The organism is Actinoplanes sp. NPDC051470 (genome assembly GCF_040682035.1).
GTDB lineage: Bacteria > Actinomycetota > Actinomycetes > Mycobacteriales > Micromonosporaceae > Actinoplanes.
This window is the reverse complement of the sequence record NZ_JBFBAA010000036.1, coordinates 26215-83885: the sequence shown is the minus strand read 5'-3', so window position 1 is coordinate 83885 and position 57671 is coordinate 26215. Positions and strand designations below refer to the sequence as shown.

General features: G+C 67.4%; 48 protein-coding genes and 1 pseudogene (1 of these 49 running past the window's edge). 24 read left to right on the top strand and 25 right to left on the bottom strand.

The window, feature by feature from the left end:
* The 3 genes from AB0M54_RS40450 to AB0M54_RS40440 all read right to left on the bottom strand — a co-directional run.
* A protein-coding gene (locus AB0M54_RS40450) for an HAD-IB family hydrolase (protein ID WP_364477401.1) crosses the window boundary here: on the bottom strand, positions 1 to 1971 show its 5' portion. The gene continues 384 nt to the left of window position 1, outside the view; 1971 of the gene's 2355 nt are visible here — the first part of the coding sequence; its start codon is at positions 1969 to 1971; the stop codon falls past the left edge of the window.
* A 55-nt stretch (positions 1972 to 2026) separates the two neighbouring features.
* Positions 2027 to 2536: a diguanylate cyclase gene (locus AB0M54_RS40445; protein WP_364477434.1), complete on the bottom strand. Its 510-nt coding sequence runs from the start codon at positions 2534 to 2536 to the stop codon at positions 2027 to 2029.
* 110 nt (positions 2537 to 2646) lie between these two features.
* On the bottom strand, positions 2647 to 4422 hold the full coding sequence (locus AB0M54_RS40440) for a GAF domain-containing protein (protein ID WP_364477398.1): 1776 nt from the start codon (positions 4420 to 4422) through the stop codon (positions 2647 to 2649).
* A 270-nt stretch (positions 4423 to 4692) separates the two neighbouring features.
* On the opposite strand from AB0M54_RS40440, the gene AB0M54_RS40435 reads away from it, so the two are divergent.
* A complete protein-coding gene (locus AB0M54_RS40435) occupies positions 4693 to 4995 on the top strand; it encodes an antibiotic biosynthesis monooxygenase (protein ID WP_364323830.1) in 303 nt (100 codons plus the stop codon).
* Positions 4996 to 5046: 51 nt separating this feature from the next.
* On the opposite strand, the gene AB0M54_RS40430 is transcribed toward AB0M54_RS40435, so the two are convergent.
* Positions 5047 to 5220 carry a hypothetical protein gene (locus AB0M54_RS40430; RefSeq protein ID WP_364323832.1) on the bottom strand — a complete coding sequence of 58 codons (174 nt, stop codon included), beginning with the start codon at positions 5218 to 5220 and terminating at the stop codon, positions 5047 to 5049.
* On the opposite strand from AB0M54_RS40430, the gene AB0M54_RS40425 reads away from it, so the two are divergent.
* Positions 5207 to 5350, top strand: a complete 144-nt coding sequence (locus AB0M54_RS40425) for a hypothetical protein (RefSeq protein WP_364323834.1) — start codon at positions 5207 to 5209, stop codon at positions 5348 to 5350. The genes AB0M54_RS40430 and AB0M54_RS40425 overlap by 14 nt on opposite strands.
* A 213-nt stretch (positions 5351 to 5563) precedes the next feature.
* On the opposite strand, the gene AB0M54_RS40420 is transcribed toward AB0M54_RS40425, so the two are convergent.
* The 6 genes from AB0M54_RS40420 to AB0M54_RS40395 form a co-directional block, all read right to left on the bottom strand.
* The gene (locus AB0M54_RS40420; protein ID WP_364323836.1) at positions 5564 to 6079 is read right to left on the bottom strand and encodes a GNAT family protein; all 516 of its coding nucleotides are present in this window, start codon (positions 6077 to 6079) and stop codon (positions 5564 to 5566) included.
* Positions 6080 to 6263: 184 nt separating this feature from the next.
* Entirely contained in the window at positions 6264 to 6920 is a 657-nt protein-coding gene (locus AB0M54_RS40415) for a sigma-70 family RNA polymerase sigma factor (RefSeq protein ID WP_364477395.1), read from the bottom strand.
* A 23-nt stretch (positions 6921 to 6943) separates the two neighbouring features.
* Positions 6944 to 7186, bottom strand: a complete 243-nt coding sequence (locus tag AB0M54_RS40410; protein ID WP_364323840.1) for a hypothetical protein — start codon at positions 7184 to 7186, stop codon at positions 6944 to 6946.
* A gap of 92 nt (positions 7187 to 7278) precedes the next feature.
* Complete coding sequence (locus tag AB0M54_RS40405; RefSeq protein ID WP_364477392.1) at positions 7279 to 8295, bottom strand: methyltransferase; 1017 nt, start codon at positions 8293 to 8295, stop codon at positions 7279 to 7281.
* Between the two features lie 157 nt (positions 8296 to 8452).
* The gene (locus AB0M54_RS40400) at positions 8453 to 9058 is read right to left on the bottom strand and encodes a lysoplasmalogenase (protein ID WP_364477389.1); all 606 of its coding nucleotides are present in this window, start codon (positions 9056 to 9058) and stop codon (positions 8453 to 8455) included.
* 344 nt (positions 9059 to 9402) lie between these two features.
* Positions 9403 to 10215: a hypothetical protein gene (locus AB0M54_RS40395; RefSeq protein ID WP_364477386.1), complete on the bottom strand. Its 813-nt coding sequence runs from the start codon at positions 10213 to 10215 to the stop codon at positions 9403 to 9405.
* A gap of 749 nt (positions 10216 to 10964) precedes the next feature.
* Between AB0M54_RS40395 and AB0M54_RS40390 the strand changes: the two genes are divergently transcribed.
* From AB0M54_RS40390 to AB0M54_RS40365, 6 genes are all read left to right on the top strand, one after another.
* Positions 10965 to 11969 carry a coenzyme F420-0:L-glutamate ligase gene (locus AB0M54_RS40390; protein WP_364477383.1) on the top strand — a complete coding sequence of 335 codons (1005 nt, stop codon included), beginning with the start codon at positions 10965 to 10967 and terminating at the stop codon, positions 11967 to 11969.
* 132 nt (positions 11970 to 12101) lie between these two features.
* Positions 12102 to 12683 (top strand): XRE family transcriptional regulator, encoded by a 582-nt coding sequence (locus AB0M54_RS40385; RefSeq protein WP_364477380.1) that lies wholly within the window; start codon positions 12102 to 12104, stop codon positions 12681 to 12683.
* A gap of 87 nt (positions 12684 to 12770) precedes the next feature.
* Positions 12771 to 13748 (top strand): NAD(P)/FAD-dependent oxidoreductase, encoded by a 978-nt coding sequence (locus AB0M54_RS40380; RefSeq protein WP_364477377.1) that lies wholly within the window; start codon positions 12771 to 12773, stop codon positions 13746 to 13748.
* 12 nt (positions 13749 to 13760) lie between these two features.
* The gene (locus tag AB0M54_RS40375) at positions 13761 to 15224 is read left to right on the top strand and encodes an MFS transporter (RefSeq protein WP_364477374.1); all 1464 of its coding nucleotides are present in this window, start codon (positions 13761 to 13763) and stop codon (positions 15222 to 15224) included.
* Positions 15221 to 16153 carry a thioredoxin-disulfide reductase gene (gene trxB, locus AB0M54_RS40370; protein ID WP_364477371.1) on the top strand — a complete coding sequence of 311 codons (933 nt, stop codon included), beginning with the start codon at positions 15221 to 15223 and terminating at the stop codon, positions 16151 to 16153. Before AB0M54_RS40375 ends, trxB begins: the two co-directional genes overlap by 4 nt.
* A gap of 63 nt (positions 16154 to 16216) precedes the next feature.
* On the top strand, positions 16217 to 17053 hold the full coding sequence (locus AB0M54_RS40365) for a DUF1684 domain-containing protein (RefSeq protein ID WP_364477368.1): 837 nt from the start codon (positions 16217 to 16219) through the stop codon (positions 17051 to 17053).
* 228 nt (positions 17054 to 17281) lie between these two features.
* On the opposite strand, the gene AB0M54_RS40360 is transcribed toward AB0M54_RS40365, so the two are convergent.
* Positions 17282 to 17404: a hypothetical protein gene (locus AB0M54_RS40360; protein ID WP_364323862.1), complete on the bottom strand. Its 123-nt coding sequence runs from the start codon at positions 17402 to 17404 to the stop codon at positions 17282 to 17284.
* A 387-nt stretch (positions 17405 to 17791) separates the two neighbouring features.
* Positions 17792 to 18454: a tetratricopeptide repeat protein gene (locus AB0M54_RS40355; protein ID WP_364323864.1), complete on the bottom strand. Its 663-nt coding sequence runs from the start codon at positions 18452 to 18454 to the stop codon at positions 17792 to 17794.
* A 214-nt stretch (positions 18455 to 18668) separates the two neighbouring features.
* On the opposite strand from AB0M54_RS40355, the pseudogene AB0M54_RS40350 reads away from it, so the two are divergent.
* Positions 18669 to 19578: pseudogene (locus AB0M54_RS40350) on the top strand (transposase).
* A 271-nt stretch (positions 19579 to 19849) separates the two neighbouring features.
* Here AB0M54_RS40350 and AB0M54_RS40345 read toward each other — a convergent pair.
* Positions 19850 to 20428 carry a tautomerase family protein gene (locus tag AB0M54_RS40345; protein ID WP_364323865.1) on the bottom strand — a complete coding sequence of 193 codons (579 nt, stop codon included), beginning with the start codon at positions 20426 to 20428 and terminating at the stop codon, positions 19850 to 19852.
* 30 nt (positions 20429 to 20458) lie between these two features.
* On the opposite strand from AB0M54_RS40345, the gene AB0M54_RS40340 reads away from it, so the two are divergent.
* The gene (locus AB0M54_RS40340) at positions 20459 to 21178 is read left to right on the top strand and encodes a TetR/AcrR family transcriptional regulator (protein WP_364477365.1); all 720 of its coding nucleotides are present in this window, start codon (positions 20459 to 20461) and stop codon (positions 21176 to 21178) included.
* A 193-nt stretch (positions 21179 to 21371) separates the two neighbouring features.
* Here the strand turns inward: AB0M54_RS40340 and AB0M54_RS40335 are convergent, their stop codons facing one another.
* On the bottom strand, positions 21372 to 21869 hold the full coding sequence (locus AB0M54_RS40335) for an RICIN domain-containing protein (protein ID WP_364477362.1): 498 nt from the start codon (positions 21867 to 21869) through the stop codon (positions 21372 to 21374).
* 462 nt (positions 21870 to 22331) lie between these two features.
* On the opposite strand from AB0M54_RS40335, the gene AB0M54_RS40330 reads away from it, so the two are divergent.
* Positions 22332 to 23228, top strand: a complete 897-nt coding sequence (locus AB0M54_RS40330; RefSeq protein WP_364323871.1) for an N-acetylmuramoyl-L-alanine amidase — start codon at positions 22332 to 22334, stop codon at positions 23226 to 23228.
* A 166-nt stretch (positions 23229 to 23394) separates the two neighbouring features.
* Here AB0M54_RS40330 and AB0M54_RS40325 read toward each other — a convergent pair whose 3' ends face one another.
* Together AB0M54_RS40325 and AB0M54_RS40320 are read right to left on the bottom strand one after the other, a co-directional pair.
* Positions 23395 to 24600, bottom strand: coding sequence for a cytochrome P450 (locus tag AB0M54_RS40325; protein ID WP_364477359.1), 1206 nt, complete (start codon positions 24598 to 24600; stop codon positions 23395 to 23397).
* 342 nt (positions 24601 to 24942) lie between these two features.
* Positions 24943 to 25887: a DJ-1/PfpI family protein gene (locus AB0M54_RS40320; RefSeq protein WP_364477356.1), complete on the bottom strand. Its 945-nt coding sequence runs from the start codon at positions 25885 to 25887 to the stop codon at positions 24943 to 24945.
* A 71-nt stretch (positions 25888 to 25958) separates the two neighbouring features.
* Between AB0M54_RS40320 and AB0M54_RS40315 the strand changes: the two genes are divergently transcribed.
* The 3 genes from AB0M54_RS40315 (at position 25959) to AB0M54_RS40305 (ending at position 28366) form a co-directional block, all read left to right on the top strand.
* Complete coding sequence (locus AB0M54_RS40315; protein ID WP_364477353.1) at positions 25959 to 26669, top strand: alpha/beta hydrolase; 711 nt, start codon at positions 25959 to 25961, stop codon at positions 26667 to 26669.
* A 153-nt stretch (positions 26670 to 26822) separates the two neighbouring features.
* Complete coding sequence (locus AB0M54_RS40310) at positions 26823 to 27278, top strand: thioesterase family protein (RefSeq protein ID WP_364323878.1); 456 nt, start codon at positions 26823 to 26825, stop codon at positions 27276 to 27278.
* Between the two features lie 275 nt (positions 27279 to 27553).
* Entirely contained in the window at positions 27554 to 28366 is an 813-nt protein-coding gene (locus AB0M54_RS40305; RefSeq protein ID WP_364323880.1) for an SDR family NAD(P)-dependent oxidoreductase, read from the top strand.
* A 289-nt stretch (positions 28367 to 28655) separates the two neighbouring features.
* Here the strand turns inward: AB0M54_RS40305 and AB0M54_RS40300 are convergent, their stop codons facing one another.
* The gene (locus AB0M54_RS40300; protein ID WP_364477350.1) at positions 28656 to 29948 is read right to left on the bottom strand and encodes a hypothetical protein; all 1293 of its coding nucleotides are present in this window, start codon (positions 29946 to 29948) and stop codon (positions 28656 to 28658) included.
* Positions 29949 to 30153: 205 nt separating this feature from the next.
* Between AB0M54_RS40300 and AB0M54_RS40295 the strand changes: the two genes are divergently transcribed.
* Entirely contained in the window at positions 30154 to 30486 is a 333-nt protein-coding gene (locus tag AB0M54_RS40295) for a hypothetical protein (RefSeq protein ID WP_364477347.1), read from the top strand.
* Positions 30487 to 30567: 81 nt separating this feature from the next.
* On the opposite strand, the gene AB0M54_RS40290 is transcribed toward AB0M54_RS40295, so the two are convergent.
* Both AB0M54_RS40290 and AB0M54_RS40285 read right to left on the bottom strand, forming a co-directional pair.
* Positions 30568 to 31599: an SGNH/GDSL hydrolase family protein gene (locus tag AB0M54_RS40290; RefSeq protein WP_364477344.1), complete on the bottom strand. Its 1032-nt coding sequence runs from the start codon at positions 31597 to 31599 to the stop codon at positions 30568 to 30570.
* A gap of 197 nt (positions 31600 to 31796) precedes the next feature.
* On the bottom strand, positions 31797 to 32414 hold the full coding sequence (locus AB0M54_RS40285) for a LuxR C-terminal-related transcriptional regulator (protein WP_364477341.1): 618 nt from the start codon (positions 32412 to 32414) through the stop codon (positions 31797 to 31799).
* A 216-nt stretch (positions 32415 to 32630) separates the two neighbouring features.
* On the opposite strand from AB0M54_RS40285, the gene AB0M54_RS40280 reads away from it, so the two are divergent.
* The 4 genes from AB0M54_RS40280 to AB0M54_RS40265 all read left to right on the top strand — a co-directional run bounded on the left by AB0M54_RS40280 (position 32631) and on the right by AB0M54_RS40265 (position 37747).
* A complete protein-coding gene (locus tag AB0M54_RS40280; RefSeq protein ID WP_364477338.1) occupies positions 32631 to 33065 on the top strand; it encodes a glycosyltransferase in 435 nt (144 codons plus the stop codon).
* Positions 33049 to 34695, top strand: a complete 1647-nt coding sequence (locus AB0M54_RS40275) for an RICIN domain-containing protein (RefSeq protein ID WP_364323891.1) — start codon at positions 33049 to 33051, stop codon at positions 34693 to 34695. Before AB0M54_RS40280 ends, AB0M54_RS40275 begins: the two co-directional genes overlap by 17 nt.
* Before the next feature lie 107 nt (positions 34696 to 34802).
* Positions 34803 to 36212, top strand: coding sequence for a hypothetical protein (locus tag AB0M54_RS40270; RefSeq protein WP_364477335.1), 1410 nt, complete (start codon positions 34803 to 34805; stop codon positions 36210 to 36212).
* Between the two features lie 35 nt (positions 36213 to 36247).
* On the top strand, positions 36248 to 37747 hold the full coding sequence (locus tag AB0M54_RS40265; RefSeq protein WP_364477332.1) for a S8 family serine peptidase: 1500 nt from the start codon (positions 36248 to 36250) through the stop codon (positions 37745 to 37747).
* Between the two features lie 348 nt (positions 37748 to 38095).
* Here AB0M54_RS40265 and mctP read toward each other — a convergent pair whose 3' ends face one another.
* The gene (gene mctP / locus AB0M54_RS40260) at positions 38096 to 39745 is read right to left on the bottom strand and encodes a monocarboxylate uptake permease MctP (protein ID WP_364477329.1); all 1650 of its coding nucleotides are present in this window, start codon (positions 39743 to 39745) and stop codon (positions 38096 to 38098) included.
* A gap of 4 nt (positions 39746 to 39749) precedes the next feature.
* On the bottom strand, positions 39750 to 39959 hold the full coding sequence (locus tag AB0M54_RS40255; protein WP_364324231.1) for a DUF3311 domain-containing protein: 210 nt from the start codon (positions 39957 to 39959) through the stop codon (positions 39750 to 39752).
* Between the two features lie 570 nt (positions 39960 to 40529).
* Between AB0M54_RS40255 and AB0M54_RS40250 the strand changes: the two genes are divergently transcribed.
* A complete protein-coding gene (locus tag AB0M54_RS40250) occupies positions 40530 to 41165 on the top strand; it encodes a LuxR C-terminal-related transcriptional regulator (RefSeq protein WP_364477326.1) in 636 nt (211 codons plus the stop codon).
* A 44-nt stretch (positions 41166 to 41209) separates the two neighbouring features.
* On the opposite strand, the gene AB0M54_RS40245 is transcribed toward AB0M54_RS40250, so the two are convergent.
* Positions 41210 to 41410 (bottom strand): hypothetical protein, encoded by a 201-nt coding sequence (locus tag AB0M54_RS40245; RefSeq protein ID WP_364323901.1) that lies wholly within the window; start codon positions 41408 to 41410, stop codon positions 41210 to 41212.
* A gap of 155 nt (positions 41411 to 41565) precedes the next feature.
* Here AB0M54_RS40245 and AB0M54_RS40240 point away from each other — a divergent pair, with 155 nt between their 5' ends.
* Positions 41566 to 43182 (top strand): RICIN domain-containing protein, encoded by a 1617-nt coding sequence (locus AB0M54_RS40240; protein WP_364477323.1) that lies wholly within the window; start codon positions 41566 to 41568, stop codon positions 43180 to 43182.
* Here the strand turns inward: AB0M54_RS40240 and AB0M54_RS40235 are convergent.
* Entirely contained in the window at positions 43155 to 43367 is a 213-nt protein-coding gene (locus AB0M54_RS40235; RefSeq protein WP_364477320.1) for a hypothetical protein, read from the bottom strand. The genes AB0M54_RS40240 and AB0M54_RS40235 overlap by 28 nt on opposite strands.
* Positions 43368 to 43600: 233 nt before the next feature.
* Between AB0M54_RS40235 and AB0M54_RS40230 the strand changes: the two genes are divergently transcribed.
* Complete coding sequence (locus AB0M54_RS40230) at positions 43601 to 45487, top strand: hypothetical protein (protein WP_364477317.1); 1887 nt, start codon at positions 43601 to 43603, stop codon at positions 45485 to 45487.
* Between the two features lie 36 nt (positions 45488 to 45523).
* Complete coding sequence (locus AB0M54_RS40225) at positions 45524 to 46294, top strand: DUF5995 family protein (RefSeq protein ID WP_364477314.1); 771 nt, start codon at positions 45524 to 45526, stop codon at positions 46292 to 46294.
* Between the two features lie 69 nt (positions 46295 to 46363).
* Here AB0M54_RS40225 and AB0M54_RS40220 read toward each other — a convergent pair whose 3' ends face one another.
* Positions 46364 to 47425, bottom strand: a complete 1062-nt coding sequence (locus AB0M54_RS40220; protein WP_364323910.1) for a hypothetical protein — start codon at positions 47423 to 47425, stop codon at positions 46364 to 46366.
* A 104-nt stretch (positions 47426 to 47529) separates the two neighbouring features.
* Positions 47530 to 57345, bottom strand: a complete 9816-nt coding sequence (locus AB0M54_RS40215; protein WP_364477311.1) for a hypothetical protein — start codon at positions 57343 to 57345, stop codon at positions 47530 to 47532.
* Here AB0M54_RS40215 and AB0M54_RS40210 point away from each other — a divergent pair.
* The coding region (locus AB0M54_RS40210; RefSeq protein ID WP_364477308.1) for a hypothetical protein at positions 57331 to 57671 on the top strand (341 nt) is incomplete at its 3' end. The genes AB0M54_RS40215 and AB0M54_RS40210 overlap by 15 nt on opposite strands.

Here is a 57671-nt window from a genome sequence, read left to right as displayed (position 1 = left end):
GGCCCGGCGGTGCTGACGGATCCGCCGGATCGCCTGGGGGTGGGCCCGGCGCAGCAGCGCGTCGCCCACCTTGTCGGCGACCACCTTGCGCAGCTCGGCCTCCTCGAAACCCTCCCAGCGGCGCATGAAGGTGCGGATGAACTCGCCCCGGTCGTTGCGCTCGGCGCTCAGGTACCGGGGCATCTTGCGGAGCAGGTCGACCAGCTCGCCGGCCCACTCGCCCCGCGGCAGCTCGTTGAGCTTCGCCATCAGGTACGTCTCGATCAGGTTGGAGCTGACGATCGTGCCCTCGAGGTCGAAGACGGCGACCGTGCGGTTGCCGACCGAGGCAGTGAGCGGCCGAGGCGCACGCGGAGCACGAGGTCGCCGACCGGCGCCACGCCGGTTGCCGGCCAGCGCCGGGAGGTAGACGTGTTGGAAGTAGTCGGTCCAGTCCAGTCCAGCGGGGTCGAAGCCGTGCTCGGCGACGCGGTCCGCGGGCAAGTGGTTGTGCAGCTCGATCAGGTTCTCGGTGCGAAAAACCGCCTCGTTCTGCAAATACTCGCCATAGAGGTCGGAGAGGCGGCTCAATGCGTCGACTTCCGTCTTGGTCACGCTGAGCAGGTCCTGCCATCGCCGGGACCGTGTGCTGCGTGGCCCGTGAAGCAGCGCCTGCTGCGCGGAGTCCACTGCTCTGGAGACCATACGCAACAGGCCGTCGGCTCGGGCCGAGCCCGAGAAATCGAAGGTGGTCGCCTTGACGTGGCCGTGCCCGTCCTTCGACATGGGGTTTGCCGTGAAGTATCGGTGTACCTGTTGGTACATGCCCAGGTTCGTCAACGGCCGCCGGTCACCCGAGGCAACGTGGTAGAACCGCGGTACGGTGGGATCCGGCCGTACCGTGATGGGCTGCGTCGCAACGGCCATGAGGGCATTGACCACCAGGTCGACAGGAATGATGTCCATGATGCCGTCGGCCGGACCGGGAAACTGCGTGATCAGGCCCCGGCCGTACGCGAGAATCAAGGGGTCCGCCATCTTGTATCCCTGGATCCATCCGGGATAGGGGTGTCGCAGAGCACACTCCACAATGGCCGGGCGGACGACGGACAGAGGTAGTTCGCCGCCGAGCATCTGCTCCGCGACCCGCTCGCCCATTGCCTTGGTGAAGGTGTATACGTCAGTCCAGCCGCCGACCCGTGCGCGCAGCCGACCCTGCTTGACGAGCTGTTCGTCGACCCACTCACGGCGCCTTTTCTCAGCCGCCGCGGCAACCGAGCCAGGTCCGGAACCACGATGTTCCTTGCGTGCCTCGGCGAGTAGCCCCCGCAGCACCGCGGGCCGGTGCGAGTCTTGTTCGGCCCGGCCACGCGCGGCGGTCGCGACGGCCATCTCGGCACGCCAGTCGAGGTCGTGGCCGAGGGATCGTTCCGCGACGACACCACGCTTGGCACCGTTGACGTAGGCGGTTGACACATGCACGACATGAGGCTGGGCGCGACTGCGCAGCAGGGCGCCGTACAGATCGGCAACCGCCTGCACGTTGCTCCGGAACGCCTCGTCGACCGGTGGATCGAAAGATACGGAGGAGGCGGCGTGAATCACCGCGGTAAGATCGTCCGGCAGTTCGAGGGCCGAATGCCCCAGATCCGCGTCGATGGTGTGCACCCGATTCCTGATCTCCTCGGCGACCGCCTCCTTGCCGGCGCCCTCCCGCCACCGATCGAAGACCGGCAGGCCCAGCAGGCGATCGAGTCGTGCCTGAGCGGAGGATCCGTGTCGCCCCCGGATCACGAGCGTGACCCTCGTGTCCGGGTATCCGGACAGGATCCGTTCGAGTACAGCCTGTCCGATGAAGCCTGTCGCTCCGGTCAGGAGCAGGTGCTTCGGCGCGGTCTTGTCAACACTATGTGCCAGGTCGTCCACACCTACGCGACGGATCAGTCCCCTGGGATGTTCAGATCTTGTCCAGAGGGGCAATAAATGTGCCATAAGGAACGCGGCGGATGATCAGGCCGCCGATGCCGGCCGTGACGCGACACCCGGATCAGGCCGCGGCAGCGACAGCGAGGCGGTTTCGGCCCTCGTCTTTCGCCCGGTAGAGCGCCTTGTCCGCCCGCTCGACCAGGGAGGCCGGGGACGTCTGCGCGGAGGCGATCGTGGCGGCCACCCCGATGCTGACGGTCACCACGCCGGCCGGGTTCAGCTCGTGTGGGATGTTCAGTGCCGCGACCGCGGCGCGGACCCGCTCGGCGATCGTCGCCGCATGTGCGGCGTCCGTGGCTTTCAGCAGCAGGACGAATTCCTCGCCACCGTAGCGGCAGACCACGTCGGAGCTGCGGACCGCTGACTTCATCGCCCCGGCGATGCGGCGCAGGCACTCGTCGCCGGCGGGGTGGCCGTACCGGTCGTTGTACTTCTTGAAGTTGTCCACGTCGACCAAGGCCACGCCGACCTGTTCCGTGGCTGCTGCTGCCCGGGACCACAACGCGTCGTAGTACTGGGTGAAGTGCCGACGGTTGCCGATCTCGGTCAACGTGTCGGTCTGGCTGAGCAGTTCCAGCTTGTCGTTGGCGCTGCGCAGGGCGCTGGTCCGTTCGGCGATGCGGTCCTCGAGCGTGCTCTAGAGCAGCGCGTTGCCGACCGAGACTGCGAGCTGGCCGCCGATCAGGCGTACCGCGGCGAGGCGATCCTCGGTGAACGCCCCCGGCTCAGCCGGTTCTGCAGGATCAGTAGCCCGGTTGTCTCGTTCTGCCGGACGATCGGCAGGGCCAGCACCGAGCACTGATGCAGACCGGCGAAATGCGGATCGTGGCGGAAGCGGTCGTCGGCCAGCACGTCGTCGAGCACGAGCCAGGCCCGGGTGCGCCGGAGATAGTGCAGGACCGACTGCGGCACCAGATCGAGGCCGATCGCCTCGTCGGCCGGCGTGAGCTCGCCGTCGCCTCGCACCACCAGCATGTCGCCGGTCTCCGCCTCGGTGATCAGGAGCGTGACCGAGGTGGCGCCGGCGAGTGCGCACAGCTGCTCGTCGACCAGCGCGCGCAGGTGCACGAGATCAACGGCCGAGCTGATCGCCTGGGAAGCGGCCAGAAGTACCCGCATGTCGATGTCGTCCGACCCGATCCCGCCGCGGTTCGAGCCGGACCGCCTCGTCGCGGGGCCGGTCGAAGCCACCTTTGCCGCGGCCCCCCACTCGCCGTACTCCACGGTCGCCTCGGCCGTCATCTTGTGCGCCACATACAGCAGACCCCGGTCGTGGAAGTACTGTGCCGCCCGTTCGGCGATGAACGGGCGATGCCAGCTGTGCCGATGGTCGTCGGCGGCACGCAGCGCCTCGTCGAAAGCCGGCTGCGCGGTGGCATGGTCGTTCGCAGCCCACGCCGCCTCGGCCCGCACGAGCGCGCCCAGATGCCGGAAGTTCCCGGGCGTTTCAGCTGTCCGCGCCGCGAACCATCGCTCGACGGCGGCCGGATCGTCCTCGCCGGACTCGGCCGGCGCCGTCCCGCGCCGCCGGACCCGCTCAGTGCGCGCCACCGCCGACAACACCCGGTCGATCGTGGACGGGCACTGGCCGACCATCGTGTACATGTGCGGCCGGGCCGCGGCCAAGGCCCGGTCGAGCGCCTCGGCGTCGCCGAGTACCGCAGCCGCCAGAGCCTCATGGAGGAACGAGTACGCGGCACCCAGGCCGCCGGCCTTACGAGTCGTTACCGACACCGTGTCGGTGAAGCCCTCGGCGGGCTCGACGGCGGCGGTCAGCACGTCGATCAGCCGGCGGTAGGCGAAGAAGGCGGCTCCCGCATGATCATTGCCGGTGCGGGTGGCGAATCGCATCGCCGGCTCGAGATCCTGCTCCAGCTGGTCGAGTGTGCTCGAGTTGAGGATGCCCGACAAGGCCGGCACGAACGTGAAGCACGCCTGCTGCAGGTTGCCGACCTCGATCAGGCCTTCCCGTACGGCGGCGGCATCGCGCGCCACGTCCGTCAGCGGCTCGACCCAGCATTCGTCGGTGATCAGGTAGACAAACCGAGCGTGCTGGGCGGACCAACCCCGGTGCTCAGCCACGTCGATGGCGTGCCGGGCGGCGCGAGCCCCGGTGCGGTAGTCCTCCCGTAGATGTTGAAACACCGAACTCGCACAGGCCAGTGGGGCGATCAGAAGGGAGTGCGGGCCGTGATCGCGCCAGAGAGTGAACGCCTTCATGGCGAGCCAGTTGTAGACGTTGTTGTCGATGAAGAATGCCGTGGTCATCAGCGGCGTGAACAACGTGAGGGCGGCCAGGATCTGCGGGTCGTCCGGCTCGGGCCGGTGGCGGTCCTGCCCAGCAACGGCGCCGTCGATCCACATGCGCATGTCGGCCAGACCGCGGTCGACCTCGGCGCCGGCGTTCTCCGCCGGCATCGGCAGTCCGAGCCGGCTGATCGCTGCGTCCTCGGTCACGGCTCCATCCGGGAGCGCGCCCAGTTCGCTCGATGTCAATACCCCGCTGCCAGTCGCCGAGCCGGCACAGGCGCACCACGGTATCTGCACCCGGTCCGCCGACTAGGCCTTCGCGGGAGACGGCCCGTTCGCTTTCACAGGAACGACGGGCGGCGGTGACCGGGCGGGCCGAGTTCCGCGCCCGTACGGACCTTTGGTTCCCGGACACGACGGACGCGTGGCTACGTTCGATCTGACTCGCAGCATGGGCGGAGCAAGGAGGATGATGAGATGGTGAGCACCGAAGTCGCGTTCTTCGACGTGCACGAGGACCGAGCGGACGAATTCATCGAGGTGTTCACCGGTAAGGCGGTCCCCCTGCTGCACAAGAGCGGCGCCACCGATGTTGTGATCTACCAGAACCAGCGGAAGCCTGGCGGCTTCGTGTTCATCTGCGGGTGGCCGACGCCGACGGCGCGTACCGACGAGTTCGAGAAATCCGAGCACTATCCGGAGTTCATCTCCGTGCTGGGCGAGTTCGTCTCCAGCCCTCCGACGATCGGCGACTTCCGTACCGTTCACGTCGACCGTTGAGGGAGTCGGTCAGCCCGCCACGAACGTGTCCGTCGTGTGCGGGTACTACATTCAGAGATCCTTTGGTGGTGGGTCGCCTCGGCGTCGGTAGTGGCTGATTTTGGCTCTGGTCTGGAGGGCGCGGCGCCAGTTGTCGATCGGCGTCGCCTGGTCGGCGTTACCCTGCGTGTCGAACTCCTGCATGCTGACCTTGCAGCCCAGGTTCGCCGCGTTGAACTTCTTCACGGCCATCTTCGACCCGTTCAGCGACGGCAGCACCGCGCCCGCGTTCGCACCCGTGAAGGCACCGAAGATTGCGATCTTGCCGCCGCACGCTGCGGCCGCAGTGTCGCCGCCGCCGCTGCCCGAATCCTGACACCCGGCCGCCGCGAGATTGTTGCGGCAAGCCCCACGGCTGCCAGGGCCCTCACGTAGTTGCGCCTCAAAGCATGTTCCCTTTCCTCTGTGCAGGACGCGGATGGCGTTGCCATGCGCTGGCGTGATCGGTTGACCGTCCTTGCACTGCGCACTGAACGGCAGGACGTACGGCCGAGTTCATGCCGTGCAGGTGCATCGACCTTTGGGGCAATCACCTAGGTCTGGGGTCGCTTCGCAGGCGGCTGTAGACGACCATGTCGTGCCAGGTGCCCTTGCGGAACTGGGCGTGCCGGGCGATGCCCTCGCGCTGGAAACCGGCCTTCTCCAGAGCACGCTGCTCGGCGATGTTGCCGACGTCGGTCTCCGCCTGCAACCGCTCAAATGTCGTAGTGCCGAACAGGTAGTCCGCGAGTAGTGCCTGTGCGGGGCCGCCCAGGCCACGGCCGCGGAAGGCGGGACGGAGCCGGATGCCGATGTTCAACGCGAGCGACGGCGGGTTCGGTCCGTGCGGCACCGGGAGCCACGAGACCTTGCCGGCCACTACGCCGTCGGAGTCTTCGACGACCAGTGTCCCGCGGTCGTAGCCGATGAGCCCGTCGGCGGCGAAGGCCCGTTCCCACGCGTTCGTGGCGACGAAACCGAAAGTGTCGATCGGGTCGGCCGCGGCATCGACGACCAGCAGTGGCAGGTCTTCGCGCAGGGCGGCGCGGAGTTTGACTTTAGACATGAGTTGATCATGCAGGTCTGGAGGCCGCGGACGCCTGGCGTCGAGCGAAAGGTCAAGGAATCGAGCGCCTTCGTCCGCGTGGGTCGCCGGTCACGCAGGAGATCGGTAAAGATCGCTGCTTCAGCCACGCGCCTCATCCCGTTGCTCACTCATTGTCGCGCCCAGCGGTGCCGTCGGCCGTACGTCAGCGACCCGCTTTCAGCACATCGTCGTCGCTCGCACCAGGAAGGTCCATATCCGGCCCGGGCGCTTCGCTCGTGTTGGCCGGCAAAGGCTCCCGAAAGGTGAACCCTCGTACGCTCAACGCGTCCTGCAAAGCTCGGAGCGCGTAGAACGTTCTCGATTTGACGGTTCCTTTGGGCACATTGAGAAGTTCCGCCGCCTCGGCAGTCGATCGCTCCAGGAAGTAGATTACTACCAGTACGGTCCGGAGCCGTTCCGGCAACGACGACAGCGCCGCGCGCACCTCCTCGGCGTCAAGCGCGCGGTCGAGGCTGTCGTCGGTGGCCGGGAACCAGTCGATGTCGTCGATGATGTGTTCCGGTGGCCGAGCTACGGCGGCGCGCACGTGATCGATGGTGATTCGGCGGGCGACCCTGAAGAGCCACGACCGGTTCCACCGCCCTTCCGCGTTACGTGCCTTGGGGTTCTTCCATGCCTTGACAATGGTTTCCTGGAGGATGTCCTCGGCCCAGTGCACGTCGCCTTTGGTCAGCCGGGTGACGTAGGCCAGAAGAACCGGCCGATGCACTCTGTGGAGCTGCTCCATCGCCTCGGTCTCGGAGGCTGCGGTCAACGTGCCGGTCGGCTCCCGGCAGAGCTGTGGTGAATTGCTCAGCATGGGCGATCCGTTCCGGATGGTCCTCAAACGGGAAGCCACCGGGGTGGCGGCGGCATCCGAGCCTGATCGGTCATGGAACGCCGCCGTATATGTCCGGTTTCTTCAGCAAACCGGCGGCGGCGCCCCTGAGTGTTGAAGTCGCGGGTGACCAGCTTCGCCGACTTCAGCCGGGAGATGTCGCTCGAAATCTGGCTGACGTCGGCGCGGCATATCGGCGCCAGCATCGGCCGAACCTCCTCGACCGTGTTCGGGGAACCGGCCAGCATCGCGACCAGTTCCCCTCTCGGCCGAAACCCGCGAGCCGCGCTCGACGCGACGCGACGCGTGGAGCGTTCCCAGGGGCAACGGGAGGCGGCTTCTAGCGGGCCGTCGCCTCGATGATCGAGAACGGTGACGGGCGGTCGATGATCCGGTCGAGCTGGTACCCGCCTGCCGCCAGCAGCTCCGCGAACTCGTCAGCGGTTCGTTCCCAGCCCCGGGTGATTCCCAGCATGGTCAGATCGATCAGCTTCATCGGGTGCGGCGCGTCGTCGGCCGGGACCACGCCCTCCACGATCACCAGCCGGGCGGCATCGGCGGACCTTCGGATGGTGTGCAGTAGTTTCACTGCGGAATCGTCGTCCCAGTCGTGAAGAATCATGCTGAGCAGATAAACGTCTGCCGCTGGCACTTCCTGGAAGAAGTCACCACCGATAACCTTGACCCGATCGGCCATCCGGCGGACCGTCATCGCTTCCGTCGCGACTGGTACGACGGCGGGTTGATCGAATACGATGCCGCGACGCTCCGGCCGGTTTCCGATGAGTTCCGCGAGAACGCTGCCGTCGGAACCGCCGATGTCGGCCACGAGCTCGCCCGCCGGGAGTTCGTAGCCGTCGAACAGGCCTTTGCGCATACTTCCCGTGACATCGGTCATCGCCTGGGCGAACTGCGCGGTACGGCCCTCGTCCTCGCCTATCCAGTCGAACAGCGATTGACCGAAGAAACGCTGTGCCGCCGGCTCGCCGGTCCGCACTGTGTGCAACAGCTCCCCGAAGGGCGCATAGTGAGTCTCCATCCACATCTCGGCCACGTTGCAGAGCGTCTCGGGGTGGTTGCGCGACAATGTCGCACCCAGCGGCGTCGTCTCGACCAGGTCGCCCTCACTCCGGAACAGCCCGAGCATGCTCAGCGTACGGATGATCCGGCTCAGCGGCCGTACCTGCGCGCCGCTCAATTCGGCCAGCTTGGCCGTCGTCTGGGGACCGTCGTCGAGCATCGTGCAGATGTCGAGTTTGGCGACCACATATAAGGCTTGCGACACTTGAAATCCAGCGAGCATCTGCGTCATGACCGCGGTGATCGGCGGCGCTGGCTGTGGCGAATATTCAGACAAGGCGCTTCCTTCTACTGCTGGGACGACCGCCCGATACGGACATCATTAAATGACTTGCGCGTACGGCAATTCGCCCCGCGCCGATCCGGCCAGAATAATTTTTCCGGTCGGCGCCTGAAACCCGTTTGACCGGAAGCGCAGACTCCTCTGCCCGACGCTACGTAGCCGGAAGTCCCGGAGGAAGCCCGTGCCGGCGGGTCACGGCTCTTGCCCAGCCGACCGCGATGAAGGCTAGCGCCGCCGCGTAGGTCGCCATCACCAGGATGTCGTGCGCGGGCACCCGCAGGCCGGCCTTTCCGAAGCCGATCAGCAGGTCGGAGGCGAGAAACAGGACGCCTCCGGTGGCAACCCGGTAACCGTTGCCGGTGGCCGCGCAGGCCATCGCGATCAGCGCCAAGCTGTAGACCAGCATCGGGATGCGCAGGTCGCCGAGCTGCCCCCACAAGAGAGCGTTGACGGCGAGCCAGAGCAGACCTCCGATCAGGATCGTCGGCCACCTTGGTCGTGACCGACGCCGGAAAGCAACGATCAGGCACAGTTGGTTGCCGAAGAAGAACAACATTCCGATCAGAAACATCACCTGGCCGGAGCCCAGCAACGCCACATCGCCGGCGAAGGCGAACAGCAGCGCGACGGGCACCAGATCACGCACGCCGGCGCGGAGAAGGAACGCGATCAGGAGCGGTGCGAGCAGTGGCTTGGCGATCCATTCGAGCACGGTGAGGCCCATCGCCACGGCGATCAGGTCGAGGATCGTGACCACGGCGAAGAGGCCGAGCAGAAGGCTCGGCCGGGTGACGTCGAATCGACGGTCGTTCGGTGACATGGCGGCTCCGGCATGTTGATCGAATCCCGACCTTCGCCGACCTCCATGGTCGCCGACCGGGGTTCCGACCTAAAGGGAACGATTCCGTGCCTGCATTCCGTCGTCCACCGGCAGTTGCCGCCACGAGCACCCGGACCGGTCGATGTACATCGCGTCCCCGATGTGCCGGAAAGGATGCTTCGGGACCCGCCCCGGCTGCCGTGCCGAAGCCGGCTACCCCGTTGCGGGCGATCGGCTGGGGGCTCACCCAGTTCAGGGTATCCATCGCGCCGGACGACAGTTCAGTAACCGCGGAGACTTTTCGCGCGACTGCTGTCCGGACCGAGTTTGCGGGCCGCGGCTTGGCGGATCGGGATGGTGATGAGGATGGTGGCGGCGGTGGTGATCACGACGCCGGCGACGATGTACGGCAGTGCGACGCCCGCGCTGCCCGCCAGGAGGCCGGCCATCGACGACAGCACGGCCGCCCAGACCGCGACGTTGAACAGCGAGGGACGCTCCGTCGCGTCGGGCGGCCGGATCGCGTACACGTCGGGCCGGAGGGCCCACCGCAACCACTCGTCGGGCAGAGGCAGGGTCTCGGACGACAGCGATTCCTGTTCGGGGGCCTCCCGGAAAGGGACGCCACGGCCGAAGCGTACGGTCGCGTCGGCCGCGAGCACGGGGTCGAACCGGCTTCCCGCCAGGTGCCGATACGCGACGATGTGGCCGTGTCGCACGATGCCGACATAGTGCGTCCGGTGCATGCCCGCGCCACGACGGTTCTGAGCTCGGAAGTACACCATCACGTCGACGGCTGACCACGGCACGAAGAGCTCGGGCCGGTTGGCGTCGTCCCGCCCGAGGTGAATCCCCCGAGAGTCGATGACGAGAAGACGTGCCCGCCGGGCAATCCCGCGGATCCGGTGGAAGAGGGCGAAGCCAATTATGACGAGGCACACCGCGCCGATGTATAGGGCGTTGCGGTACGCCGGCCATTGCCACACGCCGATGGCGATGACGACGACGGGCAGGCCGAAGTACTGCAGGGTCCGTACGGCCGAGAGCGCGTCGAAGTGCGCTTCGTACGAACCAGGTTCGTCCGAACTGGACATCGGTGGATCACCTTGACTTTCAACCGTTGCAATCGGCCTGGCGGATCGCGAACACCTACCGCGTGCCTAGAACCGACCGTCGGACCGCCTGCCGAATCTCTCACCCGGCAGTAGCGTCCGAGCCGGGGCGGCGTCACCCGGCCACCCCGCGATCCGCGAAGCTGAACGTGGCGGGGGTGCCGCCGGCCCGGATCAGGAAAAGGTCGCCGTCGTGGTCGGTGCCGTTCGGCGACGATCGGTCCCTCGTAGGTGGCGCTGAGGTCGCGGCCGGCCGGCACCAGGTGAATGGTGACCTTCCGCCGGCCCGCCAGGATCGCAGCCAGCTTCGGGTCGGGACTGGCGGTCGCGAGCGCGCTCGGAGAGGCTGAGGCGGACGGCGCCGGGGCGACCGGTACCTCAGCCGGAGGGTTCGTACCGCATCCCTGCACCACCGAGAGGACCGCGGCCAGGACGACACCCTGCCGGTTGTGCTTCCGGAGCACTGCTCATCTCCACATCTGCGCGGCAACGAAGACGAGCAACTGTCGCGTATTTCTCGAACGGTGACGATGCCGAGTGGCGAAACGGGCACCTCGACGACGTGCGTACGAGCAAGCGGCCGGGCGGTCAATGAAGGCTCAGGCGAGCCGCCCCATCCGGCTTATGACCGGCCGTGCAGGGTTGTGTGCGCCTCCGCACAAAGGCGGTCCGCACCGTTCACCGGGAAGCCAGGATCCGGCACCGGACAGTTCTCGACGCGAGGATGTGTGATGGACGGACTTGAGGTGCTGCCGGTCCGCGGCATCGGCGACATCGCGGCCGGCGACGACCTGGCCGACATCATCGTCGAGGCCGCGCCCTGGCTGGCCGACGGTGATGTGCTGGTGGTGACCAGCAAGATCGTGTCGAAGGCGGAAGGTCGTCTGGTCGAGGTGCCGTCCGACGGACCGGAACGGGACGAGGCCCGGGCCCGGATGCTGGCCGCCGAGACCGCCGAGGTGGTGGCGCGTCGTGGCACGATCACCATCGTGCGCACCCATCACGGTTTCACCATGCTCGGCGCCGGCATCGACGCGTCCAATGTGGATAAGGCTAGACTGGTCCTGCTTCCGCTCAGCCCCGACGCGTCCGCGGCCGCTCTGCGGAAGGCTTTCCGGGCGAAGGGATTGAACGTCGGGGTGATCGTCTCTGACACGTCGGGGCGGCCGTGGCGTATCGGACTGACGGACCTTGCCTTGGGGTCCGCGGGCGTCCGGCCGCTGCGTGATCACCGTGGCGAGGTCGATCCGTACGGGAACGAGCTGCGGTTCGCCCGGATGGCGGTCGTCGACGAGCTCGCCGCCGCCGCCGAACTGGTGAAGGGCAAACGTGATCAGGTGCCGGTGGCGGTCATCCGCGGATTTCCGGCGGGCGACCTCGGCGAGTACGAAGGCGTGAGCGCCCTGTTGCGGGATCCGGCCGACGACATGTTCTCGATGGGCGTCGCGGACACCCTTCGCGGCGCGGCGCGGATGGCGGACGCCGCGCCCGCGGTGATCGTGGACGCGGCGGCCGTGCTGCGGGCGCTCGACACGGTCGGCGGGCACCTCGACGCCGGCACCCGCGTTCGGGTCGAACTCCTCGAGAGCAGGCTGATCCTCACCACGGAGACACCGACCCCGGACGCCTTCATCAGGCTGGGAATCGACGTCCACCGGCTGCGGGTCGCGCTGGCCGCCGAGAAGGTCGGTTCCCGCCTGAAGCTGCGCGACCACAGCCTGATACTGGAACTTTGAGCAGGTGGAAAGGAGCCGTCCCGCCGTACGCCGTCATGGCGACACCGGCTTCACCGGCAGATGACCAACCCCGCTCGCCGCGTTGTGCGGAACTCCGGCTGTCGTTCCATCGTTGCCGTACCCTGCGGACGTATGCCGGATGATCTGCAAAGAGTGGTGGATGGTGTCGGACCGCGTCTGCGCGCCCTCCGTAATCGGCACAACCGGACCTTGGAGCAGCTCGCCGAGGTGACGGGCATGTCGGTCAGTACCCTCTCCCGGCTGGAGTCGGGGCAGCGCCGGCCCACCCTGGACGTTCTTCTCCAGCTGTCCAGGGCGTACGGAGTGCCGCTCGACGAGCTGGTGGGCGCACCGGCGATCGGCGACCCCCGGATCCGGCCGCGCCCGGTGAATCGGAACGGAGTGGTCTGGGTGCCGCTGTCCGGGCCGGCCGGAGGCCCGCGCGCGTTCAAGCAGGTTCTGCCCGTGACGGCCGGCAACAAGGACCAGCTCGACCTTCAGACCCACGAGGGTCATGAGTGGTTGTACGTCCTTTCGGGATTGGTGCGCCTGGCGGTCGGTGACAAGGATTTCGAGCTTTCGACCGGCGAAGCGGCCGAATTCGACACCAGGGTCCCGCATGCGGTCGCCAATGCGGGAACGGTGCCGGCCGAGTTGCTGATCCTCTTCGGCCCGCAGGGCGAACGCGTTCACCTGAAGGCTCGCACCGTCTGATCTTCGGGCCCTCGATCGAACGTATGCGGGTTCGCGCATCTCGCAAGTTTTCTCGCCTCCCGTGGCGGGCGTCCGCAGGATGCAGACATGAGCGAGATTTTCAAGCGCGATCCCGTGGATGTCGTTGTCGTGGGCGGCGGCCTGTCCGGCCTCGGGGCCGCCCTCACACTGGTCCGGGCCCGCCGTTCGGTCGTGGTCATCGACGCGGGCAACCCCCGCAACGCCCCCGCGGCCCACTCCCATGGCTATCTCACCCGCGACGGCGCCCCACCGCTCGAACTGTTACGCCTGGGACGCGAAGAGATTCGTGGGTACGGCGGTGAGATCGTCAGTGGCGCCGTCGAATCCGTGGCACGGGCCGGCGAGCGCCTGTTCCGGGTCACCACGGCCGAGGGCGACCGATACGCCGGACGTCGCCTGCTGATCACCACCGGCCTCGTCGACGTCTTCCCCGACATCCCGGGGTTGCACGAGCGGTGGGGCAACGACGTTGTGCACTGCCCCTTCTGCTTCGGCTGGGAGCTCCGCGATCAGGCGCTCGGCGTGCTGGCCACCGGCCCGCAAGCGACCATGCAAGCGCTGATGTGGCGGCAGTGGAGCTCGGACGTCACCCTGTTCCTGCACACCGCTCCTGAGCCCACGGATGAACAGCGGCAGCAGCTCGCGGCCCGGGGAGTGCGCGTCGTCGGCGGCGAGGTCACCCGGGTCGAGGTCGAGGACAACAAGATCACCGGCGTACGCCTCAGCCACGGCGAGGTCGTCCCCAGGCAGGCGATCATCGTCGGACCGCAGTTCCAGGCGCGGCACCGGTTGCTCGATGGACTCGGTGTCGAGGTGGTCGATCATCCGATGGGCATCGGGCGTCAGGTCAAGGCCGAGCCGAGCGGGTTCACCGGCGTACCCGGCGTTTGGGTCGCCGGCAACGTGGCCGATGTGACCGCCGGCGTCATGCAGTCGGCCGCCTCCGGGGTGACGGCGGCAGCCACCCTCAACGCCGACCTGACCCAGGAGGACGTCGCCCTGGCGGTCGAATCCATGCGTACCGCCGCATCCGCCGGACTGTGATCGGAGCCCTTCATGTCCTCGACAGCAGCGGAAACAACAACCCCCGTCCTTGACCCACGCCGATGGCTGGCCCTGGCTGTCATCGCCACCTCGACGTTGATGGTCGTGCTGGACTCCTCGATCGTCACCATCGCGCTGCCGGACGCACAGTCCGAGCTTGGGATCTCCGACACCGACCGGCAGTGGATCGTGACCGCCTACGGACTCGCCTTCGGCGGGCTCCTTCTGGTCGGCGGGAAGATCGCGGACTACTTCGGCCGCAGGCGGATGTTCCTCGTCGGGCTGGCCGGATTCGCGGCGGCGTCCGCTCTCGGGGGTGCGGCCGACGGCCAGCAGATGCTGATCGTGGCCCGTGCTCTGCAGGGCGCCTTCGCCGCCGTCCTCGCCCCGGCCGCGCTCTCGATGCTGGTGGTCACGTTCACCGACGAACGCGAACGAGCGAAGGCATTCGGCGTGTACGGAGCCGTGCAGGGCGCCGGCGGTGCGTTGGGCCTGGTGGCCGGCGGCCTGCTGACCGAGTACGTCGACTGGCGCTGGTGCCTGTACGTCAACGTACCGATCGGCGTCTTGGTCGGCCTCGTCGCGATTCCCTTGCTCGCGCATAGCCGGCCGGACCGTACGCACGGCCATGACGTCCTCGGCGCTGTGCTCGCGTCCGGGGGGCTGGCCGTACTGGTGTTCGGCTTCACCCGCGCCGCCGACCCGCGGGCCGGATGGCTGGACGGATCGACCATCGCGATCCTGGCGGCCGCACTGATTCTCCTCGGAGCATTTGCCCTCGTCGAGTCCCGCGTTCGGCACCCGATGCTTCCGTTGCGCGTCATCCTCCATCGCGATCGGGGCGGCGCGCTCCTCGGACAGCTGCTGATCTTCAGCGGGATCTTCGGGCTGTTCCTCTTCCTGACCTTCTACTTCCAGGTGAACCTGGGGTACACGCCGGTGCGAGCCGGCCTGGCATTCCTGCCCTTCAGTGCGGGGATCGTCCTGACCGCGGCTCTCGCCTCGACGCTGATGAGCCGTTTCGGTGCCAAGAAGATCCTGGTGACGGGTACGGCGGTCGCCGTGGCCGGCCTGCTGTGGCTGACCCGTCTGGACACCGCCGGCGGCTTCATCGACGTCGTACTGCCCGCTGAGATCGTCATGAGCATCGGCATCGGGCTGGTCCTGGTGCCGGCTACGGCGCTGGCGCTCGCCGGCGTGCGGCCCGGCGACGCCGGCGTGGCCAGCGCTCTGGTCAACACCACTCAGCAGGTTGGCGGAGCCTTGGGTACCGCGCTGCTCAACACGTTGTATGTCGGCGCGGTCGCCCGGTACGTCAGCACGCACGGCGGCCAGACGGCGCTCGAAGCCCAGCTGCACGGCTACCGCGTGGCATTCCTCGCCGGCGCAGCCCTCCTGGCTCTGGCCCTGGGAATCTTCGCGACCCTGATCCGCCGCGACGGCGGCGCACTATCCCCGACCGGAGGATCATTGTGAGAGACACGGAGAATCTGGCCATCATCGGCTCCGGGCCGGCCGGTTACACCGCCGCCCTCTATGCGGCCCGGGCGAACCTCGAACCCCTGGTGATCGAGGGATCGCAGTCCGGCGGCGCGCTGGTCAACACCACGATGGTGGAGAACTATCCGGGCTTCCCGGACGGCGTGCTCGGACCGGACCTCATGACGGCCATGCGCGCGCAGGCCGAGCGGTTCGGTGCCCGATTCGTCAACGACGACGTCACGAGCGTCCAACTGACCGAGCCGGTGAAGACGATCGACATCGGTGGGACGGTGCACACGGCCCGGGCGGTGATTCTGGCGACCGGCTCGGCGTGGCGTCCGCTCGGCGTACCCGGGGAGATGGAGCTTCTCGGCCGGGGTGTCTCCACCTGCGCCACGTGTGACGGCTTCTTCTTCCGCGGCCGGGAGATCGCGGTGGTCGGTGGCGGCGACTCGGCGATGGAGGAGGCCACCTTCCTCACCCGGTTCGCCGACCGGGTAACGATCGTCCACCGGCGGGATTCCTTCCGGGCCAGCAGGATCATGGCGCACCGGGCGCTCGCCGACCCGAAGATCACCGTCCGGTGGAACAGCACTGTCGAACGGATCCTCGACGACGACGGGGTGGTGACGGGCCTCGAGGTCAGGGACGTGCGTGACGGAACGTCCGATCGGCTGGGCGTCTCCGGCGTCTTCGTGGCGATCGGTCACACCGCGCGCAGCGACTTGTTCAAGGGTCAGGTGGCTCTCGACGACGACGGATACGTGCTGGTCGACCATCCGACAACCCGCACCGGCGTGGACGGAGTATTCGCGGCGGGCGATCTGGTGGACCGAGCGTACCGCCAGGCGATAACCGCGGCCGGAACCGGCGCAGCCGCCGGCCTCGACGCGGAACGCTACCTCACCTCACTTGAGCCCTGACCGCAATTTCTCTGCCGTACGCCCCTCGGTGGGCTGCTACGGCACCGATGGAAGGAATGAACAATGAACACTGCCCCTGGAAACGACGTCGAGTCGAGGAGCGCGGCAGTCGGTGCTGTCGACGATTTCGTCGCGGGCTGGAAAGAGTGGAAGGCGGGTCGCGACGGGTTCCTCGCCCAGCCGTTCAGCTGGCTGTCGGCCGTCGACACCATCTGGCTCGACCGGGCCCCGCAGCAATACCCCGGCGTGCCGGGAGAATGGTGGCAGGGCGATGGCGTGGCCTATGTCGACACCCTCGGACAGGCGATGACGTACGAGGGTGAGGAATTCACCGGGGTCCGATCGTTCGACATGGCCGGCAACGCCGGCGAGATCCGGGTGACGGCCGGCCGGGTGCAGATCGGCATCTCCTACCGTCAGGACTACATGATCATCCTGTACGACCCGGATTCCGAGGCTCGCGCTGAATTCACCGGCGTCCCCGCCTACCAGCCCGACCCGGCTTGGGTGCTCACCGGACATTTCGAACCGGCCGCGGCGGGCTCCAAGACAAGGCTCGAAACCGTCGGCTGGCAGGACTTCGACTACGACTCGTACGGCCGGGTCCACCTGACGCTAGCAGGCAAGCAGTACTCCTTCGTCGCCATGCCGCATCCGATGGGTGGAATGACGACCGTCTTCACCGACGGCACCAGTGGCGTGACGACGTATCCCGCATGCCGCTCGCTCGATTTCCCGGCTCCTGACGACGACGGCAACGTTGTGCTGGACTTCAACCGCGCAGCGAACCTGCCGTGCGCCTTCTACGACAACCCGGTATGCCCGATCCCGCCGCCCGAGTCCCGCCTGGAGGTGGCGGTCGAGGCGGGGGAGAAGACCCCCCAACGGCGCGCCGGGTGAGCTGAACCCGGTCGCCACGATGGTCGGCCGGCCCGGCGTTCCCGGGCCGGCCTTCCCCGGCGCGGCGTTTCCCGGGCCGGTGCAGTGATTGCCTGCACGGCTCGGTGATGTGAGGCGCGGCCGGGTCGTCGCTCCGTGGGTCCTGGTTGTTGGACGGTGGATCCGTTGTCAGGTAAAGGGTTCGGGTAGCGCGGTGAGGCGTTGGAGCGTGACGACGAGCTGGTCGGTTTAGGGCCGGCGGGCAGCGACGCGCAGGGTCGTGGTCCGGGCGGTGCGGGTGAGTTTCGCGGCGGTGAGTTCGACGATCTCGGCGCCGTCGCGTGGGCTGCCGTCGCCGTCGAGCGCTGCCACCCAACCTTGCGCAATGGTGATCGCGGCCACCGACCGGCGGTCCTCCAGCTGCTGCGCCCACGGGCCACGCGGTCGGGTCCGAGGCCACAGGCCCGAACAGGCCCAAGCACTTGAACGAACCGCTGGTCAAACGATCTTGTCGGCCAAATCGGCGAGCAGGCGGTGCCGGTACGACCGTCCACACCCCGAGCGCCACCAGCAACGACAACCTTCGGACGCGTACGAGTATCCTGCGCTCTGCAAGTGCCTTCCGATCTGGGACGATTGCGACTCTAGTACTCCAGCCCGGGATCGTGATGTAGACCTTGGTCGATGGCTGAGGTGACCTCGGTGGCGGTCGTGGTCGGGCTTGTGTTGGCAGTTTGGGTACCTGGCGTGATCGTGTGTCTAAATTTGGGTTCTTGCCTGCTGGATTTGCCGCACGATGGCATGGGCGCCGTGCGCTTGGGCGATGGCGTTCGCCTCGTCGAGTGTCGCGAGCGCGTCCGCGTGGCGGTCCTGGGCGGCGGCGATGTAGGCCAGCCCGACCATGTTGGCGGCCAAGCCCGGCAGCGCTCCCACCTCTCGGCGCAGCCGTGACGACTCCTCCAGCTGCCCGCGCGCTTCGTCCAGTCGACCGGCCATGTGCGCCGCGATGCCCAGGTGCCGCAGTGCCTCGGCCTGGGTCGACTTGTCGCCGATCTGCGCCGCCATCTGGCGGGACCTTTCCAGGTGTGGAACCGCGGTCACGTTGTCGCGCCGGATAACCTGATGCAGGCAGCCGATCCAGAACAGTGTCTCGGCTTGGCCGCGCGTGTCGCCCAGCGCCTGGTACAGCTGGGTCGCATGCTCAAACAACGGCAGTTCATCCGGGTCCTCGACGGGTGACGGGCCGCTGCTGGCGCGTTCGTTGAGGAACCGTGCATGCAGGATCCGCCCACGGGCCAGCGCGGCGTCGGCCTCCACCGCGTCTAGGTCCCGCTCGGCGTCGGCCAGCACGCTGGCATCGCCGCTGAACACGGCTTGTTCATAGAGCGTCCTGGCCCGTTCGATGCGATCTTCGGCGTTCATCGCCGCCCCCGTCCTGGCATCGCCACTGCATGCTGGGTCAGCAGTTTAGCGGTCCAGCGTCGGGTGATGTGGACGGTCAGCGATGGGTGGGGGGCGAGCTCGGTCCGCGCGCCTACGGGCATGCAGACGGCCACCACGTGATCATCGGTGACTTGTGGAGACAACTTCAGATTTCGTGGCGACCGCTGGGCAGAGCGTAGCGGCCGAGGAGTGGTTGGCCGAGTTCGACTCGGGGTTCGCCCGGATCGCGGGCCGATTCGGTCGGGTCGAGCCGCGCTGGCGGGCTCGGGCGTACCTGTTCGGCTTGATATCTGATGTGGACACACAGACGTGTTGGCAGTTGGCGGAACAGGCTGGAGAGGCCTCGCCGCACCGGATGCTGACCCGTGCCGCCACTGCTGGCGTGCCCGCCGCCTGGGCCACCGCGGACGAGTTCTACGGCGGAGACCGTGCACTACGCCGGGACCTGCAGGCCCGGCGCATGGGCTACGTCCTGGCGGTCGCGAAGAGCCACCGCGTGACCGCCAGCCCGGCTCTCGGGCCGCAGCGCGCTGATCAGATCACCGCCGCGCTGAGCCTGCCTGCGTGGAATCGGTACAGCGCCGGTGCCGGGGCCAAGGGGCCGCGCGACTACGACTGGGCATGGGTGGCGGTCACCCCGCCGGCCGACGAGCAGGTGGGGCACCACTGGTTGTTGGTACGCCGCCGCATCTGCGACGGCGAGCTGGCGTTTCTACCGCTGCTGGTCACCGACTCCGGTCGCGCTGCCTACCCTGGTCCGGGTGGCCGGCGCCCGTTGGTGCATCGAAACCGTGTTCCAGACCAGCAAGAACGCCACCGGGCTGGACGAACACCAGGTCCGCCGATGGGACTCCTGGTACCGGCACACCACCCTGGTCATGCTCGCCCATGCGATCCTCACCGTGATCGCCGCCCGTGAGCGCAGCCGCATCCAGCCGGACGACCAGAAGCTGATCCCGCTGACCGTAAACGAGATCCGCCGCCTGTTCGCCAGACTCGTCGCCACCACCCACACGATCAGCCACTGGCTGGCCTGGTCCCACTGGCGCCGCCTGCACCAAGCCCGTTCCCGGGCCAGCCACTACCGCCGCCGCGACCAGTAACCCATTCACTCGTAGTGAACAGATCCCGGGTCCGAACCAACCGCGCATCGACCGCCTTCTACATCACGATCCTGGGCTGGAGTACTAGACTAACCGTGACGCGTGGACCAGCCTCGGCTGATCGATTTTCGTTATATGGACACATTGGAACTGGCGCGGGTTCGGTTCGGGTGAGGATCTGCGGTGCGGCGAGGTGGCCGCCCGGGCGTGCCGGAAGGGCACGCCCGGGCTTTGAGGTTCCCGGAGCACGGATTCCCTGCGGGGCGATGTGTTATCGCAGGAGATTCAGGACGGGCTCACCGTAGCCGAGCGAGGGATCCTCTGCCGCGAGCCTCGCGTGGAAGACCACCACGACGTCCTTCGGGTTCACGCCCGGCGATGCGCTGAGCTTCTCGGCGAACGCCTTCATCGTGGCCAGCTTGTCGAACGCCTGACGCGGATCCGACAGCACCTGAATGATCATGAAATCGTCCGTGCGGGGCTCGCGCACGCCGAAGTTCCGGTCGTACTTGAAAGTATCGTCGTCGAGCTCCTCGAAGATGTGGAACTTGTCGCCTTCGGCGAGGTTGTACTTCTCGCGCATGGCCGAGTAGATGCTCTGCGAAACCGCCTCCAGGTATTCCGGAGACCTTCCGTTTTTCAGGGTGATGCGAACAATAGGCACAGTAATTCCTTCGGGTTCGACCGATTCATCGGCCCCTGTTTCGAGTCGAGCGGCAGCTTTCCCCTTGGGTGAGCAGCCCTGAGCTGAGGGTGTTGCGCTCAGGCGACACCAGCATGAAGCGGCGGACGGCGCGCGCACCTCTTGCCCGCGCGAGCCGGAGGCAACAGTCGCCTCGCCGCCCTCCACCTCCTAATGATGTCGTCTAACATCAAACTTATGATGATCGGCAGCATCATTGCTTGTCAAGGGCGGGACCCCATCTTTGATGTCGGCTATCATCACAACAGTCGGGACGTCACCTGCCCCGCCGAGGAGGTTTCCGAGATGCCCCGCATCACCCAGGAGCAGAAGAAGCTCAACCGCGAGAAGATCCTCCGTGCCGCTGGCGAAGGCTTCCGGCGACACGGCGTTGACGGGGTCGGCATCGAGGAGCTGATGAAAACCGCCGGCATGACCCACGGCGGCTTCTACAACCACTTCGCCTCCAAGGAAGACCTCGCCGTCGAGGTGTTCCGCCAAGGCTTCGCCGACTCCCTCGACGCCCTGGCCGCCATCCGCGAGGCCCGCCCCCGCTCCGCCCGTGCAGCCCTGAACGACCTGATCGACGACTACTTGACGCCCGACCATCGCGACCACCCGGAAACCGGCTGCGCCTCGGCCGCCCTCGCCGCTGACGCCGGCCGCCACGGCACCACTCTCCAAGCCGAATACCGCGGCGGTCTCGGCGGCTACCTCAGCGCCATCACCGACCTGATCCTCGACCGCGCACACCAGTCCGGCGCCGACCTCACCCCGGCCCAGGCCAGGGAACAGGCCATCGCCCTGTTCTGCCAGATGGTCGGCACCCTCGTCGTCTCCCGCGCCGTCACCGACGCCGACCCAGATCTGTCCGACGAAATACTGACCGTCGGACGTGCCCGCCTCCGGCGACGCTGACGCCCATAACGATCTACGGCTGGAGTACTAGGCAAGCCAGGTCATCCCAGGTCAGAAGCGACTTTGCGTTCCAGGACCCCGCCCGCCACCCTTGATGAAGGCCCGAGGCTGGCATTCCAATTGTGCCGACGATTTTCAGGACCAGGCCATGGTGGACAGCATCTATGCGTTCAAGCGGGTCACTGGCGTAGGCTCAGAAACCGAACTTCCAATCCTGGTAATCACCGCCGCAGAGGTGCACGTCCGCCACACTCGGCGTCGTGTCGGGCGCCTGGTTATTAAGGCAGTAACCGGGCTTATTCTTGTTCTCGAAGGTCCATGTTTGGTAGACATTGTCGGGCCTGTTCCATAGTTTGCCGTCCCACCGCGTAGTGCTATTGATGCCGCATTCTTGACTGGTGGTATAGACGGAGTCGGGCCTGTTCGTAGCAAGACACCAGCCGTTCACCATATTTCGAATCACAGCATCATTATTCTCGACGGAGATTTCCCACAGCTGGTGGTCGTTGGTGCCCGGCACGCTACAGATATTCATGTACACCACTCCGTTATTGGTGTCCAAGCAGCGTCCAGTTTTCCAGCTCCGGAGGATGTTGGTGCCCAAAGAACCGGCAGCGCTGGCCTGGGCCGGGGCCGGTGTTAGGGTTAGTGCGGATAATGCCACGACGATCGCTGCAAACAGAAATTTCATGCGGCTGATAAACAACAGCTTTCCTCTCGTTTCGTTGCAGGATTCAATCCGCGCACCTTGGCGAACTCTTTCCACTGATCACGCTTACGGTCCACGGCCAGTCGGGCTAGGCGATCCAACTTAAAGGCATCTAATATTGCACTGGAGTACAACCGCTCAATGGGAAGAGTCAAAGCGCTGTGCTGGCTCAATCGGAGCCGGGCGCCTACGTCACTTACGCGTACACGCGCCCAACCTCCGACTTTCGCGCGTCCAGCAGAGTGGAGGTGGGCTGGCGTAGTCGATCTTGGGCTGGAAGCCCGTCGTCGCTTGCCGGTTGAAGTCCGGTCCCCGAATTCGCCGGTGAAGGCCGTGGAAGCGGTGTAGCGCCGGGATCACAGCCGTGAAGGACTCCCCGGCGTATGAGGCGCGGCACTTTCTTACGCGTCCAGGCAGCGGCGTTGACCGAAGGGGAATCGTCCGGTGCGCGCCCGCGCCGAATCTGCCCCGCTCGATTCCGCTGGCGCCCCGGAGCGGGAATCGTTCACCACACGACACCGAGCCGGAAGGAGTGGTGAGCTGATGGCCCAGTCCCCCGAATATCCGGACTTGACATGGATGCCGCCCAAGTCATGGACCGACGCCAATCGATCGAGCGTGCAGCTGATCGTCATCCACAGCACCGAGGGCAGCAGCCACTCCAAGTCCGCGGAGGACGGCGCCGGCTATGACCAGCGGCGTACCGATGGGACGTCGGCGCACTACTTCGTGGACAGCGACTCGATCGTGCAGTGTGTCCGCACCGGGGACCAGGCTCACACCGCCCGGCCGCAGGGCAACAAGCGTGGCATTCACTACGAGCTGTGCGCCCGGGCCGCGTGGAAGTCCGAGTGGCGGGAGAGTTACGCCCAGGCCATGCTCCGCCGTGCCGCGCGCCAGGCGGCCCGGGACGCGAAGAAGTGGAGCATTCCGGTCCGGCACCTCTCCGTCACCGAAGTCCGGGACGGGGTGAAGGGATTCTGCTCGCATGCGGACATCACCCGTGCGTTCCCGGCCGACAACGGCACGCACACCGACCCGGGACCGAACTTCCCCTGGACGCAATTCCTGAACCTCGTGCGGGAAGAGCTCGCACCCGACAGTGAGGAGACCGGAGTGTCGGTCGCAGATGTGGATGCCTACTTCGCCAGTGCGGCGAAGGCGATCCGGCAGGATGGCGAGTACGGGCCTGCCGACAAGCAACGCCGGGACAACGTCGCCGCAGTGTTGCGGTTCGCGCTGGGGCTCGAGTTCGACGACCAGTCGGTGGAGAACCTGCCGTCCGGGCCGAAGGGTCAGCTCAATCAGATCAAGGCTTTCGTCGAGCAGCCGCCGCGCTGACGGTGCAGGGCTGACCGGGCCGCTCGCCGAGCCGGCCCGGTCAGTCCCTTTCTCAGCGATGACCTCTGAAGGTGCGGCGGAGATCCACGACCCACTCGTCCGGATCACGCGTCGCTTTTGCCATCCGGGCCGGGTTCATCTCAGGTGTCGCCGCGCCCTGGGCGCGTCAGACGGTCACCGACAGCTCGGCGAGTCCGTGCATCAGGATGCTCGGCCGCCACCGCGGCCGGAAGCCGTCGGTCAGTTCGAGGCCGGGGATCCGGTCAAGCAGGGCCTCGAAGACGATGCGCGCCTCCAGACGGGCGAGCGGCGCGCCGAGGCAGTGGTGGATGCCGTGCCCGAACGCGACGTGGGACGAGCCGTCCCGGGTCAGGTCGAACGAGTCGGCGTCGGGGAAGCGCTCGCCGTCGCGGTTGGCCGACAGGATCGAGATGAGCACGGTGGATCCCGCGGGAATCAGGTGCTCGCCGTACGTGACGTCCTCGGCGGCGATCCGGTGGGTGCTCAACTGCACCGGGCTGTCGTACCGGAGCATCTCCTCGATGGCGGCGGGCAGCCGCTCGGGGCAATTCCGCAGCAGCTCCCAGCGCTCGCGGTCCTCGAGCATCCGGTACGCCCCGTTGCCGATCAGCGCCGCCGTGGTGTCGTGCCCGGCGAGCAACAACAGGTAGATGGTGGAGATCACCTCGTTCTCGGTGAGCGAACCGTCATCGCCGCCCGGGGCGATCAGGAGGGAGGCCACATCGGTGGCCGGGAGCTCGCGTTTGGCCGCCAGCAGGGCCCGGATGTACGCGATCAGGTTGGCCTGTGCCGCGGGCAGTTCCGCCCGGCGCGCGGCCCCGGCGACCAGGATGTGGGACCACCGCGCGAAGTCGTCACGGTCCTCCGCCGGTACGCCGAGCATCTCCGAGATGACCGCGATCGGCAGCGGGAAGGCCAGCTCGGCCATCAGGTCGTGCCGCCCCGGCCGGGCCAGATCGTCCAGCAGCCGGTCGGTGATGGCCCGGACGGCGGGCGTGAGCGCGGCGATCGCGCCCGGCGTGAACGCGGGCCGGACCGCGCGGCGCAGCCGGGAGTGGTCCGGCGGGTTGACCACCAGCATGTGGTGGCGGGTCGCCTCGTCGATGTCGGGCGGAACCACGGGACGGTAACCGACCGGGGAGAGCAGGCCGTCCTTGGTCAGGCGCGGGTCGGTCAGCGCCCGGCGGACGTCGTCGTGCCGGGTCAGCAGCCAGCCGGTGCGCCCATCCGGCAACGTCAGCGGCGCCACGGGTTGTTGTTCGCGGTAGACCGCCAGGACGTCGTAGATGTCCTCGGTGAGGAAGCCCGCGAAGGGCTCGGCGGCCGCGGCCGGGTTCACCTGGTGGTTCACGAATGCCTCCCGTTTCTCACGGCCGGCTGTCCCGCGGGCTCAGCCACAGCCGGATGACGGCTTCGCGGAACGCGGCGGTCAGCGGCGGATCGATCAGGATCGAGGGTCCGGCCGGGTCTTCGTCGTGCACCTGACCACTGTCCCGCCCCGGTGGTCGGGTCCCCGCGTGGACGACGGACCGGGCCGACATGTCTGCCTGTTCGATCAATGGTCGTTGCGGCGGCTCGCCGCGCGAACGAGTCTGTCTCCGGGCGTGCCTTCGCGGGACACGATGCATGGCGCCAGGGCCGGGGAGCTCAGGTTCCCCGGCCCTGGGCTGTCCGCAGGCCCGCGCCGACCGGTTCAGTGATGTGCGAACAGCTGCCGGTGCCGGGTCGGGGTGATGCTGGTCGCGCGGCGGAAGTGTGAGCGCAGGTTGGGTGGTGTGCCCAGGCCGACCTGGCGGGCGATCTCGTCGACCGTCAGGTCGGTGGCTTCGAGCAATTCCTTGGTACGCCCGATGCGTTGCTGGTGCAGCCAGACGAGTGGGGTCATCGAGGTGCGCTCGACGAAGCGCCGGTGAAACGTACGGGCGGACATGTGCGCCTTGGCGGCCATCTGTGCCACGGTGATCGGTTGACCGAGCGAGGCCAGCATCCACTGCTGGGCCGCCGCGACCGCGTCGTCGGCCGGGGGGATCGGTGGTGCTTCGAAGAACTGGGCCTGCTGGCCGTCCCGGTGCGGGGCCATCACGATGCGCCTGGCCACCCGGTTGGCGATCGACGCGCCCAGGTCCTTGCGCAGGATGTGCAGCGACAGATCGACCCCGGCCGTGACCCCGCCGGAGGTCAGCACCGATCCGTTGTCCGCGTAGAGCAGCGCCGGATCGACGGTGGTGTGCGGATACTGCGCGGCGAGCTGGTCGCAGAGTGACCAGTGGGTGGTGACGGTCAGCCCGTCGAGCAGGCCGGCCTGTGCCAGCGCGAACGTGCCGGAACAGATGGAAACCATGCGGGTGCCGCGTTTCGCGGCCGCCCGCAGCATGCCGACCGTCATCGGGTCCAGCCGTTCGGTGGCGGCGCCTCCATAGCCGGGAACGATGACGGTGTCCGCGTCGCGGGCCAGGTGGATGTCACCGTCGGGGATGAGGCTGAGGCCCCCGGCCACGTCCACCGGCTTGCCGTCCGCGGTGGCTGTCCGCACCTCGTAGAACTCCGGCGCCTCGCGGGCGAAGATGTGCATCGGGATCGCGAAGTCGAGCGGCAGCACCTGGTTCAGGAGGATCAAACAGATCCGGTGACGAGCCATGGCAGGATCCTACCTCCAGGTGTCATTCCTGCCACTGTTCGGGCGGGAAGCTTTCGCCGAAGATTGTTGGCATGACTACAAATCAACCTTCGATCGTGCTGGTCCATGGAGCTCTCACCGACGCCTCGGTGTGGCACGGCGTCATCGGACGGCTGCTGTCCCGGGGCTATCCGGTTCTGGCACCGGCCATGCCGATGCGCGGGCTCGCCTCGGATGTCGCCTATCTCCGGAGCTTCCTGGAGACGGTGGACGGACCGGTGGTCATCGCCGGTCATTCGTACGGTGGCTCGGTCATCTCCGATCCGGCCGCCCTGACCCCAGCGGTGCGGGCCCTGGTCTTCGTGGCGGCGTTCCAGCAGGACGAGAACGAGACCGCGGGCGAGCTCAACTACAAGTTCCCGGGCAGCAAGCTGACGCCCGAGACGACGGTGACGCGTCCCTACCCGGGCGGCCAGGACATGTATCTGCGGGCGGAGAACTTCGCCGAGGTGTACGCCGCCGATCTCGACCCCGGCACCGCGGCGGTGCTGGCCGCCGCGCAGCACGCGATCGACCCGGATGCTCTCGGCGAGACCCTGTCCGGCCCGGCGACCTGGCGTTCGCTGCCGTCCTGGGCTCTGGTGAGCGCCGCCGACCACTCCATCCCGACCGAGGCACAGCGGTTCATGGCCGAGCGCGCCGGCTCCACCGTCGTCGAGATCGACACCGCGCATGCCGCGCCGGTCGCCTTCCCGGCCGAGACCGCCGACCTCATCGAGTCGGCCGTTCGCGGTAGCCGATAGTGAGTCGTACGGCATGCCGGCGGGCCGTGCTCACCGGCATGCCGTCGTCGATCGAACGGGAATCGTTCGCTGTCCACCTGTCCGGGAGCTTGCTTCTTCCGTTTCGCCCCGGCGAGCATCGGCGGTGACACGAGGCGAAATGGAGATCGGATCATGCTCGACAATCCGCCGTACACATCGGCGCGCATCCCTGAATTCGGGGCGATCACTTATGTGGACGTCTTCTTCGACGACCTCGACTGGCTCGGGATGCTGCACAACAGCCGGTTCGGCATCCTGGTCGAGCGAGCGTGGTCGATCTACTGGCGGCGGCAGAACGTGGCGGTCTCGTCGGACTGGACCCTGAAGGAAAACGGCTTCATTCTCACCAAACAGTTCTCCATCACGTACGACAACCCGGTCCCGCACCCCGGCCGCTACGCCGTCCACCTCTGGGTCGAACGACTGGGAACCAGCTCGATGACCTACGGCTTCAAGCTGCAGAGCCTGGACGGCGGGACCGTGTTCGCGCATGGGAACCGGACCCTCGTCAATCTGGATCCGGAAGCCGGGGTGCCGACGCCATGGAGCGAAGAAGGCCGATCGGTGGCGTCGAAGCTGAAGCAGTGACCCCCTGAGGACGCCCACCGACGAGCAGCTCACGACGGCGGTGGCGCGAAGGTTGTGAGCAGCGCGAGAGTCTCGGCGATTGGGGCGGATCGGGGACCGGCCGGGCCATCGTTCCGCTCGAGAGGAAGACGGCGGCCGGTCCTCATCCACCACGCGACCTTCGCAGCGACGGAAGGACCGGGCCCGGTCGCTGCCTTTGACCGAAGGGGAACGATTCGGTGCCTACAATCCGTTGCGCTTGCCGTGGCTGACGGCCGCATACGACCATCCTGGTCATGTCGAAGACGTGGTTCATCACGGGAGCCTCACGGGGCTTGGGGCGCCAATGGACTGAGGCGGCGCTGGAACGGGGAGACTCGGTCGCGGCGGCTGTGCGGGATCTCGCGTCGGTGGAGATGCTGCGGTCGCGCTACCCGGAGACCCTGCTGCCGGTCCGGCTGGACGTCACCGACCGCGACGAGGCCTACGCGGCGGTCACCACGGCCGCAGAACGGTTCGGCAAGCTCGACGTCGTGATCAACGCGGCCGGGTACGGGCACTTCGGCGTGATCGAGGAACTGACCGAGGCCGAGGTCCGCGCGCAGATGGAGGCCAACTTCTACGGCATGCTGTGGGTGACTCAGGCCGTACTGCCGCTGATGCGGGCGGCGGGATCGGGTCACATCATCCAGGTCTCCTCGTACGGCGGGGTGACGACCTTTCCGGTGGTCGGCGCGTACGCGGCGTCGAAGTGGGCGGTGGAGGGACTCAACCAGACGCTGGCGCAGGAGGTCGGCGACTTCGGCATCCGGGTGACGCTGGTCGAGCCTGGCCCGTACGCCACCGACTGGGCCGGCTCGTCGGCCCGGGCCAGTGTGGCCGACCCGGCGTACGCGGACGTCAAGAAGCGCAACGCCGAGTACTGGGCGGCCGCGTCCTTCGGGGACCCAGCCGCCACCCGCGGCGCGATCCTGAGGCTCGCCGATGCGCCACACCCGCCGTTGCGCATGTTCCTCGGGCGTGCGCCGCTGGACATCGTGTCCCGTGACTACGAGGACCGCCTGGCGACGTGGCGGAAGTGGCAGCCGGTCGCTGAGGAGGCCCACTGACCGCGGGCTCCAAGGGATAGCACCAAGGTGCCCGGGCGCCCGCCGGTCGGCGATCGGCCTTTCGCAATGACGACCTCGCCGACCCGGCGCAACCCCGTTATACCGTGAGCCAGCTTCGCGACCTGCAACGCCTGTTGAGGAAAGCGGCACGCACGCTATCACCGTCGATGGAGACGCACGTCGCATTCCATTCGTGCAGGGGATTCTGGCCGAGGCGGTCAGGCAACTCGGCCGCGGCTGACAGCGCGCCAGTGCGGTGCCGGACGGGCACCGCACTGGCGCACCACCCTCAGCCGCCGATGACGTTGATGCCGAAGTCGCGGCTGGCCGTCTCGAAGTCCTGGAAGAGCACTCGGGCGCGGTTCTCGCCGAGGTGGCCGCTGAAGGTGCCCTTGGCGATCGCGCGGGTGTTGGAGTCGAGCACATAGAGCGGCCCGCCGCTGTCGCCTGCCAGCGCGGGGGTGCCGTTCAGCTGGTCGGCGATGACCAGGTCGTCGACGCACAGGCTGCCGTCGGCGTTGCAGCCCGACCACTGGAAGGTGTCGCTGACCCGGTAGTTGCAGACGGTGCCGGAATAGACGCCCTCGCGACAGAGGAATTCGCCGGGGAAAGTGCCGGCCCAGCCGCCGACACCCAGGGTTCCGACCGCATCGGCCCGTGCGCCGCCGAACCAGATCTTGCCCTCCACCGGTGCGGAGATGAGCATCAGGTCGTGCGACCTGTGCTTGGCCGTGGCGGTCCCGATCGGCTGGTTGAGGCCGCCCCGGAACTGCGAACCGACGTCGCCGCAGTGGCCGGCCGTCAGCAGGTACGTTCCTGAGCTGTTGGCGACGGAGAACCCGGACGTGCAGCCCAAATTGCCGGTGTGGATATCGCTGCCGCCCTGGAACGGCGCGGGGTCGTCGACCCGGTTCTGTAGGACGAGGGGGCCGTCGGTGCGAACCTTGACGTCGATGCCGGCCGGAATGCCCAGTCTGGACCGGCTTTCGGCCGCCGTACGCCGGGACGCCGAGGCGGTGCCGTTGAGGACAAGACCCCGGCCGTTGTACGCGATCTCGACGCTGCTGAACGCCGACCCACCGGCGCGGATGTGGGCCATGGCCGTTGCCGCGGCTGCGGTCAGCTCGGCCCGGGAGTGGGCGGCGACGGCCATCTCGACCGGCGCAACGTCGCGGGCGGCGGTGACTGCTGCTGCGACCCGCGAGGGCACCGCACCCTTCCACCACACCGTCACGTGGTCGTCGTCAAGGGTGATCCCGGCATAACCGGCGGGCGCCGTCCCGCTGCCGTCGACCGCGACCCGCCGGATCGTCTCGGCCGCCGCGCTCAGTGGCACCTGAGCCGCCATGACGGCGCGATCCGAAGGTGAGATCCGGGCCGTCGCGCTGACCGGAGCCGGCTCGACGGACACCTGTTCGGCCTGGCCACTCGCGGCCGGGATGAGCGCGGTCACCGTAGTCACCGCTACAGCGAGGGCTAGAAATCGATGCTTGTAAATCATGCTAGGAGAATAGGAGCGTTCGATGGGGCGAAGGGCCTCCTTGTCCAAAGGGGAGCGAGTGTCGACCCGGGTGTTCACCACGCCTGGTTCGTTCTCGCGGGCAGAAGTCGGGGTGGGAACAGGCATCGGTCCGCCCGCCTGATCCATCCCGTTGACCGGGCGATGCGTGCTAGGTGATGCATCGGTGTCTGCCTGGTTAGACCAGCCTCGTCGTTTCGGGAAAGTGTCGTGGCGTTTTAGATCGCTGCCCTTGCTCGTCGGCCCGGACAAAGCTTGGCTGTGTCGCATGGCGGGTGAGACGCGAGGCACAAGAAGCGATCAATCTTCCGGTTATGCCGGTGACTTGTTCCTCCAACTGGCCGAGGATGGCCGGCTGAGGATGAATCCGGATCTGGCCGACCGTATGATCGCCGATCTCGAGCGAACCCTGGCGGTGCTTAACGCCCGCATGCGAATGATCCGCGTCTGGCGGTCGGCCTCTGTCGATGCCGAGTTCACCGACGCTGTGATGGACGCCGTGTTCCAGGAGCAGACGTGTCCGGGACAGCTGGAGCGAGCGGTCATCGAGCTACCCAAGTATCTCGAGGCGTTGCGCCTGGCCAGGCAAGTCTCTCCGTGAATACAGCCGGCGCTCGTTCCCCGGACGGGAACGAGCGCCGGTGTGGTCCACACGGGGGAGTGGACCAGATTGTGGTCTGCGTCAGTCGGAGGTAACCCGGATCACCTTGGGTCGTAGGGTCATGTAGGTGGCGGCACCGCCTCCGACGAGCACGGTGGCGACGAGGATCAGCCACCACACGTTGGGGCCGGTCAGCGGAAGGCCTCCGGCCGAGCCCCCGGCGCCGGGCGCCGCCGATGAGGACGGCCCGGTGGAGGGTTCCGCCGACGGCCGGGGAGTATCGCGCAGCAACATCCACTCCAGGACCTTGTCGGGAGCGCCGACGGTCGTCACGAGGGCCGTCAGGTATCCCTTTGTCTGCCCCTCGAGCGTGGGGTGCAGCACGGTCCGGTTCGGTACGCCTTCCGCACCGACCAGCCACGACGCATTCCCGCAGACCTCGTGGCCCTGGAAAGGCTTGGCGACGTCCACATACACGGCGCCCTTGATGGCCGCCAGCTCGAGGTAGAGCTGATTGAGGCCGGCGATCGCGGCGTTGCCGCCGGCGAGGGCCTTCGCCGGCAGCGGGAGTTTCGGGCACTCCGGCGTGAACGGCAAGGGATAGCCGACCAGAGCTACCTTTGCCTTCGGCGCCTTGTCCTTGATCGTGTCGACCAGGCGGCTCAGTTCGGCGGGCAACGCGGCGCTGAGTGCGGGAAGCGCCTCCAGCCGGGCCTCGCAATCCTTCGTCTGGCCCGGGTCGGCGCAGGACTCCAGCGTGGTGATGAGTTCGAGGTCGTTGACGCCGACCTGCAGCGTCACCAGGTCGGTGTCCTGGCCGAGTTCGCCGAGCTGGTTCTTCCTGACGTCGAGCGTCGTCGCGCCGCTGCAGGCGTTGACTTCGAGCTTCACCGCGTCCGGGTCGAGCTGCGACCACTGGGCGGCGTAGGCGCCAGGGGTACGCCGGCACTCACCGTCGGTCTCGGTCCCAGCCCCCACACCGGAGGCGTACGAGTCCCCGAGTGCCACGGCGTCCACCGTGACGTCCACGGCCTTCGCCGAGGCCGGTGAGCCGGGCACGAGGGTCGCCAGGGCGACGCAGGCCACGGCGACGGCCGATGGCCACCTCGTCACGGACGTCCTTACTAATTGCATTCGCTGCCTTTCCAAGGAATAGCCGGAATAGCGTCAGCTGTCATCGGCGGAGTGTCGGCCGTGTAAACGCAGGCCACAGAATATAGCCGCACAAAGCGTCGGCGAAACTTTGGAGCTGATTCGATCAAAGGCGCACGAAACGCTGCGCGGATGGGCACCCGCCAGGTCGGTGCCAATCAGATGAGCCCGGCGCGGATGGCGAAAGCCACCGCGTGTACCCGGTTGCGTAGCGACAAGCGGCTCATGATGCACCAGAGAATGTACTTGAGCGTCCGTTCGGACACGTTCATCGCCTTCATGATCTCGTTGGTCTCGAGCCCGGCGGCCAGGTGGCGGAGGACGGTGATCTCGCGTTCCGAGAGGACGGGCCGGGCCGGGTCTCCGCCGGTGATCGTCGCCAGGCGCCGGATCTGGTCGATCAGGTCGTCGCGGGTCACCACAACCCCCAGGCTGTCCATCGCGGCCGCGTTCCGGATGGCCGACTGGAGGTGGTCCTGGGTCGCCTCGGTGACGTGCAGGACGGTGACAACGCCCGCCTCGAACATCGCGTCGGGGTCGGCCGCCCCGCCGTCGGTGACGATGACCGCGACGGATCCGTGCTTCTGCGAAGCCTTCCGCAGGGGCCCGAGAGTCTGCACGACGAGGCTGCTCAGGTCGGCCACGACGACGTCGCTGGGCACATCCGTGGAGAACGGCCGGACGGACAGCTCGGGCAGCCACTCCAGCATCGCGGTGATGCCCACCTCGCGTAGCGGCTCGGCGGCCAGCACGGACACCGCGATCGTGTTGCCCATCGTTTCCTTACCCCGTTTCGCATGCCCGGCCGCCGACATCGGTAATGCCGAGAAACGTCCATTGAAAACGGGCCGTTCGTTGTCTGGGAACCAGAGAATAAAGTTCTTCCGGGTACGAACGAACGTGCTCGACCCGAAGTGCAGGATTGACTGCCTGTCCGTTCGAAGATGTCATACCGGGAACGTTCTCGCGTATCCACGGAAAGGAGATTCGCTTTGGTAAACGTTGTAGTCGCTGCCACGTCGCTGTCCGGCCATGTCATTCCAGTGCTGTCGGCGGACGGTCATCTCCGGTCGCTGGGCCATGACGTCGAATTCGTCGTCGAGGACCGTTTCGCGGAGCGCGTGCGCCAGGCCGGCGTCACCTTCATTCCGCTCGAAGGTTACGGTCGCGTCGGCGTCCGGTCGGTGCTCAGCGACGAGCGATACCGGCGAGCGGCTCGCACGATCAGCGACGAGTTCGCGCGTTACCGGCCGCTCGCGACGATCGCTTCGTACATCGTGTGGGACGGGGAGCACCCGGCCGGCTCGCGGGCATACATCTCTGCGCCAAAGGACAACGCACGTGCGTGCACCCGCGCTCGGCACCATCCTCAAGCGGCTCGGGTGTTGTGGCGGTCGAATGAGGGGTGGCATGGCGAAGGCGCGTAGGGGGCTCACCGGCCGGATGCGGGCGCGGGCCGAGATCGCGGGCCTGACGGCGCTGTTGCTCGCGTGCGGCACGGTAGCGGCATTAGAAGTGGCGCCGGCGATCGCGGATCCGCACCGGCTGATCGGCGGTCCGGTGCCGGACGGCGATGTGCAGACCATCGTGTCGGCCGCACTGTCCTGCCCGTCGCTGACCCCGCCGAAACTGGCCGCCCAGCTGATGGAGAACTCCGGGTTCGCCAACCGGACGGCCGGCGGGGTCAAGGGTGTCGCCGGGCTGACCGACGAGCAGTGGCAGCGGTGGAAGCCCTGGTCGTACGCGCGGCGCGGTGACCGGCAGGCCAACATCGTGGCCCTGGCCCACGGCATGTGCGAGACGGTGGGACAGCTCCGTGCCGCGAACCTGACCGGTGACCTGTGGAAGCTTGCGATCGCCGCCGCCCGGACCGGGCCGCAGGCGGTTCTCGACGCCCATGGCGTGCCGGCCCAGGCGGCCCGCTACACCGACCGGGTGGCCTCCTATGCCGTCCACTACGCGCGCGAGAAGCCCTTCCGGATCGAAGCGCCCACCACACCTCGGGCCGACCCGGGCACCAGCTTGCCCGTACCGGACGTCTATCTAGCCGACATCAACGCCGCGGGCCGCATCTGCCCGGCCGTCACTCCCGCGCGCGTCGCCGCGCAACTGCGGGCCGCGTCCGGGTTCAATCCCAACCTGCGCTCGTCGAGCGGCGCCGAGGGCATCGCCCAGTTCCCGGCGCGCCTGTGGAACAGCTACCGGACGGGCGCCGACACCTCGGTCTGGCGGCCTGCCGACGCCATCAGCGCGCTCGGCGCCGCCCTGTGCGATCTCACCAACCAGTTCAGCGGGCTCGGGGGCGCCGACCCGTACAGCCTGGCCGTCGGCGCGTTCCAGTGGGGCCCCGATGTCATCCGCCAGGCCGGTGGGCTGCCGCGCGCCAATCTCACCCAGCTGCCCGTGGTGGTGCAGCAGCACGTTCCCGAGTACGAGAGGGACCCGCGCCTGACCGTGTCCGCGGCCAAGCCCAGGCCCACCGTGAGCGTCAAGCCCGGGTCGTCCCCGGCTCCGACGCCCAGCTCCGCCGCCACACCGCGATCATCGTCACCGGGCGCCACCACCAGGCCCAGCAAGCGGGCGACCGCGAAACCGAACGTCACGTACCAGATCGAGAGCTACTGGGCCCACGCCATCGTGGAGGCGCGCGGTGTCGACGACAACCACAAGGACGGCGACCGGATCGACATCGCCGACAACAAGCATCAGAAGGACCAGTACTGGCGCATGCCGGCGGCGCCGGTACCCGGTTACGTGCTCATCACCAACGCGTACAACAACATGTCGTTGAGCACCGAGAACTCCTCCACCGACAACCTCGCCAAGATCGTGCACAGCGTCACCAACCGCGACGACCCGCACCAGCATTGGCGGATCGAGGACGCCGGCAACGGGACCGTGCGCATCTTCAACCGGGCCAGCGGCAAGGCGATGGATCTGCTGGGCGAGGACCGCGACCCGCCGTTCGCCGACGGCACCAGCTGGAACACCTACTTCGTCCAGCAGTACGACGTCGATCCGACCGCCCAGGACATGCTCTGGATCCTCCACCACTGACCGACGGGTCCGACTACGGTGCGCCTTCGGTCGGGACCCGGGTCGGCGCCGGCCCGGCGCACTAGCCTCGGTTCCTGGCCCGGCGGGTACGACGATGGCTTGGGACGGTGGGGGAGAGGTTGGTCCGGTGGCTTCGCCGACGGGAACAGCCGTCCGGCACTCTCGTCGTCGACTGGAACGGCTCGTCCGCGGTGATCTCACATCCGGACGACTCGCCTCTGGTGCTCTGGCAACTGTTGCGTGATGCGGCCGCGCCCGGTGACGACGTACTGATCATGATGTCCGGCCGGGCTGTGCGCGACACGTACGGCGGTTCGGCGATCCGTGGCACCGTCGAGCGCGCGGCCCGATCCTGGCGTACGCGGCGGGTCTGGATAGCCGCGGACGGTGTCGGACGTCCCCGCGGCGCGCATGCGGCCTGGTTGCACCGGCTGGCCGAGCGGACGGCGGTGGAACTACTCGTCCCCGACGGATCGGTGCGGGCGACGACGGACGGCACCCTCTACGTCGCGCCGGATGCGGGCGCGGCGGGCTGGCGGTCGTTCCGGACCGGCGGCACCGCGACCGTGGCCGCCCTTCGCCACCCGGTGCCCTTCTGGGAGCGGATGGTTCCCCGCGCCCCGGTATCGCTGGCCGGTCTCCTCGGTGATCCCGTGCCGGCCGGGTTGCTGCTGCGTCTGCCCCATCGGGCGCCGGCCGGCGACGACGACGCGTACCGGCTGCCGGTGGACCCCCGCGGTCCCGCCGTGGTGATCCAGGACATCGGTGTGCCGCCCGTCCACCCGTCGCAGGTGGCGGATCTGTTCGGCGGACTCCCACCGGGCACGGTGGTGCACCTGGAGACGAGACTGCTCGATCGGAGGTTCGCCGGGCCGGAAGCCGCCTGGGTTGAAGCCCTCGACGTGGCGCTGGTGGCGCGGCAAGCGCGAAGCATTCCGGTGGATCCGTACGCGCGGCTGTCCGTCGAACGCCGCCTCCGCGGTGACGGGCCCAGTCTCGTCGACCAGGGATGGGTACGTGCCGGCAAGCGGCGCTACCAGCACGTGAGCGAAACGGCGTTGGTGGCCGACGTGAAACCCGCCGGGATCATGCTGCGTCTCAGGGATGCGGGTAAGCCGGAAGACCGGGCGTTCGTGCACCCGGACAAGGGCGTCCTGATGCTCGAGTCCGCGGCCTCGGCCGGGCTGGCCGAGTCGCTGCGCCGGGTCCTGGCCGGCCTGGCCGGCCGGGCCGGCGTCGTGGTCGCGGGCGGCCATGACGGAGCCAGGCGGCTGGTGGAGGTCCTGGCCGGTGGTTACTCGCCGCCGTCGTCCACGACGAGCGACGCGACGGTCGTGTTGTCCGCCCCGCCGAGCGATCCGGCACCGGCTCGGCCGAGCGACGAGGACAGCTCGACGGCCGTCGTCAGGTCGCCCGAGCCGGGCGCACCCGAGGCCGGCGCCGGGTGGCAGATCAAGTGGGCCGCGGACGGCACTCCGTGGGCGTCGCCCACCGGAGGCGCTGGTGAGCGTGGGTGAACTTGTCCGATCAATCGTTCGGCACTGGAGGGTTCATGAAAGGCACACTGCTACGGCGGGCCGCGGCGATGCTCGTATCCGCCGCACTGGGCGCGGGGCTGTGCGGTGCGCCGGCGCACGCGGCCTCCGACGACTACGTGCACTACTACACGGTGGCGTCCGCGTCGGAGAACCTCATGGAGATCGCGCAGCGGTTCCTGGGCTCGCCCGCGCGTTCGACCGAGATCTTCAACCTGAACACCGGCCGGCGGCAGCCGGACGGCGGGCGGCTCGCCGATCAGAACAGGCTTCAGGCGGGCTGGTATCTGGTGCTGCCGTGGGACGCGGTCGGATCCGGCGTGGCGTACGGCATCCTGCCGACCGGGAAGCCTGCTTCGACGCCGGCTGAGACACCGCCTGCGAAGCCTCGGGTTGACCTTCAAAGCGTTGCGCAGACGAAGATCAAACCCAAAGGATCGGCGACCCCGGGTACGTGCACCGCGGCGCCCGCCACGGGTAAGCCCTCCCGCTGGGGGATGCTCAAGCTGGCGGCCGAGCAGGCGTGGAAGCACAGCCGTGGCTCCGGACAGCTGGTCGCCATCGTCGATTCCGGCGTGGACGGCCGGGCTCCGCAGCTGTACGGCCGGGTCACGACCGGCGCCGACCTGGTGACCGTCGGCCCCGGTGACATCGACTGCCTGGGCACCGGCACGGCGATGGCGGGACTGGTGGCGGCCAAGCCGCTGAGTGGGCTGCCGTTCGGCGGCATGGCGCCCGACTCGAGCGTCATGCCGGTGCGGGTGGTCACCGACGGCAAGACCGTGAGCAGGACCAATCATGCGGCGGCGATCGAGACCGCCGTGGGGGCAGGCGCTTCCGTGATCGCTCTCGGACCCTATGTGGATCTCGACGACGGAGCCGTGGTGCGGGCCGTACGAAACGCGATCGAACGCAATGTCGTCGTGGTCGCCCCGGCCCCGGTGGCGGGTCAGGCGCCCGGCTTCGCGGGGCTGCCGGACGCAGTGATCGTGGTGGGCGGTGTGGCCGAGAACGGTATGCCTGCCGCGGTGTACGCTCCGCGAACGGTCGACGTGGTCGCGCCCGGCGTGAACATCACCAGCATCGGCAACAACGGCGCGGGGCAGCGGGCGGACAGCGGGACGCGGTATGCCGTGGCACTGACCGCGGGCACGGCCGCGCTGGTCCGCTCGGCTCACCCGGAACTGACCGCACCACAGGTCGCCCACCGGGTCACGGTCACCTCGGACCGGATGAAGGGCGCGCAGCCCGGCGACAGCTACGGCAACGGCATGGTCGACCCGGTGGCCGCCATCACCCGCGAGCTCCCCGAGGAGGCCACGTCCGCGAGCGGCCTGGGCGGCCGGCCGGAGCCTGGCAACCGGCTGGCGTGGTTGAGCCTGGTGCTGATCGTCCTGGTGGGAGGGCTGCTCATAACGCTGCTTGTGTTCCGGATCCGGCATGCGTTCCGGGCCGGTACGGCGAGCCCCGATCAGCTGGACCTCGACTGGCCGGCAGACCCGGCGCCGAAACTCTGAACTCCAACCTGGTCAGCGGAACTAACCACCGGCCAGTTGCTCGGTCCGGTCAGCCCGATCCCGTCACCACATCACGTTCGGCGGGGGTTCGAGCGGGCCACAGTGCACCCTCGATGAAGAGGTGTTGTCGGGCTCCAGGTGCTGCGCGTGGACCAGTCTGCGTCCGGCGTACGTGTGCTGGTAGTTACCCGAGACGGCTCGCGCCTGATTCTGGCCCGCAAGCTGCTGCCGTCATCGCCCGGGAGGCGTCAGACCCCGTTCCGTCGGCGCATCCGTCACGGCCGCAATGAGCGGCCGGGGCGCCACGTCCCTCACGATTGAGGATGAGACGTGACGCCCCTGGGCGCATCAGGTGGTCGACGGGACGAGTTCGTCGGGGGTGGTGCGCTTCTCCTCCAGTTTCGGGTCGCCTTCGTCGGCGAAGTAGTCGTCCGGCTGGGTGCTGTCGATGCCGTCGGTGGTCTTGGCGGCCCGCAGGATCAGCGTCACCACGACCGCGACCAGCAGGTTGACCAGGACGGTCACGAAGCCGACGTAGATCGTCTTCTTGGTGTCGAACCCGAAGTCGGACAATGGGAAGGCCGAGCCGCCGAAGTGCGCCCGCTTCGTCGCCGGGTTCGGGATCTGCCACAGCATCCAGAAGCCCAGGCCCATGCCGGCCGCCCAGCCGGCGATCAGCCCGCCGCGGTGGAACCACCGGGTGAACAGGCCGAGCGCCACCGCGGGGGCGGTCTGCAGGATGATGACGCCGCCGATCAGCTGCAGGTCGATGGAGAACTGCGGGTCGAGGAAGATGATGAAGCCGACCGCGCCGACCTTGACCAGCAGCGAGACGACCTTCGCGACGCTTGTTTCCTGCGCGTGGGTGGCGTCCTTGCGGAAGTACTCCTTGTAGATGTTGCGGGTGAACAGGTTGGCCGCGGCGATCGACATGATCGCGGCGGGGACCAGCGCGCCGATGCCGATGGCGGCGAAGGCGATGCCCGCGAACCAGGCCGGGAACTGGGTGTCGAACAGCAGCGGCACCACCGTGTTGGTGTCGAGTGTCCCGGCTTTCGCACCCGGCAGCGGTTTGACCCCGGCCGAGATGGCCGCGTAACCGAGCAGCGCCAGCAGCCCGAGCAGGAGGCTGTAGGCGGGCAGCGCCGACATGTTGCGCTTGATCACGTTGCGGTTCTTGCTGGCCAGCACGCCGGTGATGGAGTGCGGGTAGAGGAACAGCGCGAGCGCCGAGCCCAGGGCGAGCGTGATGTATTGAAGCTGGTTGTTGGCGTTGAGCGTGATGCCGTCATTGGGCGCCGCCGAGGCCGCGAACTTGTCCTGCGCGTTGTCGAAGATGCTGCCCCAGCCGCCCAGCTTGTAGGGCAGATAGACGATCGCGACCAGGATCACGATGTAGATCAGGGTGTCCTTGACGAAGGCGATCAGCGCGGGGGCGCGCAGACCCGACTGATAGGTGTACGCGGCCAGGATCGCGAACGCGATGATGATCGGCGCGTGCCGGGCGATCACGCTGTCCCCGGTCATGCCCATCGTCTTGAGGACCGCTTCGATGCCGATCAACTGCAGCGCGATGTACGGCATGGTGGCCACGATGCCGGTGATCGCGATCAGCAGCGCCAGGGTCCTGGACCCGAACCGGTTCCGCACGAAGTCGGCCGGGGTGACGTAGCCGTGGCGGTGTGACACCGACCAGAGCCGGATCAGGATCAGGAAGAAGATCGGGTACATCACGATGGTGTACGGCACCGCGAAGAATCCGGCCGCGCCGGCGCCGAAGACCAGGGCGGGTACGGCGACGAACGTGTAGGCGGTGTAGAGGTCACCGCCGACCAGGAACCAGGTGACCCAGCCGCCGAAGCTGCGCCCGCCCAGCCCCCACTCGTCGAGGTGGGCCATGTCCTTCGGTGCCCGCCACCGCGCGGCGACGAAGCCCATCGCGCTGACCAGCAGGAACAACAGCGCGAAGACGATGATCTGGGTGATGTGCTCACTCATTGGGTCACCGCCTCTTCGTGGTCATGCGGTAGACCACGGTCGTGGTGGTCACGCCGAGGAGGATGAACAGCAACTGAATCCAGTAGAACATCGGGAAGCCGCCCAACCGGGGCGACTCGACGTTGAACAGGGGAGTGAGCAGGGGAACCACGGCCGGGACGATCAGCAGCCAGTTCCAGGGGCTGCGATCCGAACGCGGGTTTGGGGTTGTCATAGTGGGTTCGGCCACCGGCCGTACCTCCGCCTTGAGCAGCAACAGAGTCGTCGAGATGCTAACGACGACTCATCCCGAAGCCTACTAATGTGGCCGTAAAGGCACGAAAGGTGAGCTGGCGGCACACGCCGCCGCCGGCATCATCCAGCTGAAACGTGAGAGCCGAGGCGGGACGGTGCGGAACTTCGGCGGCCGGTCCGAACGCTTCTCGGGTGGTGTACACCGCGCCACCGGGCCGATCTCTTCGAGGCGCCTCCTCGTGCGGTGACACCCGGCTCTGTGTGGTCGATGAAGCGCCGGAGGCGCCGCACGAGACCGAACTCGCCGCGATCGACCTGGCGACGTCACGGGAGCTTTGGCATGTGCCTTCACCGCATCGCGGTTCGCCTGCTGGAGACCCACGGGTTGGAGGTCCGCCGCCTCGAGCCGTGACGGATCGCCTCGGCCTCACCCCACGCCCCCGGCCCGCCGCCGACAAAGGTCTCTCGCGACTGTAACCGACCCGGCGGTTCGCGAGTGTCCAGTGCGAGGGCGGGCGCGGATGCCGGCCGAGGCCATGAATGAGGCGAATTGGATGACCTGGAGGTCGCGTCACCGATCAGCGTGTCGGTCCTGGCGACAGAACCATTGCGAGAGGCCGGGATCAGGGAGGTGTTGCGTCGATCGGCCGGCGTGACCCTCCGGTCGTTCGTCCCGGGTGAGCCGCACGAGGTGATCGTCGCCGATCTGGGCCGGCTGGTGGATGACTCGCTGCGGCCGCTGAAGCGATCCCACGAACGGTACGGATCGGTGACGGTGGCAATCGTCGACAAGACGACGGAGGTGGATCTGCGAGCGGCGGCAGGCGGCGGCGTGGTGGGGGTGATGCACTCGCTCGACACCGGCCGGAACGGTTTGCTGTCCGCCGTGCTCCGTGCCTCCGGCAAGATCGGCCGGCCGGGTGCAGCACGACTCGATCAGCTCGCCGAGCAGATGCGCCGGCTGCGTGACAGCCACGCCGACGTCCGAGCCGTACCGGAGCTGTCCGACCGTGAGGCCGAGGTGCTGCGCCGGATCGCGGGTGGCCTCGACACCAACCTGGTCGCGCAATCCATGCAGCTCTCGGAACGGACGGTGAAATACACCCTCTGGTGCATCATGCGGCGCTTCTCCTTGCACAACCGGGTCCACGCGGTCGCCTTCGCCATCCGAGCCGGCGTCATCTAGATCCAGCACAATCCCGCAGGGTCGTCAGCCGCTGTCCATCCTGCTCAATCTCCGGGAATCGTCAGCCCGACGCGGTACGCGCGAAGGACGGCCACCCGCAGCAGGCCGTGGACGGCATCGCTCCAGGACTGCCCGTCGGAGAGCACGGTGAGGTACCGGCGCAGCACGTACCCGGAATTGACACTGAGCTGGCGTACACCCTTGATCTGAACCACTCGGTCTGCGAATTGCTCGTTGATGGTCATGAGATCGATGCCAGGAATCGGCGAGCCCGCTGAAGTGCCCCGCGAGAGGGAAGAGTGCGTCACCCGTCTGATCTAACGGGCAGGGAGTCTGTCCATCGGGTCCACCGCCCGCGCCTCGATTGTGGACCGCCGCAGGAGGCCGATACCGTTTCGTCGTGTCCGAGAATCGTACCGAGGTCCTCGCTGATCGTTACCGGTTGGTATCACTCGTCGGTGAGGGCGGCATGGGCCGTGTCTGGGCGGCGAGGGACGAGCTTCTCGGCCGTGAGGTGGCGATCAAGGAGCTGGTGCCCCCGAGCGGCCTGACGGCGCGGGAGCGCGAGGATGTGCGCGAGCGGGTGATCCGGGAGGCGCGCGCGATCGCGTTGATCAACCATCCGAACGTGGTCCGCGTCTTCGACGTCCTGTACGAGCGGGGCGAACCGTGGATCGTGATGGAGCTGATCCGGTCCCGGTCTCTGTTCGACGCGGTACGCGAGGACGGACCGCTCGCCCCGGAACGGGTGGCCGAGGTCGGGCTGGGCGTGCTGGCCGGCCTGTGTGCCGCCCACGAGGCGGGATTGCTGCACCGCGATGTCAAGCCCGCGAACGTGCTGCTGGCGTACGACGGACGGGTGGTGCTGACCGACTTCGGCGTGGCCCTGGTCGCCGGGGACAGCGCGATGACCTCGGCCGGGGTGCTGCTCGGCTCACCGTCGTACCTCGCTCCGGAGCGGGCGCTGGACGAGCCGATCGGGCCGGCGGCCGACCTCTGGTCGCTCGGCGCGACGCTGTACGCCGCGGTCGAGGGCCGGCCTCCGTACACGAAGTCCTCGGCGGTCGCGACCCTCACCGCGATCGCCGGTAGCGAACCGCTACCCGCACCGGCCCGGGCCGGTGCGCTGCGACCGGCGCTCTACGCGTTGCTGCGCAAGGATCCGGCGGTACGCGCCGACGCCACGACCGCCGAGCGACTGCTGCGGGCCGCCGCGGAGGGCAGGACGCCGGCCGCGGTGGCGAGTCCGGCGGAAGCGCCGGTGGCCGGGCGCAGGCGATGGCCCCGGATCGCCGTCGGTGCGCTGGCCGCCGCGCTGCTGGTGCTTTCGGTGACCCTGGTCCTGAACGGGCGGGAGGATCGGCCGCTGATGGTGACGCCGGTCGCGCAGCCCTCCGTACCCTCGGGTCCGCTGGAATTCAGTGCCGTACCACCCGCGCCGCCGCTAGCGTCTTCACCCGCCGGACCCGCTGCCGCGCCCGTCGCGCCGGCGAGCCCGGCCGTCCGCAAGGCTGGGGAGCGTCCGCGGCCGGTGCGATCGTCGGCGGCGGCGAAGCCCGCCACGAGCAAGAAGGCGGCGGTCGGCGGGATCGATCCGGCCCGGTGGTACACGATCTCCAACCGGATCAGTGGCATGTGCGTGGACGTCCGCGAGTCGAACACCGCGGTGCGAACCCCGGTTCAGCAGTTCGCCTGCACGACCTCGGAGGCGCAGAAGTTCCGCTTCGTGCCCACCGATGGGGGGTACATGCGCATCGCCACCCGCCTCGACACCACCAAGAATCTGGACGTGAAGGACGAGTCGAAGGCCGATCACGCCCTGATCCAGCTCTGGACCTACAACGGCGCGCAGCAGTGGCGCGCGGTCTCCGAAGGCGGCGGCTACTACCACTTCATCGGGCGGGCCAGCGGCAAGTGCCTGGACCTCCCCAAGGCCACCACCGCCGAATGGGTCCAGCTCGAGCTGTACACCTGTCTCGGCAAGGGCGCTCAGAGTTTCCGGCTCAACGAACTCTGAAGCGCATCGCCGTTTCCGCGGGGGGATATGCCGGCGATGAAGCCGTCGCGTACGACGCCGACGAAGCGGGTCAGCCCGAATCCCGACTCGTTGCGTCGCCGGCCGCCGAAGTGCACCACCACGTCGATCGAGGACCAGGGTTCCCATTCGTCGGTACGGCCGTACATGTAGACGCCGAGGAACACTCCGCGCGAGTCGCGGTGTCGTAGCCGACATCGCGAGACTCGCCATGCCCCGGCAGGTCGAGGGTCAGAACCCGACGTCCCGGCACAGTCCAAAAAGGATCCGGCGTTCGAATACCCAGGATGACCGGCCGCGCACGCTTGCATGTCCGTCCGGACAAACGCCGTCCCCACCATTCGGAAGGGCGTCAGGATCCAGAATCGCACGGAACTCTGAGCAGAGAGGTGGAACGGCAATGCGGATCGTCAGAGCCATCGTGGCCGGGCTGTGTGCCGTGGTACTCCTCGCCGCTCCGGCACCGGCGGCATCAACGACTTCCGATCCTGGGGCGTCGGGTCCCTACTCGACGGTCTCGGGCGAATACGACCTGCCGCCGGTCGCGATCCCGGACGTGCAGGAACCGTCGGAGATGCGTGCGCTCGTGGTCGCCCCGCGCAACGTCAGCGGGTCTGCGCCGCTCGTCGTGTTCCTGCACGGCTTTCACGAAGTGTGCTGGAACGGGGACGAGACCGGCCTCCTGTGGCCGTGTCCCGCGGGCTTTTCCGCGGTGCCGAGTTACCGCGGCTACCACGCGATCCAGCAGCACCTGGCCTCCTGGGGCTATGTCACCGTCTCGCTGTCCGCCAACGCGATCAACGCTTTCGCGTATCAGGACAACGCCGAACAGGCCCGCTCGTCCCTGATCCGGCTGCACCTGTCCCGGTGGGCCGACTGGTCGGGCGCGGGCCGCGGCCAGGCGCCCGAGGCGGTCCGGGCGGCGCCGCCGGTCGACCTCTCCCGCGTCCTGCTGATCGGGCATTCCCGGGGCGGGGACGGCGTCAACCGGGCCGCGATGGACAGTGTGGTGCCCCCGTCGGCCGAGGTCGATGGCGCGCCCGGCCCGGCCCGGTGGCGTATCCGTGGCACGGTGCTGCTCGGAGCGAGCTCCGTGAGCCGGAATCCGGTGTCCGACGTGCCCTCGATGAGTTTCCTCCCGGGATGTGACCGGGACGCCGCTGAGCTCCAGACGCAGGTGTACGTGGACGGGACCCGCGGCGTGGGCCAAGGCGTCGCCCTGCACAGCGCGGTGTTCCTGCCCGGCGCGAACCACAACTTCTTCAACTCCGAGTGGACGCCCGGCGAGGCCGCCGCCCCGGCCCGCGACGACGTCACCAGTACGACGGATCCGCTGTGCTCGCCCGGCGCGCCGCGCCGGCTGACCGCCGCCCAGCAACGAGCGGCCGCGGCCGCCTACTTCGTGGCGGGGGCTCGGCTGTTCCTCAACGGTGACGACCAGATGCGCCCGTTCCTGGACGGGTCGGTCGCCCGGGCTCCGGCGCTCAGCCACGCGCTGGGCGGGTTCCGGTCTCCGCTGCTGGTCCCGGCGGCGGGAGTCGGCGTCAGCGGTGACGGTACGTTGTGCCGGCTGACGTCGTGCGACCTGGAGGCTTCCCCGCACGTGCTGACCGGTGACCCCGGCGTGCGGTATGCCGTGTCGGTCTCGTGGTCCACTGCGGGACGGCCGGTGCTCCTGCGCCCGGCCCAGCCGACCAAGATCACCGGGGCCACCACGCTGGCCATGCGCGTCGTGGTGCCGCCGAACACCTCGAGCACGACGTTCGACGTCGCGGTGAGTGATCGTACCGGGCGGCGCTCGGTGCTCGGCACAGTCCGGCTCGACGGACTGCCCGGCTCCCCGCTCACCCGGTCGGCCTGGGCGCAGGAGGTACGCGTACCGCTGCCCTCGGCGGTCGACCGCGCCGGTATCACCGCGCTCGAGCTGACTCCGCGCAGTGCTTCCGGCCGCTTGTGGCTGCTCGACGCGTGGGGCTGGCGGCCGGGCACCCCCGATCCCGGTACGCCGGTCCCGGTCCGGGTCGATCTGTTGGACGGTGACGACTCGGTCGGGGCCGCTCAGCTGACAGTCCCGCTGCGGGTAGCCGGCGCGGGCACCGGCGAGGTGCTCTTGTCCGTTCGGAAAAGCTCAGTGACCGTCGCCACCCAGGTGGTGACCGTGCGGCCGGGTGACTCGGCGGTCGAGGTGCCGGTCGGGGCGCTCAGCAGTGGCAAGTACGTGGTCACGGCCACGGCAACACGGAACACCGTGGTCGGCGACGTCAACGGCGACATCAACGTGAGATGACGTTCGTTTCCATTCCCGGCGAACACGGAGGTTACGGTGACCGAATCGGTCTGGGGGACAGCGGATGAGCGCATGCGTGCGCTGCTGGGGCGGCTGCCGGCGGACGTGCCGGCGGTGGTGGACCAGCTGACGAAGCTGCAGGATGCTCTGGAGCGGGTGCCGCCGCTGCTGGCGGGAAACCCGCTGGCCGACTTCAACAAGCTCTACCTGAACATCACGCTCGACGTGCTGGCCCGGCTCTCCGAGAAGCGCTTCGAGGACCCGGCGTTCATCTCCCGGCTGGACGTCGAGTTCTCCGGGCGCTACTTCGACGCGCTGCGCGGCTTCACTGACGGCGGCGCGGGCTGCCCGCGGACGTGGCGGGTGTTGTTCGCCCGGGTCGCCGGCCCTGACGCCCGGCCCCTGCCCTCGGCCGCGGCCGGCGCGAACGCGCACATCAACTTCGACCTGGCGTTCGCGCTGGTCAGCACCTTCGACCAGGCCGGGCCGGGCCCGGCCGACGACAGCGCCCAGCACCGTGACTACCTGCAGATCAACAAGATCTTCGCGGACGCGATCCCTCAGCTGCGCCGCGGCTACCTGGACAAGTGGCAGCTGCTGGTGGACACCATGAACGGCGAGCTGGACGACTGGTGGCAGGGCGAGGCGATCGCGTACACCCGTAATGTCGCCTGGCGCAACGCCCAGAAGCTGTGGACGCTGCGCTCTGATGTCCAGGCGACGGCTCGTTTCCGCGACACGCTCGACGAGACCACGGCGGCGCTGGGACGCCTGCTGCTCTCACCGATGGGCGAACTCCTGCAGTAGAGGCCGACCGGCGGCCCGGCTTCGTGGGGAGGCCAGGGCCGCCGGTCGGCTGCGTCGATTCGCGCCGGCTCAGGCGGACTCGATCGGCGGAGGAGTCATCAGCTTGGCGACCGCCCGATGTACGTCGACGTCGTCGACGGGCGGCACCCGGTAGTCGCTCGCCCTGACGTGGTCCATCAGCCGCGGGTCGGGAGCGATGCCGTAGTTCTCGGCGTAGTAGGGGATCGCACCGGTCCAGACGAACGTGCCGTCGGTGGTGAAGGTCTGCGGCACGACGAGTCCGAGCGACTGGTCGAACAGGTCCGCGTCGCGCTGCGTGGTGGTCAGCATGACCGGGCACGAGCGAAGGTAGTCCAGCAGACGCGCCGGCTGGTCCGAGTCGGCGAGCAGCGGATGGTCGACGTCGAAGGCCGGACCGGTGCGCGGATCGAACCGGTCGAAGACCCGGGCCACCGTGACCGGCCGCAGCGGTTTCGCGGCCCACAACAGCGCCGACCGGCCGAGGGCTTCACGGTGGTACGCCTGAGGCTGCGAGCCCGGACCCAGCGCCTCCACCTCGGCATCGCCGACACCCTCGTCGGACAACGCGGACTGGAGGACCTCGCCGCCGGCGATGGCGCTCAGATCGTCGACGCACTTCAGAACGAAGACCGGGACCGGTTCTCCGTACGGCTCCGCCGGATCCCGAAGACGCCAGGACCGCCACAGGCCGTACGCGCCGCCGACGTCCTTGACCGCGGCCACGGCGACCTCATCGGCCGGCTCCAGCGTCGCGGGGTCCGCGGTCAGGTCGAGCAGCACGGGCACGGCGGCGCCATCCGTCACCAGCTCGGGATCCAGCGCCAGGAACTCACGGGCCGCCGATCCGGCGTTCCGCACGACCAGCGGCGTGGCCGGGCCGACCTCGTCCACGGAGACGAGCGACCCGAGCAACGCCACCTCCGACGGCGAGATCGACACACCCTCATCGGCCGCACCCGCGAGAAACACTTCCGCCGCCTCGGCCAGCCGGCCGTCGGCGACCAGCCACCGGACCTCGGACAGAACCGCACCGGACAGCCGCCCGGCGGCCGCCAGAGCGAGATTGTGGAGGCCAAGGACGGTCGCGTCGATGTCCTCGGATACCAACATGAATTACTCCTTCACAGTCGGGGTGCGGCACGGAGTGCCTGGCGTACGGCGTCCATTGGTTCGGGAAGCGGGCCCGGCACGGCACCGGTCGGGGGGATGGCGTCTCACACCGTTCCGCCCTCGGGCCCGCCCGGTTCCGAATCCCGATCGGTGCGCGGCAACATCTCCGCCAGCGTCTCGGCGTTCATGCCACTGCCGGCGGCGGCGGCGATCTCCTCATCTCCGACCCCTCGGGAACGGTGGCTGATGACCAGGGCAGCGAAGCCGTCGAAGCTGCCCGCCGCGAGCTCAGTGCGCAATGCACGGCTCTGTCGGGCGTTGAGCGTGGCAGCCGGCCGGGCCGCTCGAGCGGCGCCGCTCGAACCCTCACCGGCCGCCTGAGCGTGCCGAGCCCGCGCTATGCGTTGCGGATCCTCGAAGTCCTGCGGGTCATATGCGCGCGAACCGCTGCCACCCCCTGCGCCAGCGGGCTCGAACTCGGAATCTTCATCCGAACCCGCGTCGGACGACTCGCCATCCAGGTGCATGCCCGACATCGTGACCGACAGCTCCGAGGACGCGGAATCCTCCTCGGAGCTGTCGTCCGACATTGCCGTGAGGTTCCTGGCGTAAGCCGAGAACCCCCGGTCATACACATGTAGATCATCCGACAGATAGGTGACGGGATAGTTGTACGAAAGCATTTCCAGGATGAGCCGGTCGGCCCGACGACCGAAGCCGTCCCTCGGCACGGCGATGTTCGGTCTTCCTGGTCTCCATTGCCGCCACTGTCGGGCGAAGTCGGACGGGAGAGCGGCGTGCAACTCGTCATAGAGCAGACCGCGCCGGGCGGCGTCACCGGACATCTGTACGTCGCCACGCCGCGCGAGATAACTGCGGAACGTGGGTTCCGACCAATGGAGGACAGCGATCAGCCGGCTGATCGGATGGGGGTTCGGCTCGGCACGCAGCTCATCGAGATGGGCGAGGAATTCAGCACGCCGACGCGGATTGTCCAACGCCGCATCGGCCAGCGCCCGCAGGCGGACGGCATCGAAGCCTTCCGTATTCGCGGCGGAATTCGGTCGAAGACCTTGACGGTCGGCGTACGCACCCATGTCTCTGTAGTGGGTGTGCAGTTCCTTGGCGATCCGGGTAACGCTGACCTTGCCGGCGAGCAGCTTACGAATAGCGTCGTCCGCCCGTGGTCCGAGGCTCGATCCCGTACTGTCCCGGTTCCCTCCACCCCGGCGGACCCCGTGATCCGGGTGCGGTAGCTGTATCAGGTTCTGGCCTTCCCGCCACGACCGCCAGCGCTCGGTGAAGCCGGATGGCCATCCTTCGAGCAACTGCCTCCAGAGCGCTGGGTCGGCCTCTTGCTCGCGCTTGTTGAGCAGGTCGACACGGTTGTTGATGTCAATTCGATGGACCCCGGTGATACGCGTCAGCTCACGCATGCGCTCGTCGCGCTCGTGATCGTCTCGTGCGGCCGCTAGATGTTGACGCAGCCGTACCGTGAAGTTTCGCTGCGGTGAGCGCTTCCGTGTGCCTCTGGTGGCTGCGGCCAGACTCTTGAGTTCTGCGACCTCGGCCGGCGTGAAGTAGGAGTCCTCCGCACGCCTCTGCCGTTCCGCCTCTCGTTTGGCCAATTTCTCCAGCCGCTCCTCCAATTGGTTCACCGGCCGTTCGGTGAGCCGTGCGAGGTCCCCGATGCCGACCCCGCGGCGGCGGAAATCCCTCAGCCGCCGGGTGAAACGATCGGCGACTGGTTGGGCGTGATCCTCGCGAGCCGCGGCGGCGGCCCGCAGCAACTCATCGATCTCGGCGTCGGACATGCCCAGGGCGCGGATGCGCGCGATCCGATGCTCCGGCACGCTCTCTCGCGCGGCCAGAGTCGCCAGGCTTCTTCGCAAACCTTGCGTGTCCCGGCCGGTTACCCAGCCGAGGTCTTTGATGTCGGCACCACGATCGATGAGGGCCCTCACCCGGCGGCTCAGATCCTGGTAGAAACTTCCCTGCTTGGACGCCCTCGCAGCGTCTCGCACCGCGTTGATCTCAGCGTCTGTCACACCCCTGAGCCGCAGTCTCAAATACGGTGCGTGCCGGCCGGCCACGTGCGCGATCTCGTGGATGTCGATGCCTTCATCGAGGTGGTGCTCGACTAGGCGGTTGAAGACATCGCCGGCAGCACCGGCCGGGTCGGTACGGTCGCGGCTCGACGCGTCTCGCAACGCCGCCTTGTCGGCCGCGGCAAGGTTGTCACCCAGGCGGCGCCGCCCGAGTGAGTCGAACACCTTGATCTGACGATCGACCATTTTGCGGGGACGTGATACGAACCCTTGTTCGGTCTCGCTGACCTCACTGTTCGACGGCGTGTTGTCAGGCTGGGCCGGCGCCTCGTGAGGGTCGACGACCTTTTCCGGGCCGTGCGGCGTGCCCTCGTAATGACCTGGGCGGGGAGGCTGACGACGGTACGCCGACGAGCTGACCCTCTGATTGAGCTGCTGCCTGAGGTAGTCGAGCATGTAGTTGCCGGGCCGACCGTCAGGGTGATGCATCGCCCAAGGAAGGTGCATCGCCACGTTCTGCATGGCGTTGTGACGCAAACCCCCGTTGTTGGGGTTGTAACGCACGTCGTAACCGGCGTCGGCAGCGTGACGCAACACGCCCTCGCACACCATGCACGGCCGGAATTTGCCGATCGTGCGGACCCGGCCCGCCTCGCTCGGATCCAGCGAACGCAGCGCGACAATGTTCTTGAGTTCGGCGTGCATCACGCCGTCGGCCGGCGCGTGCCTGACGAAGACGATGTGATTGGCGAATTCGTCGCCGATCAGCACGTTGCGCAGATGTTCCCGCTCGGCCTCGGTCCGCGGTTCGGCCTCGACCACCGTCCAGCCCTTGAGGTTCCGCAGAACATCTGTGGTGTCGTTGTGCCGGTTCCCGTCGTAGCCCTCCCGCAATTTCACGTGCGCAGCCTTCACACCGTGCGTGTAGTTCGTCGCCGCATTTCCGCCCTCGCTGGGGCCACGGCCGGCATCAGGGTGCCCAAGTGCCAGGAACGACCGGAATTGCTCGGCCGGTGTCTCGCCCGGCTGCTCGCCCAGCAGCTGGACCGCCTCGTCAACCGTCGCGTTCTGGTTGGAGGCAATCAGGATCCGGCGCCACAACCACGTGGTCTGGATCTCGTACTCATGATCCTTCGCCTTGGTGGCCTTGCCGGCCCGGCGGGACTTCCGGCGCCGCTGAGGCTTGGCGGCCCGCTCGGATGCCGAGCTCTCCGGTTCCGACTCGCCGTACACGTCATCGGTGCTATTTTCGCTCTCGCCGCCGCTTTCGTACGCGCTCGAGTCGTCCCCACTGGGCTCGTCATCGCTCTCGTACGCGCTCGAGTCGTCCTCACTGGGCTCATCACCGCTCTCGTACGTGCTCGAGTCGTCCTCACTGGGCTCATCACGGCTCATCCGGTCGTCGTCGACGCTGACACGTTCACCGGCGTCGGGGAGTTCGATATCGCTGGACTCCAGATCGCTGAGCTCACTGTCACTCGACCCGGGGTCGCTGAGCTCACTGTCACTCGACCCGGGGTCGCTGAGCTCACCGTCGCTCATTCGGTCATCGGCTCCGGCCAGCTCGTCGTCGCCGCCGTCGGTCGGCAACTGCTGGCCCTGCCGGTGAAGCACATCGAAGAAGGCGAGAGCGAGATGCCTCTGCGACTGCTCGGCCCGCTCCTCCGGGGTCCGGTCGTACGGGCGCGGGTACCGCTCCCGGATCGTCCCGGTGACACGCGGCGCGAACGGGTTGCGGAGCCGCTCGAACCGGCCGGCCACAATGCGGTACTGAGTACGGAATTCCGGCGTCCAGCCGTTCTCGGCGGGCAACTCGCCCCTGGCGCGTTTGTTCGGTCCCTCGCCAGGATCGGATCCGGACTCGGCTCGCCGCTTGCCCTGACTCGACGGCAGGATCCGACGCGACCCGGACTGACCATCCTGCTGGTTCATCGCGCCGCGAGGGCCTCGGCTGGAGTGCCGCTCAACGTCTGAGTCCGACTCGTCGGCCACAGCCATGATCGCGTCACTTCCGGATGCCGCGTCATCGTCGATCGACGGGCGAACCCTCGATGTCTCACCGGTCCGACTAGTCGCCGGAGGCGCGGGAGGGGAGGTCTGTGATCGCTGCTGGCGGTCGGGTTTGGTCCAGTTGGTGGTGGTGTGGGGTAGGGGGTTGGGGATGGGTGTGGGTTGGGTGGTGTGGGTGAGGGTGTTGGTTCCGGGTTGGCGGGTGAGGATGTTGAAGTGTGCGGGTTCGAGGTGGGGGGTGCCGTTGTGGTCGTAGGTGAGGGTGCCGACGAAGCCGGGGGGTTGGTCGGGGGTGGGGTTGATGGGGGTGTGGTAGGTGGTGTTTGGTGCGGCGATGCTGGGGTGGTTGGGGAGGGCTTTGAGGGTGTTGTTGAGGTAGGTGGTGGTGGGGCCGCAGGCGATGAGGACGATTTTTTTGCCGGCGGAGTCGGGGTGTCTGGTGATTGTTTCGGCTAGTTGTTGTTCGGTGATGTGGTGGTTGTTGAGGTGGGGGCCGTGTTGGTCGGCGTGGACGAAGGCGCCGAATTCGTCGGGTTTGAGGTGGTAGTTCTGGGCGGCTGTCTGGTTGTCGGTGTCGCTGGGGTGCAGGAGTAGGACGCGGTTGGGCAGGGATGCGTCGGCGAGGTGGTGGGGTGTGGCGGGGAAGGGCGGCCTCACAGTGGGACTGGAGGGGGCATTGTTATGGGGCCGCAGGGTAAGCACGTCCTCTGAGTGTGCTTCGGCCGCCGGCGTCGACTGACCGCCTGCGACACTCCCGGGGGTCGATGCTTCGGCGATGGTGGACCACAGGAGTGATCCGTGTCGGCCGTCGCTGACAGCGGAATCGATGGTCTGGCGAGTCTCCATGAGCCGGTCGGTGGTGATTCCGTCGAGGCCGTATTGTCGTGCAGCTGCATAAGCCGCATCGAATAGACCTTTCACGGATGCCGCGCCGACGTGCGCTGCCAACGCAGAGACGTCGGTCAGAGCGGATGACACCCGTTCGTCGGCGCTGCCCAATCCGTCAGCCACAGTTATCAACCTCGAAGCAAGATCACCGAGTACGAATCCGGCGTCTGCATTGCCCGCATAATAGTAGAGGTCTCGGCTGTCCTGACCCAAGGCTGTAACTGCCCAACCGTCGGCCTCGGACGATCGTATGGAGACACCCGCAGCCTCGTAGAGCTCCTTCGTGACCTGAAAAGCGTTTGTTCCCGGGTTGGCGTGGATCTGCAGAATGGCGGGATCGTTGAGTGCGTCCGCTCCCCAGTCGCGGACCAAGGATCGCACGGCAAGTGCGACCACTGTCGACGTCGCAACACCGGCAGCGCCGACCATGATCAGGGGGGTTGCACTACCGAACGACGGAGGCGAACCCTGGAAATCGGCGGGACGTACCCACCAGGTTTCGGTTGGCAAAACTTCGACGACCCAGGAGGCGTAAAACTCGAATACCCGCGGCTTGGATGTGGCGGCGAAGATTCCCTGCCGGGCCATGTCCATCGGACTAACGAAGTCGATCCACTCCTCGAACCGGGGCTGCTGTCCGCGAACAAGCTTGAAATGCGCCAGCGCTGAATCGGAGAAGATTGGGTCGAAACCAAGCATGTTGGCCGGAACACGGAGCCGTCCGCCTGGGTCGAGCAGAGCGAGTTGCACAGTTACGTCGTCGCGACTCATAGCTGTCGTTATTGTGTCGGGCAGGAACTGTGTGCCGTTCGGAGCGCCCTGCTGCGGCTTTTCCTGCCCGCCCCGATTCCAGCGTGCTTGGAGCTCTTCCAGGCCGAACGAGGCGGCTTCGGCCGCGTTCTCGCGGTAGGCAAAGTCGGCTGCGATGGCCAACCGTGCGATAGCTCCCAAAATCTTGAGCTGGTCGGCAACGTCGGGCGACAGATGACTGGCACCGTCATTCAGAGCCCGCTCAATGTTATCGATGGCCCGATCTAAACGTTGATCGAGCAGATTACGCAACACCCTCAGGTCTGCGCCTGCAGACGATGGAAAGTTTTCAGACGCGATCGCTACGGCGAGCCCATATTGGGGATCGTCGCTGATCATCGGGTTTGCCCATGCCGCGTCCAGAACGCGCTGAGGAGTCTTAGGGAACCACATCCTCAGAACGTCCGGACTGCCCCAGCCTGCGACCATCCGTGCTACTGAGAACCATTGCTCGACGTGACCAGTCTCATGGAGCACAACGGTGCTTAGTTCTTCAACACGCGTTGCCGCGTCGATCCATATTTCCCACTCATCGCGGGAGAAACTTCCAGCCCTGCTGCCTAGCTGATCAATTTCAACGTCTGGTGTGGAGAACTGTCCTTGATCGGCCAAGAAGTTGACCAGCTGACTTGCTGCGGCCTTCGTGTCGCCGGCCAGCGACAGCCCCGTCGCTTGCGACTGGATCAGCTCGTCGTAGCCGTGAAAGACCTCATCCGACGCCAGGCGTGAAACAATCGGCCGATCCGACTCGGAAGCATTAAGGCGATTCGACGGGGCCGAGACGTGGACGGTGAGATTCAACTCGGCGAACCATCGTCGGACGTGGTCGAACGACAAGTCTCGGTCAAAGGCCGACCGGGCCGCCGACGCGAACTGGCTGTTCGCTTGCCACTCCTCAAGCACAACGTTGTTGCCGTCGATCGAGCTGATCGGCCATGCGCCGGCAAGGACGTCGCTCGGCACCAACCCCGTGGTCTCCACGTCGAACCCGATACTGCTCGTGCGCCCGCCTCGGAAAACGCCGATATACAGGTGACTTCCCGCTTCGGGCCGGCCACGGAGACTGTCCGTCTGCCAGCCCGTCACGGCATCTGCCCCGGAACCGCCGCCGGGCGGATACAGCCCCATAGCGAAGACCACCGGGGGAGGCGCCTTGGACACCGTAACCGCAGTCGACGCAATCTTGATGGAACGTTCCCGTCCGATGGCCTCATCAAGTGTCCGAGCCTCCGCAGCGAAGGGCGGTGACGGGACAGCCTCACGGAGCGCTTCAGAGCCGGGGCGTCCTTGGATCGCGGAACGTGGCTGCGGAAGAGACTCCTTGACCTGTTCTGCGGTGAAGGGACTCGAGGCATACACCTGTGACCATAGGGGGAGGTGGTCGTCACCGTCTTCGAGGCTGTGGAAGGTCACCGCGTATTCGCCCGGCTGGCCGTTCGGGTGCGGCGTCGCAGTCCAGCGCACATGAGTCAGATCTTCAAGCTGGGTGCCTACCGGCAATCCCTTCCCCGACACGGATATATGACGCTCGGAAATCGTGAAGAAGCCATCAGCGGTGTCTCCCCTGGGCTCGCGGGTGATTTCGACTGTTTGTGGGCGGCCGATGATTGGTAGGCGTTGGACGGCCCAGGTCGTGGTGTGGGTTGCGGGGAGGGGGTCGGGGATGGGGGTGGTGTGGGTGGTGTGGGTGAGGGTGTTGGTTCCTGGTTGTCGGGTGACGATGTTGAAGTGTCCGGGGGTGAAGTGGGGGGTGCCGTTGTGGTCGTAGGTGAGGGTGGCGGCCCAGCCGCTGGGTTGGTCGGGGGTGGGGTTGATGGGGGTGTAGTAGGTGGTGTTTGGTGCGGCGATGCTGGGGTGGTGGGGGAGGGCTTTGAGGGTGTTGTTGAGGTAGGTGGTTGTGGGGCCGCAGGCGATGAGGACGAGTTTTTTGCCGGCTGAGTCGGGGTGGGTGGCGATTATTTCGGCTAGTTGTTGTTCGGTGATGCGGTGGCTGTTGAGGTGGGGGCCGTGTTTGTCGGCGTGGACGAAGGCGCCGTATTCGTCGGGTTCGAGGTGGTAGTTCTTGGCGGCTGTTTGGTTGTCGGTGTCGCCGGGGGGCAGGAGCAGGACGCGGTTGGGGTGGCTGTGGTCGGCGAGGTGGTGAGGGGTGACGGGGAAGGGCGGCCTCGCAGTGGTGCCGGACGTGCTGTCTTCCGCGCTCCAGCGGGCGGTGGAAGAGGACTGCGTGGCGTTGTTGCCGGCGGTCGGCGTCGACGGAATGGCTGACGCAGCCTCCGGAATGCCCCACACCGCAACCTTGCGGCGGTCGCTGGGGCTTGACACGTCCGGACGGATGCCTTCGGGGGCAATGGATGGACCGTCTCCACGCGAGGTGAAGATCGGCACGACGGCCGCGAGTTCCTCCTCGGTCAGGAGTTCAGCCAGTTCTGCGCTGAGCTCGCTCCAAACGGCGCGCGCACGATTATCACCCTTGTCCCGGGCGTGCTTAGCGCCCCTCCACGTTCGACTGCCGCCGCCTTCAAACATAATGTTGTAATCGCGGAGAGCCTTCAAGGGTTTCGTTTTAGGATTGATTTTCACGTGCGAGGCGATCAGCCTGGCCAAGGCGCGTACTTGCCCATCTTGGCCACTTCGCATCGCGTCGTCGTCCATATCGAAAGTGGCCCGGATCTGGCCGAAACTGGGATCGAGCGGGTCGACACGACGCATCACGTCCTGATGCAGCTCGCGACGATTCTGTCGGAGGGCCGCCTGCGTGGAACCCCATCGCACATTGCGGCCATACGTCCGCAGCTCCTGCACCACGAGGCCTTCTGGGAACCGGGGTGCGCCGTCGGAATCGCGATTGTGGTCCAACTCCGGGAAATAAAAGCGGATCCCCAGAGCTTGGTATTGATTCACCGGTTGGGCGCCGGGAACGACCGCGCTTCGCAGGTAGTCGGCCGCAGTCAGATGACTGTTCCTTAGTAGGGCACCTCCCGGATTACGGAATTCCTGCTCGAAACTGCGGGTAATGCTACCCATGATTTCTTTGCCATGCTCCACGACGTAATCCCGAACGCCTTTCGGAAGGCCTTCGCGATAGCCGTCGAAGTTCGTACGCTCGACAACGACCAGGTTTGACTTCCAAGCGTCATTCTTCGAGGACTTGACTACTGCACCGAAATGGGTGTAAAGATGCGTTATGAAGCCCTGAAGAGATCCCGCGTCCTTACCGTTGAGACCGGCCGAAGCGCCGTACGGTGCGGCAAAGGAGCGAGCCTGGTCGAGCAGATCTTCGGCATCGTGATTGTAGTTCGTGCTTTGTGCGTAAGTCAGGAAGTCTGGAACGACGTACGGTGGCGTACCCACCGAGAATTGCACTCCGAGGATAATCGGAGACCCCGGGTCTGGTCGCCTGACGCGGACCTTGCTTGCGAGGTGTTTGACTGTGAAACCGTAATTCCCCAGTTGATCCAGAGTGGTTTCCTGATCGATGTTCTCAAACCAGTCTAATATCTCGTCCAGGGCCCGCTCGACGTCTCTGGTCGCCAGATGCCCCACGTCGCCGGCGAACATCTTGACCGGCTTGGTCACCACTTCCGGTACCCATTTTCCGCCGTGCTCCTCGACCACGATCTTGAGGTAGTTGTTCTCGGCGAGGACTTTCGATCGGGAATCGGTCTCCAGCATCAGATCATTGATCGTCTGCTGGTTCATGATCAGCTCAACGTTCGTTGCTTCGCCCTCGGTGCCTTCGGCCAGGCGGACGCCGCCGGTGGCGCCCGTCGGCTTTTCGGCGGTCACGCCGTCGAAGGGCCGGCCGCCGTCTACTTCGTTCACGACATCCCAGACGTCGCGCCCGAGGGTGCGGTTGGAGGGAACGAACAGTAGCCAGCTCTGGCCGCCCTTGGTGACCAGGACCGCGCCGTCGCGGCCGGGTGCTGTGGCGCCGGCGGTGACGTCATCGGCCGCTGCCGCCACGTCGCTCTTGCGGGCCTCGGCGAACCGCTGCGCGATGCCGTTCGGCAAACTGCCGGCGCAGGACAACAGGAACACCGTCTCGCCTGGAGGCAGATTTGGTGCCGTCAGCTCGTGCAGTTCCTCGGGTGTAACCAGCCTTTCCCCCGTGTCCTCCCAGACCCGCAGCCGGACGTCCGCGGCCACGCCATGCACCAGGATCATCGGAAACTTATTCTTGCCGACGGGCAGATTGCCGTGCTCGAAGATTCGCTGCAACTCGTCCGGCGAAACCAGTGCTACGACACGGCGTCCGCCTCGATCAAGCACCTGCGCCGGGCCCAGGCTCGGGGCATGCACAGGAGACGGCTCGCGATCGGTGTGGTAGTCGGATGTTATGGATTGTTCGAGGGCGTTGGTGAGTTCGGTGCTGTCGTCGGGTTCGGTGGTGGGGCCGGTGTGGTAGTCGGATGTTATGGATTGTTCGAGGCCATCGGTGAATTCGGTGCTGTCGTCGGGTTCGGTGGTGGGGCCGGTGTGGTAGTCGGATG

Excerpts from the sequence above, each read along its gene's own strand:
- AB0M54_RS40265 (WP_364477332.1), top strand. The coding sequence starts at position 36,248 with ATGAAAGGCACACTGCTACGGCGGGCCGCGGCGATGCTCGTATCCGCC.
- AB0M54_RS40335 (WP_364477362.1), bottom strand. The coding sequence starts at position 21,869 with ATGAAATTTCTGTTTGCAGCGATCGTCGTGGCATTATCCGCACTAACC.
- AB0M54_RS40255 (WP_364324231.1), bottom strand. The coding sequence starts at position 39,959 with ATGACAACCCCAAACCCGCGTTCGGATCGCAGCCCCTGGAACTGGCTG.
- AB0M54_RS40285 (WP_364477341.1), bottom strand. The coding sequence starts at position 32,414 with ATGGGCAACACGATCGCGGTGTCCGTGCTGGCCGCCGAGCCGCTACGC.
- AB0M54_RS40380 (WP_364477377.1), top strand. The coding sequence starts at position 12,771 with ATGAGCGAGATTTTCAAGCGCGATCCCGTGGATGTCGTTGTCGTGGGC.
- AB0M54_RS40385 (WP_364477380.1), top strand. The coding sequence starts at position 12,102 with ATGCCGGATGATCTGCAAAGAGTGGTGGATGGTGTCGGACCGCGTCTG.
- AB0M54_RS40315 (WP_364477353.1), top strand. The coding sequence starts at position 25,959 with ATGACTACAAATCAACCTTCGATCGTGCTGGTCCATGGAGCTCTCACC.
- AB0M54_RS40415 (WP_364477395.1), bottom strand. The coding sequence starts at position 6,920 with ATGCTGAGCAATTCACCACAGCTCTGCCGGGAGCCGACCGGCACGTTG.
- AB0M54_RS40340 (WP_364477365.1), top strand. The coding sequence starts at position 20,459 with ATGATGATCGGCAGCATCATTGCTTGTCAAGGGCGGGACCCCATCTTT.
- AB0M54_RS40365 (WP_364477368.1), top strand. The coding sequence starts at position 16,217 with ATGAACACTGCCCCTGGAAACGACGTCGAGTCGAGGAGCGCGGCAGTC.
- AB0M54_RS40375 (WP_364477374.1), top strand. The coding sequence starts at position 13,761 with ATGTCCTCGACAGCAGCGGAAACAACAACCCCCGTCCTTGACCCACGC.
- AB0M54_RS40245 (WP_364323901.1), bottom strand. The coding sequence starts at position 41,410 with ATGACCATCAACGAGCAATTCGCAGACCGAGTGGTTCAGATCAAGGGT.
- AB0M54_RS40295 (WP_364477347.1), top strand. The coding sequence starts at position 30,154 with ATGGCGGGTGAGACGCGAGGCACAAGAAGCGATCAATCTTCCGGTTAT.
- AB0M54_RS40355 (WP_364323864.1), bottom strand. The coding sequence starts at position 18,454 with ATGAACGCCGAAGATCGCATCGAACGGGCCAGGACGCTCTATGAACAA.
- AB0M54_RS40275 (WP_364323891.1), top strand. The coding sequence starts at position 33,049 with ATGGCGAAGGCGCGTAGGGGGCTCACCGGCCGGATGCGGGCGCGGGCC.
- AB0M54_RS40215 (WP_364477311.1), bottom strand. The coding sequence starts at position 57,345 with ATGATCCTGGTGCATGGCGTGGCCGCGGACGTCCGGCTGCGGGTCTGG.
- AB0M54_RS40410 (WP_364323840.1), bottom strand. The coding sequence starts at position 7,186 with ATGCTGGCCGGTTCCCCGAACACGGTCGAGGAGGTTCGGCCGATGCTG.
- AB0M54_RS40420 (WP_364323836.1), bottom strand. The coding sequence starts at position 6,079 with ATGTCTAAAGTCAAACTCCGCGCCGCCCTGCGCGAAGACCTGCCACTG.
- AB0M54_RS40220 (WP_364323910.1), bottom strand. The coding sequence starts at position 47,425 with ATGTTGGTATCCGAGGACATCGACGCGACCGTCCTTGGCCTCCACAAT.
- AB0M54_RS40305 (WP_364323880.1), top strand. The coding sequence starts at position 27,554 with ATGTCGAAGACGTGGTTCATCACGGGAGCCTCACGGGGCTTGGGGCGC.
- AB0M54_RS40395 (WP_364477386.1), bottom strand. The coding sequence starts at position 10,215 with ATGTCCAGTTCGGACGAACCTGGTTCGTACGAAGCGCACTTCGACGCG.
- AB0M54_RS40310 (WP_364323878.1), top strand. The coding sequence starts at position 26,823 with ATGCTCGACAATCCGCCGTACACATCGGCGCGCATCCCTGAATTCGGG.
- AB0M54_RS40390 (WP_364477383.1), top strand. The coding sequence starts at position 10,965 with ATGGACGGACTTGAGGTGCTGCCGGTCCGCGGCATCGGCGACATCGCG.
- AB0M54_RS40230 (WP_364477317.1), top strand. The coding sequence starts at position 43,601 with ATGCGGATCGTCAGAGCCATCGTGGCCGGGCTGTGTGCCGTGGTACTC.
- AB0M54_RS40435 (WP_364323830.1), top strand. The coding sequence starts at position 4,693 with ATGGTGAGCACCGAAGTCGCGTTCTTCGACGTGCACGAGGACCGAGCG.
- mctP (WP_364477329.1), bottom strand. The coding sequence starts at position 39,745 with ATGAGTGAGCACATCACCCAGATCATCGTCTTCGCGCTGTTGTTCCTG.
- AB0M54_RS40320 (WP_364477356.1), bottom strand. The coding sequence starts at position 25,887 with ATGGCTCGTCACCGGATCTGTTTGATCCTCCTGAACCAGGTGCTGCCG.